The 55279-nt window shown below is 65.4% G+C and carries 54 protein-coding genes and 1 pseudogene (2 of these 55 only partly in view); 21 read left to right on the top strand and 34 right to left on the bottom strand.

What is annotated here, in order from left to right; all coding sequences use genetic code 11:
* Nucleotides 1-115: the end of an APC family permease gene (locus AB6806_RS11280; protein WP_142022105.1), read on the top strand. Its footprint begins 1253 nt before the window's first position; the window shows 115 of its 1368 coding nt (coding positions 1254-1368); its start codon lies off the left edge, out of view; the stop codon is at nucleotides 113-115.
* A gap of 66 nt (nucleotides 116-181) precedes the next feature.
* Nucleotides 182-1024, top strand: coding sequence for an SAM-dependent methyltransferase (locus AB6806_RS11275; RefSeq protein ID WP_142022186.1), 843 nt, complete (start codon nucleotides 182-184; stop codon nucleotides 1022-1024).
* A gap of 22 nt (nucleotides 1025-1046) precedes the next feature.
* On the opposite strand, the gene AB6806_RS11270 is transcribed toward AB6806_RS11275, so the two are convergent.
* The 4 genes from AB6806_RS11270 to cynS all read right to left on the bottom strand — a co-directional run bounded on the left by AB6806_RS11270 (nucleotide 1047) and on the right by cynS (nucleotide 4287).
* Nucleotides 1047-1853, bottom strand: a complete 807-nt coding sequence (locus AB6806_RS11270) for an ABC transporter permease (protein WP_248311179.1) — start codon at nucleotides 1851-1853, stop codon at nucleotides 1047-1049.
* Complete coding sequence (locus tag AB6806_RS11265) at nucleotides 1850-2785, bottom strand: ABC transporter ATP-binding protein (RefSeq protein ID WP_038364367.1); 936 nt, start codon at nucleotides 2783-2785, stop codon at nucleotides 1850-1852. Before AB6806_RS11265 ends, AB6806_RS11270 begins: the two co-directional genes overlap by 4 nt.
* 286 nt (nucleotides 2786-3071) lie before the next feature.
* Complete coding sequence (locus AB6806_RS11260) at nucleotides 3072-3722, bottom strand: hypothetical protein (RefSeq protein WP_142022104.1); 651 nt, start codon at nucleotides 3720-3722, stop codon at nucleotides 3072-3074.
* Between the two features lie 76 nt (nucleotides 3723-3798).
* Nucleotides 3799-4287 carry a cyanase gene (cynS, locus tag AB6806_RS11255; RefSeq protein WP_112763614.1) on the bottom strand — a complete coding sequence of 163 codons (489 nt, stop codon included), beginning with the start codon at nucleotides 4285-4287 and terminating at the stop codon, nucleotides 3799-3801.
* Between the two features lie 197 nt (nucleotides 4288-4484).
* Between cynS and AB6806_RS11250 the strand changes: the two genes are divergently transcribed.
* Genes AB6806_RS11250 through AB6806_RS11235 form a run of 4 tightly spaced genes read left to right on the top strand, consistent with a single transcriptional unit; the run spans nucleotide 4485 to nucleotide 7443 of the window.
* Nucleotides 4485-4853 carry a DMT family transporter gene (locus AB6806_RS11250; RefSeq protein ID WP_038364371.1) on the top strand — a complete coding sequence of 123 codons (369 nt, stop codon included), beginning with the start codon at nucleotides 4485-4487 and terminating at the stop codon, nucleotides 4851-4853.
* Nucleotides 4854-4861: 8 nt separating this feature from the next.
* On the top strand, nucleotides 4862-4984 hold the full coding sequence (locus AB6806_RS11245; RefSeq protein WP_260368443.1) for a hypothetical protein: 123 nt from the start codon (nucleotides 4862-4864) through the stop codon (nucleotides 4982-4984).
* A gap of 9 nt (nucleotides 4985-4993) precedes the next feature.
* Nucleotides 4994-5998, top strand: a complete 1005-nt coding sequence (locus tag AB6806_RS11240; protein ID WP_112763613.1) for an NAD-dependent epimerase/dehydratase family protein — start codon at nucleotides 4994-4996, stop codon at nucleotides 5996-5998.
* Nucleotides 5995-7443 carry an aspartate aminotransferase family protein gene (locus tag AB6806_RS11235; protein WP_370954627.1) on the top strand — a complete coding sequence of 483 codons (1449 nt, stop codon included), beginning with the start codon at nucleotides 5995-5997 and terminating at the stop codon, nucleotides 7441-7443. The genes AB6806_RS11240 and AB6806_RS11235 overlap by 4 nt, the downstream gene beginning before the upstream one ends.
* Nucleotides 7444-7527: 84 nt before the next feature.
* Here the strand turns inward: AB6806_RS11235 and AB6806_RS11230 are convergent, their stop codons facing one another.
* The 5 genes from AB6806_RS11230 to AB6806_RS11210 all read right to left on the bottom strand — a co-directional run bounded on the left by AB6806_RS11230 (nucleotide 7528) and on the right by AB6806_RS11210 (nucleotide 11885).
* Entirely contained in the window at nucleotides 7528-7824 is a 297-nt protein-coding gene (locus AB6806_RS11230; protein WP_038363611.1) for a hypothetical protein, read from the bottom strand.
* A 109-nt stretch (nucleotides 7825-7933) separates the two neighbouring features.
* A complete protein-coding gene (locus tag AB6806_RS11225; RefSeq protein ID WP_370954626.1) occupies nucleotides 7934-9247 on the bottom strand; it encodes an FAD-binding oxidoreductase in 1314 nt (437 codons plus the stop codon).
* Nucleotides 9244-10248, bottom strand: coding sequence for a UbiA family prenyltransferase (locus AB6806_RS11220; RefSeq protein WP_081925424.1), 1005 nt, complete (start codon nucleotides 10246-10248; stop codon nucleotides 9244-9246). Before AB6806_RS11220 ends, AB6806_RS11225 begins: the two co-directional genes overlap by 4 nt.
* Nucleotides 10249-10428: 180 nt before the next feature.
* Nucleotides 10429-11313, bottom strand: a complete 885-nt coding sequence (locus AB6806_RS11215) for a tellurite resistance TerB family protein (RefSeq protein ID WP_038363618.1) — start codon at nucleotides 11311-11313, stop codon at nucleotides 10429-10431.
* A 101-nt stretch (nucleotides 11314-11414) separates the two neighbouring features.
* Nucleotides 11415-11885, bottom strand: a complete 471-nt coding sequence (locus AB6806_RS11210; protein WP_113253667.1) for an Lrp/AsnC family transcriptional regulator — start codon at nucleotides 11883-11885, stop codon at nucleotides 11415-11417.
* A 124-nt stretch (nucleotides 11886-12009) separates the two neighbouring features.
* On the opposite strand from AB6806_RS11210, the gene hppD reads away from it, so the two are divergent.
* A complete protein-coding gene (gene hppD, locus AB6806_RS11205; RefSeq protein WP_113253668.1) occupies nucleotides 12010-13146 on the top strand; it encodes a 4-hydroxyphenylpyruvate dioxygenase in 1137 nt (378 codons plus the stop codon).
* Nucleotides 13147-13164: 18 nt separating this feature from the next.
* Here the strand turns inward: hppD and AB6806_RS11200 are convergent, their stop codons facing one another.
* From AB6806_RS11200 to AB6806_RS11190, 3 genes are all read right to left on the bottom strand, one after another.
* On the bottom strand, nucleotides 13165-13971 hold the full coding sequence (locus tag AB6806_RS11200) for an AprI/Inh family metalloprotease inhibitor (RefSeq protein WP_185747957.1): 807 nt from the start codon (nucleotides 13969-13971) through the stop codon (nucleotides 13165-13167).
* Entirely contained in the window at nucleotides 13956-14945 is a 990-nt protein-coding gene (locus AB6806_RS11195) for a 2-hydroxyacid dehydrogenase (RefSeq protein WP_370954625.1), read from the bottom strand. Before AB6806_RS11195 ends, AB6806_RS11200 begins: the two co-directional genes overlap by 16 nt.
* Before the next feature lie 111 nt (nucleotides 14946-15056).
* Entirely contained in the window at nucleotides 15057-15824 is a 768-nt protein-coding gene (locus tag AB6806_RS11190) for a FadR/GntR family transcriptional regulator (RefSeq protein WP_051988096.1), read from the bottom strand.
* Nucleotides 15825-16062: 238 nt separating this feature from the next.
* Here AB6806_RS11190 and AB6806_RS11185 point away from each other — a divergent pair, with 238 nt between their 5' ends.
* From AB6806_RS11185 to AB6806_RS11165, 5 genes are all read left to right on the top strand, one after another.
* A complete protein-coding gene (locus AB6806_RS11185; protein ID WP_038363631.1) occupies nucleotides 16063-17115 on the top strand; it encodes an ABC transporter ATP-binding protein in 1053 nt (350 codons plus the stop codon).
* A 119-nt stretch (nucleotides 17116-17234) separates the two neighbouring features.
* Nucleotides 17235-18539: an ABC transporter substrate-binding protein gene (locus AB6806_RS11180; RefSeq protein WP_370954624.1), complete on the top strand. Its 1305-nt coding sequence runs from the start codon at nucleotides 17235-17237 to the stop codon at nucleotides 18537-18539.
* Between the two features lie 170 nt (nucleotides 18540-18709).
* Nucleotides 18710-19666 (top strand): carbohydrate ABC transporter permease, encoded by a 957-nt coding sequence (locus AB6806_RS11175; protein ID WP_038363634.1) that lies wholly within the window; start codon nucleotides 18710-18712, stop codon nucleotides 19664-19666.
* A complete protein-coding gene (locus tag AB6806_RS11170) occupies nucleotides 19659-20561 on the top strand; it encodes a carbohydrate ABC transporter permease (RefSeq protein ID WP_112763606.1) in 903 nt (300 codons plus the stop codon). The genes AB6806_RS11175 and AB6806_RS11170 overlap by 8 nt, the downstream gene beginning before the upstream one ends.
* A 98-nt stretch (nucleotides 20562-20659) precedes the next feature.
* Nucleotides 20660-21565, top strand: a complete 906-nt coding sequence (locus AB6806_RS11165) for an NAD(P)-dependent oxidoreductase (RefSeq protein ID WP_370954623.1) — start codon at nucleotides 20660-20662, stop codon at nucleotides 21563-21565.
* Nucleotides 21566-21569: 4 nt separating this feature from the next.
* On the opposite strand, the gene AB6806_RS11160 is transcribed toward AB6806_RS11165, so the two are convergent.
* On the bottom strand, nucleotides 21570-22628 hold the full coding sequence (locus AB6806_RS11160; protein WP_038363641.1) for a LacI family DNA-binding transcriptional regulator: 1059 nt from the start codon (nucleotides 22626-22628) through the stop codon (nucleotides 21570-21572).
* Here AB6806_RS11160 and AB6806_RS11155 point away from each other — a divergent pair.
* The gene (locus AB6806_RS11155) at nucleotides 22601-23647 is read left to right on the top strand and encodes an NAD(P)-dependent oxidoreductase (protein WP_370954622.1); all 1047 of its coding nucleotides are present in this window, start codon (nucleotides 22601-22603) and stop codon (nucleotides 23645-23647) included. The genes AB6806_RS11160 and AB6806_RS11155 overlap by 28 nt on opposite strands.
* A gap of 4 nt (nucleotides 23648-23651) precedes the next feature.
* On the opposite strand, the gene AB6806_RS11150 is transcribed toward AB6806_RS11155, so the two are convergent.
* Both AB6806_RS11150 and AB6806_RS11145 read right to left on the bottom strand, forming a co-directional pair.
* Nucleotides 23652-24395 (bottom strand): aspartate/glutamate racemase family protein, encoded by a 744-nt coding sequence (locus tag AB6806_RS11150; protein ID WP_142022096.1) that lies wholly within the window; start codon nucleotides 24393-24395, stop codon nucleotides 23652-23654.
* A 143-nt stretch (nucleotides 24396-24538) separates the two neighbouring features.
* Entirely contained in the window at nucleotides 24539-25789 is a 1251-nt protein-coding gene (locus AB6806_RS11145) for an NAD(P)/FAD-dependent oxidoreductase (RefSeq protein ID WP_142022184.1), read from the bottom strand.
* Nucleotides 25790-25848: 59 nt separating this feature from the next.
* On the opposite strand from AB6806_RS11145, the gene AB6806_RS11140 reads away from it, so the two are divergent.
* Nucleotides 25849-25980, top strand: a complete 132-nt coding sequence (locus tag AB6806_RS11140) for a hypothetical protein (RefSeq protein ID WP_260368441.1) — start codon at nucleotides 25849-25851, stop codon at nucleotides 25978-25980.
* Here AB6806_RS11140 and AB6806_RS11135 read toward each other — a convergent pair.
* On the bottom strand, nucleotides 25961-26506 hold the full coding sequence (locus AB6806_RS11135) for a cupin domain-containing protein (RefSeq protein WP_142022095.1): 546 nt from the start codon (nucleotides 26504-26506) through the stop codon (nucleotides 25961-25963). The two genes, AB6806_RS11140 and AB6806_RS11135, sit on opposite strands and share 20 nt — an antisense overlap.
* Nucleotides 26507-26642: 136 nt before the next feature.
* Between AB6806_RS11135 and hisD the strand changes: the two genes are divergently transcribed.
* From hisD to AB6806_RS11110, 5 genes are all read left to right on the top strand, one after another.
* On the top strand, nucleotides 26643-27950 hold the full coding sequence (gene hisD / locus AB6806_RS11130) for a histidinol dehydrogenase (protein WP_370954621.1): 1308 nt from the start codon (nucleotides 26643-26645) through the stop codon (nucleotides 27948-27950).
* Between the two features lie 160 nt (nucleotides 27951-28110).
* Complete coding sequence (locus tag AB6806_RS11125) at nucleotides 28111-29112, top strand: ABC transporter substrate-binding protein (protein ID WP_051988178.1); 1002 nt, start codon at nucleotides 28111-28113, stop codon at nucleotides 29110-29112.
* 196 nt (nucleotides 29113-29308) lie between these two features.
* Nucleotides 29309-30382 (top strand): ABC transporter ATP-binding protein, encoded by a 1074-nt coding sequence (locus tag AB6806_RS11120; protein ID WP_142022094.1) that lies wholly within the window; start codon nucleotides 29309-29311, stop codon nucleotides 30380-30382.
* Nucleotides 30379-31548: an ABC transporter permease gene (locus tag AB6806_RS11115; RefSeq protein WP_142022093.1), complete on the top strand. Its 1170-nt coding sequence runs from the start codon at nucleotides 30379-30381 to the stop codon at nucleotides 31546-31548. Before AB6806_RS11120 ends, AB6806_RS11115 begins: the two co-directional genes overlap by 4 nt.
* A complete protein-coding gene (locus AB6806_RS11110; protein WP_142022092.1) occupies nucleotides 31545-32378 on the top strand; it encodes an ABC transporter permease in 834 nt (277 codons plus the stop codon). The genes AB6806_RS11115 and AB6806_RS11110 overlap by 4 nt, the downstream gene beginning before the upstream one ends.
* 145 nt (nucleotides 32379-32523) lie before the next feature.
* Here the strand turns inward: AB6806_RS11110 and AB6806_RS11105 are convergent.
* The 6 genes and pseudogenes from AB6806_RS11105 to AB6806_RS11080 all read right to left on the bottom strand — a co-directional run bounded on the left by AB6806_RS11105 (nucleotide 32524) and on the right by AB6806_RS11080 (nucleotide 39483).
* Nucleotides 32524-33677 (bottom strand): annotated as a pseudogene (locus tag AB6806_RS11105) (IS3 family transposase).
* 228 nt (nucleotides 33678-33905) lie between these two features.
* Nucleotides 33906-35228 (bottom strand): MFS transporter, encoded by a 1323-nt coding sequence (locus AB6806_RS11100; protein ID WP_142022091.1) that lies wholly within the window; start codon nucleotides 35226-35228, stop codon nucleotides 33906-33908.
* Nucleotides 35229-35281: 53 nt separating this feature from the next.
* Nucleotides 35282-36373: an Ldh family oxidoreductase gene (locus AB6806_RS11095; protein ID WP_142022090.1), complete on the bottom strand. Its 1092-nt coding sequence runs from the start codon at nucleotides 36371-36373 to the stop codon at nucleotides 35282-35284.
* A 53-nt stretch (nucleotides 36374-36426) separates the two neighbouring features.
* Nucleotides 36427-37158, bottom strand: coding sequence for an SDR family oxidoreductase (locus AB6806_RS11090; protein ID WP_133564872.1), 732 nt, complete (start codon nucleotides 37156-37158; stop codon nucleotides 36427-36429).
* 1 nt (nucleotide 37159) lies between these two features.
* On the bottom strand, nucleotides 37160-38290 hold the full coding sequence (locus AB6806_RS11085) for a mandelate racemase/muconate lactonizing enzyme family protein (protein ID WP_142022089.1): 1131 nt from the start codon (nucleotides 38288-38290) through the stop codon (nucleotides 37160-37162).
* A 77-nt stretch (nucleotides 38291-38367) separates the two neighbouring features.
* Nucleotides 38368-39483 carry a mandelate racemase/muconate lactonizing enzyme family protein gene (locus AB6806_RS11080; protein WP_142022088.1) on the bottom strand — a complete coding sequence of 372 codons (1116 nt, stop codon included), beginning with the start codon at nucleotides 39481-39483 and terminating at the stop codon, nucleotides 38368-38370.
* A gap of 484 nt (nucleotides 39484-39967) precedes the next feature.
* On the opposite strand from AB6806_RS11080, the gene AB6806_RS11075 reads away from it, so the two are divergent.
* Nucleotides 39968-40651, top strand: a complete 684-nt coding sequence (locus AB6806_RS11075) for a GntR family transcriptional regulator (RefSeq protein WP_142022183.1) — start codon at nucleotides 39968-39970, stop codon at nucleotides 40649-40651.
* Between the two features lie 512 nt (nucleotides 40652-41163).
* Here AB6806_RS11075 and AB6806_RS11070 read toward each other — a convergent pair.
* The 6 genes from AB6806_RS11070 to speB form a co-directional block, all read right to left on the bottom strand.
* Nucleotides 41164-41934 (bottom strand): creatininase, encoded by a 771-nt coding sequence (locus AB6806_RS11070; protein ID WP_142022087.1) that lies wholly within the window; start codon nucleotides 41932-41934, stop codon nucleotides 41164-41166.
* A 27-nt stretch (nucleotides 41935-41961) separates the two neighbouring features.
* Nucleotides 41962-43038 carry an ABC transporter ATP-binding protein gene (locus AB6806_RS11065; protein WP_142022086.1) on the bottom strand — a complete coding sequence of 359 codons (1077 nt, stop codon included), beginning with the start codon at nucleotides 43036-43038 and terminating at the stop codon, nucleotides 41962-41964.
* A complete protein-coding gene (locus tag AB6806_RS11060) occupies nucleotides 43038-43868 on the bottom strand; it encodes an ABC transporter permease (RefSeq protein ID WP_142022085.1) in 831 nt (276 codons plus the stop codon). The genes AB6806_RS11065 and AB6806_RS11060 overlap by 1 nt, the downstream gene beginning before the upstream one ends.
* The gene (locus AB6806_RS11055) at nucleotides 43865-44698 is read right to left on the bottom strand and encodes an ABC transporter permease (RefSeq protein ID WP_370954620.1); all 834 of its coding nucleotides are present in this window, start codon (nucleotides 44696-44698) and stop codon (nucleotides 43865-43867) included. Before AB6806_RS11055 ends, AB6806_RS11060 begins: the two co-directional genes overlap by 4 nt.
* 118 nt (nucleotides 44699-44816) lie before the next feature.
* Entirely contained in the window at nucleotides 44817-45962 is a 1146-nt protein-coding gene (locus tag AB6806_RS11050) for an ABC transporter substrate-binding protein (RefSeq protein ID WP_142022083.1), read from the bottom strand.
* A gap of 35 nt (nucleotides 45963-45997) precedes the next feature.
* Entirely contained in the window at nucleotides 45998-47053 is a 1056-nt protein-coding gene (gene speB / locus AB6806_RS11045; RefSeq protein ID WP_142022082.1) for an agmatinase, read from the bottom strand.
* 250 nt (nucleotides 47054-47303) lie between these two features.
* On the opposite strand from speB, the gene AB6806_RS11040 reads away from it, so the two are divergent.
* Entirely contained in the window at nucleotides 47304-48158 is an 855-nt protein-coding gene (locus AB6806_RS11040) for a LysR family transcriptional regulator (protein ID WP_133564849.1), read from the top strand.
* Between the two features lie 416 nt (nucleotides 48159-48574).
* Here AB6806_RS11040 and AB6806_RS11035 read toward each other — a convergent pair whose 3' ends face one another.
* The 6 genes in view from AB6806_RS11035 to AB6806_RS11010 are tightly spaced (at most 60 nt apart) and all read right to left on the bottom strand, a layout consistent with a single transcriptional unit that may run on beyond the window.
* Nucleotides 48575-50413, bottom strand: coding sequence for a GH39 family glycosyl hydrolase (locus AB6806_RS11035; RefSeq protein ID WP_133564848.1), 1839 nt, complete (start codon nucleotides 50411-50413; stop codon nucleotides 48575-48577).
* Between the two features lie 60 nt (nucleotides 50414-50473).
* Nucleotides 50474-51307: a 5-deoxy-glucuronate isomerase gene (locus AB6806_RS11030; RefSeq protein ID WP_142022081.1), complete on the bottom strand. Its 834-nt coding sequence runs from the start codon at nucleotides 51305-51307 to the stop codon at nucleotides 50474-50476.
* Entirely contained in the window at nucleotides 51300-52364 is a 1065-nt protein-coding gene (locus AB6806_RS11025) for an ABC transporter ATP-binding protein (RefSeq protein WP_370954619.1), read from the bottom strand. Before AB6806_RS11025 ends, AB6806_RS11030 begins: the two co-directional genes overlap by 8 nt.
* Nucleotides 52357-53442 (bottom strand): ABC transporter ATP-binding protein, encoded by a 1086-nt coding sequence (locus AB6806_RS11020; RefSeq protein ID WP_142022079.1) that lies wholly within the window; start codon nucleotides 53440-53442, stop codon nucleotides 52357-52359. The genes AB6806_RS11025 and AB6806_RS11020 overlap by 8 nt, the downstream gene beginning before the upstream one ends.
* On the bottom strand, nucleotides 53420-54559 hold the full coding sequence (locus AB6806_RS11015; RefSeq protein ID WP_370954618.1) for an ABC transporter permease: 1140 nt from the start codon (nucleotides 54557-54559) through the stop codon (nucleotides 53420-53422). The genes AB6806_RS11020 and AB6806_RS11015 overlap by 23 nt, the downstream gene beginning before the upstream one ends.
* 9 nt (nucleotides 54560-54568) lie before the next feature.
* Nucleotides 54569-55279, bottom strand: the 3' portion of a protein-coding gene (locus AB6806_RS11010) for an ABC transporter permease (protein WP_133564838.1). It continues 276 nt past the right edge of the window; the window shows 711 of its 987 coding nt (coding positions 277-987); the start codon falls outside the window, past its right edge; the stop codon is at nucleotides 54569-54571.

Genomic DNA, 55279 nt, shown 5'->3' with positions numbered 1-55279 from the left:
GCTGGTGGGGCTCGCGGTGGTGCTCGCGGGCCTGCCGCTCCTGCTGTTCCGGCGCAAGCAGGGGGATGAGGGGGAGGTCATTCCCGGCGCCGCGAGGCCAGCAGCGGCCGAGTGAGTGCGCCCCATCAAGCCCAACCCGTCACGTTTCGCCCACCGACGCTTTCGACAACGGAGACAGATGATGAAGAGGCTTCACATTCTAGCCACCGCTTGCGCCCTCGGCTTGCTCGCGCCTGCGGCACCTTACGCCCAGCCCGTGCAGGCCACGCAGAATCCGGCTGCCGCTCCCGACTACGTGCCGCGTTCGGGCCAGGCCGGGAAGGACGTCGTCTGGGTGCCGACCCAGCAGGCGCTGGTCGACAGCATGCTGAACATGGCCAAGGTGACGAAGGACGACTATCTGATCGATCTCGGCTCGGGCGATGGGCGCACCGTCATCACCGCCGCCAAGCGCGGCGTGCGAGCCATGGGCATCGAATACAATCCCGACATGGTGACGCTGTCGCAGCGCAACGCCGAGGCGGAGGGCGTGACCGACAGGGCGCGGTTCGTCCGGGGCGACATCTTCGAATCGGACTTCTCGCAGGCGACGGTGCTGACGCTGTTCCTGCTGCCTGAACTCAACCTCAAGCTCCGGCCGACCATCCTCGACATGAAGCCCGGCACGCGGGTCGTCTCGAACACCTTCACCATGGACGATTGGGAGCCGGACCAGAGCGTCGTGCTGGCCGAGAACTGCTCGAGCTTCTGCCGCGCCTATCACTGGATCGTGCCCGCCAAGGTCGCCGGCACATGGCGGCTCGGCGATGGCGAACTCAGGCTCTCGCAGAGCTTCCAGATGCTGTCGGGCACGCTGACGCGCAACGGCAAGTCCGTGCCGATCTCCGAGGCCAAGATGACGGGCAGCGAGATCAGCTTCCTGGCGGACGGGCAGCGCTATACAGGCCGCGTCGAGGAAAATCGCATGATCGGACGGGCTGAAGGCGGCGGTCAGGACTGGCTGGCGACGCGCTCTAGCACTTGACCGTGCAGGAGACCCTGCCGGCTCAGTTCTTGAGCCGGTAGCCGGTCCTGAAGATCCAGCCGACGATGCCGATGCAGAGCACGAGGAAGAAGAGCGTCATGCCCAGACTCACGCCGAGGCTGACGTCGGCGATCCCGTAGAAGCTCCAGCGGAAGCCACTGATCAGATAGACCACGGGGTTGAACAGCGTCACCTTCTGCCAGAAGGGCGGCAGCATCGCGATCGAGTAGAAGGAGCCGCCCAGGAAAGCCAGCGGCGTCACGATCAGCAGGGGTATGACCTGCAATTTCTCGAAGCCATCGGCCCAGATGCCGATGATGAAGCCGAACAGGCTGAAGGTCGTCGCCGTCAGCACGAGGAAAAGCAGCATCATCGCCGGATGCTCGATGCGCAGCGGCACGAAGAAGGTGGCCGTCAGCAGGATGATCAGCCCGAGCAGCATCGATTTCGATGCGGCTGCGCCGACATAGCCGATCACCGCCTCCCACCAGGCGACGGGGGCGGAGAGCAATTCGTAGATCGTGCCGGTAAATTTCGGGAAATAGATCGCGAAGGACGCATTGGCGATGCTCTGCGTCAGCAGGGACATCATGATCAGGCCGGGCACGATGAAGGCGCCATAGGGTACGCCGTCGATCGATTGCATGCGCGAGCCGATAGCGCCGCCGAAGACGACGAAATAGAGCGCGGTCGAGAGCACCGGCGAGACGATGCTCTGCGAGGGGGTGCGCCATGTCCGCGCCATCTCGAAGCGGTAGATCGCGGCAATGGCGCGGAAGTTGAGGCGCATGCCGGCCTCGGCGTCGCGGTTCGTCGTGACAGTGGTCATGCGCGCTCCCTCACCAGGCTGACGAAGATGTCTTCGAGCGAACTTTGGCTGGTGCTGAGGTCGCGGAAGCGGATGCCCGCCTCGGCGAGGCCCTGCAGCAAGGTGGTGATGCCGGTTCGCTCGGCCTGGGTGTCGTAGGTGTAGACGAGCTCGTCGCCGGCGGGCGACAGGCTGAGATTGAAGGCGGCGAGCGTGGCAGGAACGGCCTCGATCGGCTGCTGGAGCTGAAGGCTGAGCTGTTTCTTGCCGAGCTTGCGCATCAGCTCCGCCTTTTCCTCGACGAGGATGATCTCGCCCTTGGAGATGACGCCGATGCGGTCGGCCATCTCCTCCGCCTCCTCGATGTAATGCGTCGTCAGGATGATGGTGACGCCGGATTCCTTGAGCCGGCGCACCATCTGCCACATGTCCTGCCTGAGCTCGACATCGACGCCGGCGGTCGGCTCGTCGAGGAAGAGGATGCGCGGCTCATGGGCGAGCGCCTTGGCGATGAGCACGCGCCGCTTCATGCCGCCGGAGAGCCGGCGGATCTGCGTGTCCTTCTTGTCCCAGAGCGACAGCTCCTTGAGAATCCGCTCGATGAAGGCCGGGTCCTTCGGCTTGCCGAACAGGCCGCGGCTGAAGCTCACCGTGCTCCAGACCGTCTCGAAGGCGTCGGTGGTCAATTCCTGCGGCACGAGGCCGATGGTCGCGCGGGCGGCGCGATAGTCGCGGATGATGTCGTAGCCGTCGGCGAGGACGGTGCCGGTGCTGGGCTTGACCAGCCCGCAGATGATGCTGATCAGCGTCGTCTTGCCGGCGCCGTTGGGGCCGAGCAGGGCGAAGATCTCGCCGCGCCTGATCTCCAGATCGACGGATTTGAGCGCGCTGAAGCCGGTCGCATAGGTCTTGGAGAGCCCGGAGACCGAGATGATCGGGGATGTCGAGGACATGAGCATGGCCGCCATATAGGCCTGTTCGTCGCCGGTTGCGATGGCTGACAGGGCTGGAGACGCGCGAATTCCTGCCAAGGTGTGGCGGCAACGATCATGCAAAGGGCCGGGCGCGAGGCCCGGCCCTGCACGTTCCTCGGTTCGTTCGAGGCTATTTCATGAAGAACCACAACAGGATGATGATCGGGATGGGAACCCCGACGAGCCACAGGATGATCGAACGCATGGACAGCCCCTTTTGGGAAAGGATGATGCTGTGCCAACGCCTTTTGTGGCGTGAAAGTTCCTACTCGCCGGTGCCGGGTGGCGGCGTGAAGGCATCGGCGCTCGGATGCCAGAGGGGCCTATAACCTTGTCTCAACACGGCGAGCGTGGCCGGAGGCGTCAGGACGGTCACGATTCCCGCCGGGCGGTCGCAGCGCGCGGCATAGCCGGCCGGCGCCCAGAGCAGGGCGGAGCCGCCGCGCAGCGCCAGGAATTCCCTTCCGTTCTCGGCGAGCAGCATCGCGCCGTCCGGCAGATTCTCCACCGGCAGGCGATGCGTGCGCTTGCCCCGGCCGTCGCGGCGCTCGCCGTCGAGAATGCGATCGATCTCCGGGAAGAACGGCGTCTGCGTCATGCCGAGGCCGCTCACCAGTGCTGCGCGATAGGCGAGGGCGTCGTGCCGCCGGCATTCCATGCAGGGGCGGTGGCCAGCGGCGAAGGCAGTGACCTCATCGCAGAAGAAGAGGTCGGTGTAGCCGGGACCCCAGACCTGATGCCGGCGCCCCTTGAAGGACAGCACGCAGCAGATCCACTGGCGGCTGGCCTGGATGCGACGCGGCAGGGCTTGCGTCCGCGGATCGTGGAAGCGCCCGCCGCGATTACCGAACAGGGTGCCGCGGGCCGGATCGGCAAAGAGCGCGCCGTCGGGCCTGACGCGATTGGGCAGGGGCATGAGACCTTCCGAGCGAGGTGATAACCCTAACCACGGTAACGACCGCCGCGACAGGCTGAGGCAGCAATGGCCCGCGTCACTCCTCCTTGAAGCCGTAATCGGGAATGCCCTGCTCGTTGCCGTAGTACTTGTACGGCAGGAATTTGCCCGACATGCCGATCTTGACCCGGTCTCCCTTCGGATTGGGCTCGCGCTCGAACGAGATGTTGAAATCGATCGCGGACATGATCCCGTCGCCGAATTCCTCCTCGATCAGCGCCTTCCAGGCCGGCCCGTTGACCATCACCATCTCGTAGAAGCGGTAGATCAGCGGGTCGGTCGGCGGCATCGGCGTGCCGGTGCCGCGATAGGGCACCTCGTTGAGCATGCGCTTTTCGTTTTCGGACAGGCCGAACAGCGCGGCCGCGCGCTCGGCCAGCGGCCGGACCAGCTTCATCTGGCCAAGCAGCGCGCCGACCACCAGCACCTCGGACATGCCGCCGATCTCGTCGGTGATGTATTTCCAGCTCCAGCCCTTCTCGCGCTTGATGTCGAGAATCTTCTCGGTCAGCTCTTCGCGCTTCATCGTCACCCTCTCCGGACACCTTGACCGCCAGAGCTCAGGCAAGGATCGGGCCGGTGCCCGGATGACGCAGGGTTTCGTCGATCGCGGCAGGATCGTCTTAACGTTATGATGAAGTAGGGTTCGCGCACTAAGGCATTTGAAGTTTTTTTCTCGGCATCTGGAGGCTGAAAAGCGACGCAGGAAATCCCGGCACGACGATGAGTTCCTATATTCCTCTGATCCTGTTCACGGTGCTGACCAATGCGGCGGCGCAACTCATGCTCAAGCGCGGCATGAGCAGTTTCGGCTCCTTCGACATCGCCGGCGACGGGATCGTCGCCACGGTTTTCCGGGTCGTCTTCAACCCGTTCGTCTTCGCGGGCCTGTGCACCTTCGTCGTCAGCATGGCCTCGCATCTGGTCGTGCTGTCCAAGGTGCAGATCAGCTACGCCTACCCGTTCCTGAGCCTCGCCTATGTCGTGGTCGCGGCCTATGCCTATTTCGCCTTCCATGAGGATCTGAGCCCGAGCCGCATCGCCGGGATCGGCTTCATCGTCATCGGCACCATCTTCATCGCACAAAGCTGAGGGGTACCATGGACCTGATCGTTCGCCTGTTCCTGCGCCTCGGCGCCCTGTTCGAGCCGCGGCCCGAGACCATGCTGACGCCGGTTCCCGTGCCGGTGCGGGTTCGTCCGGCGCCCCGGTCGCGCCGATAGGAGCCGGTCATGAAGCATATCATCATCGGCGGCGACGGCTTCGTCGGCTCGCGCCTGGCGGCTGATCTTGCGGCGATGGGCGAGGACGTCCTCGTCGCCGACATCCACAAGAGCAGCCATGCGCATTACGCCAAGGTGCCCTTCGTCCAGATCGACGTGACCAAGGCGGAGAGCGTGGACACGATCCCGCTCTCGCCTGAAGACGTGGTCTACAACCTCTCGGCCAAGATGCTCTCGCCGATTGTCACGCGGGCCGAGCGACACGATTTCTTCTGGCCGGTCAATTTTCACGGCACGCAGAACATCCTGAGCTGGATGGAGAAGCGCGGCGCCGACCGGCTGGTGCATTTCACCACGGACATGATCTACGGTCATTCGGTCACGGTGCCGCAGGACGAGACCCATCCCGCGCATCCGCTCGGGGAATATGGCGAGAGCAAGCTCGCGACCGAGCGGCTCGCCGAGGAATACCGCGCCAAGGGCTTCAAGATCCCGATCTTCCGGCCGCGCCTGATCATCGGGCCCGGCCGGCTCGGCATCCTGGTGAAGCTGTTCAAGCTGATCGATCTCAACCTGCCGGTGCCAATGATCGGCTCGGGGCGTAATCCCTACCAGTTCATCTCGGTGTTCGACTGCGCCAGCGCCTGTGTCTGCGCCTGGAAGGCGGGCTTCCCGAACGAGGCCTATAATCTCGGCTCCGACGAGCCGCCGCCGGTGAAGAAGCTGCTCGGCGACCTGATCAAGCATGCCGGCTCGAAATCGATCCTGCTGCCGACACCGGCCTCGCTGGTGAAGCTCACGCTCGATGCGCTCGACGCGGTGAACATGCCGATCATGGATCCCGAGCAATACAAGATCGCCGACGAGATCTGTATTCTCGACACGTCCAAGGCCAAGCGCGAGCTCGGCTGGCACCCGCAATACCGCGACGAGGACATGCTGCTCGCCGCCTATACCGAGTATCGCAAGGGCAAGGACGCCCACAAACAGGCGCAGAGGAGCCTCGCCGCATGAGCATGCCCGCTTTCAGCCAGGAGGATGCGCCGGTGAGCGGAGCGCGCCCGCAACTCATCAGCGTCGAGGCTGCCAAGCAGCTCGACGCCGCCCAGGTGAAGGATTTCTTCGCCGCCCACATCAACCCCGGCCAGCTTCATTTCCTCAAGCTGCTCGGCTTCGACAAGATCCTCGTCGATCGCGCCGAGGGCCTGCACTACATCACCAGGGACGGCCGGAAGATCCTCGATTTCTTCGGCGGCTTTTGCTCGGTTGCCTTCGGCCACAACCATCCGCGCATCATCGCGGCCCGGCAGAAGTTCCAGGACGAGAACCGCCATGAGATCTGCATGGCGTTCATGTCGCAATATGCGGCGGCGCTGGCGAAAAACCTCGCCACCATCGCGCCGGGCGATCTCGACATGGTCTTCCTCGGCTCGACCGGCTCGGAGGCGATGGAGGCGGCGCTGAAGGTCGCCGAGCAGGCGCAGGGTCCGGGCAAGTCCAAGATCCTGCATGCGGCGAACTCCTTCCACGGCAAGACCAAGGGCGTGCTCTCGGTCACCGATTCGACGCTCTACCAGTCGCAGTTCAAGCTGGTCGAGAACCGCGTCAAGGTGCCCTTCGGCGACATCCATGCGGTCCGGCAGGCGCTGGAGAACGACCCCTCGATCGGCATCGTCGTGATGGAGACGATCCAGGGCGGCGGCGGCATCGTCGAGGCGCCGGAGGGTTTCTGGCGCGAGTTGCGCGCGCTCTGCGACAAGCACGGCGTGCTCTGGGTCGCCGACGAGGTGCAGTGCGGGCTTGGCCGCACCGGCCAGTTTTTCGCCTTCGAGCGCGACGGGGTGGTGCCGGATGTGACCGCGCTCGCCAAGGCGCTCGGCGGCTCCAAGGCGGCGATGGGGGCGATGATCGCTCGCCGCGAGATCTACATGAAGGCCTATGGCAAGCCGAAGACCGCGCTGATCCATGCGCAGGCGACTTTCGGTGGCATGGGCGAGGCCTGCGTCTCCGCGATCGAGGCCCTCAACGTCCTCTATGACGAGGATTTGATGGGCAATGCGAAGCGGCAGGGCGACTATCTGATCGAGCGCCTGAACGGCCTGCGAGCGAAATATCCGACGCTGCTCAAGGAAATCCGCGGGCGCGGGCTGATGATCGGCATCGAGTTCCAGGACATCAGCGAGACCATGCCTTTCGGGGTCAAGCACATGGTCGCGTTGCTCGACGACAAGCTGAAGGGCTCGCTCTGCGGCTTCGTCGGCGCGCTCTTGCTGAAGGAGCACGACGTGCTCGTCGCCTTCACCGAATACAACCGCAACGTCATCCGGCTCGAGCCGCCATTGATCGTCACGCGCGAGCAGTGCGACCAGTTCCTCGCGGCCTTCGAAGCTGTGCTGTCGCGCGGCGTCACCGGCATCGTCACCGGCTACCTGCGCAAGGTCGCTGCCGCCAAGGGCTGAGCGACCCGACCCGCAACAAAAAAGAGGCCGGCGTGAGCCGGCCTTTTGAGTCTGGGGTCTCGAAACAGGGGCGTCCAGGGGAGCTCAGTAGTAGCCGCAGACCCGGCGGTAGCCGATGACGTTGCCCCAGCGGTCGAAGCGCTCGACCAGGTCGCAGGAGCGAACGGGGGCAGGAGCGTCATAGTAGCCGTAGCCATAGGCGGGGCGGGTGGCACCGGCGATGATGGCGCCTGCGGCGAGCGCGCCGACCACACCGGCTCCGACGCCCCAGCCATAGCCCCGGTGCCAGCGCGGGCGGGCTTCGGCGCCGGACGCGATCAAGGTGGTGGCCAGGGTCACGGCCGCGAGGGTCGCGGTCAGCGTCTTGCGGAACGTGGTCATGCTCGTCTCTCCCGATCGTTGCGAGAGCGAAGGTTTCGCTCTTCATGCTCATTGGTCGCAGCGAGGAGTGGGTAGGTTCAAAGGTGGTGACGATTATTTTCGCGCGGCCTCAGCCGTCGCTGACACGCCGCCAGAAATCCGAGGAGAAGCCCGGATCGATATGGGTGGCGAAATCGCGCCATTGCGGAAAGGAGGCCTGAAAGGTCGCCGCCGACATGCGGGCATCCTTGTAGGGGTTCACCCGGCCCCCGGCTTCGATCGTGATCCGGTCCAGCTCCGTCAGCAGCGCTTCGGTCCGGGCGCCGCGATTGGGGAAATCGAGCGTCAGCGTCGCCCCCGGGATCGGGAAGGACATCAGCCCCGGCGAGCGCTTGGCGCCGAAGAGCTTGAGCACGGTCAGGAACGAGGCCTCGCCGGCAGCGAGCGTCCGGCGCAGCATCTCCTCGACGGCGCGGCGGGCGCCGGCCATCGGCACGGCGCATTGGAACTGCCTCAGGCCCTGCGGGCCATAGGCGCGGTTCCAGTCGCGGATCCGGTCGAGCGGGTAGAAGAACGGCCGATAAGGCACACGCCGTGGCGCCGCCCCGCGCGGCTGGCTGTGACGATAGAGCCAGTTGAAGGCACTGAGCGTCACCCGGTTGATCAGGGGAAAGGGTGGTTCGATCGGAAAGCGCAGGTTGCGGCCGGGCTGTGGTGGCAGGAAGCCGAAATCGGGCGCATGGTTGGCGCGGAAGAAGACGCCGCGGCCGAAGTGCCGGCCGCTGGCGAGGGCGTCGATCCAGGCCACGGTGTAGTCATGCGTCGAGTCGGATTCGGCGGCCAGTCCGAAGAAGCCGTCGAGGCTGTCGAAATGCAGGACCTCCTGCTCCATCGCGGCCGAGCGGATCGGCATGAGCTGGAGCGTCACCTGCGTGATGAGCCCGGTCAGCCCGAAGCCTCCGATGGTGGCGGCGAAGAGATCGGCATTCATGTCCGGCGCGCAAAGGATGCGCTGGCCGTCGGAGCGCATCAGCTCGAAGGCGCGGACATGGCAGCCGAAAGTGCCGGCGGCATGATGGTTCTTGCCATGGACGTCGTTGGCGAGCGCGCCGCCGATGGTCACGAAGCTCGTTCCGGGCGTGACGCAGGGGAACCAGCCGGCCGGAACCACGATATCGAGCAGGCGGTCGAGCAAGAGCCCCGCGCCGCAGGTCAGCAGACCTGTTTCCCGGTCGAAGGTCTGGACGTTGGCGAGCGAACGCGCATCGATCAGCGAGCCCTGGCTGTTCAGGCAGGAATCGCCATAGGAGCGGCCATTGCCGTAGGCGAGGACGGGGCGGCGGAAGCGATCGGGCCGCTCGATCCAGTCAGCCGCATCGACGATCTCGCTGCCCTGCGCCGAGAGCCCGCCCCAGGAGCGATACGCGCCGCGGGGGATGGTCATGGCAGGATCGTCGCCAGGACCATGATGGCGATGACGACGAGGCCCATGAGCTGGCTGCGCCAGTCGCGGATCATGAAGACCAGCGGATCGTCGGGCATGCCGCCACGGCGGGCCATGAACCAGATGCGCGCCATCTGGTAGAGGACGATCGGGCAGAGCAGCCAGATCAGCTCGGGGTGGCGGTAGAGCTGCTTCACATTGGCGCTGTCGACATAGAGCGCCATGATCAGCGCACAGGTGCAGCCCGAGGCCATGCCGAGCTGCGAGAGCGCCTCGATATCCTCGACCTGATAGCCGCGCCCGGCCTTCTTCAGGCCGGACTGATCCGCGGTGATGCGCAATTCGGCATAGCGCTTCACCAGTGCGAGGCTGAGGAAGAGGAACATCGAGAAGGCCAGCAGCCAGGACGAGATCGGGACGGCCGCGGCCGCGTTGCCGGCCAGGATGCGCAGCGTGTGCATCGCCGCCAGGCCGAGAACGTCGACCAGCAGCCTGCGCTTGAGAAAGAGGAGATAGGTCAGCGCCAGGAAGAGATAGGCCAGCAGCGCCAGCATGAAGCTCTGTGGCTGCGGCACGAGAAGGACGGTCGAGAACGCAGCGAGCAGGAGCACGGGCACCGCGGCGTAGGCCTGGGCGGCGGTGATCTCGCCGGCGGCGAGGGGGCGCTTGCGCTTGGTCGGATGCAGGCGATCCGCCTCGACATCCTTGATGTCGTTGAGGAGATAGATCGCGGAGGCGATCAGGCTGAAGGCGATGAAGGCGATGACACCGTGCCAGAGGGCCGCGGGGTCGAAGACATCGTGATTAAGCAGGATCGGGACGAAGACGAGCCCGTTCTTGAGCCAGTGATGGGGGCGCATGGCCCGGATCATGGCGGACGCAGACATGTTCGGGCTCCCAGCGCTCCTGCGACATGCGCTGCTTCCCGCCGTACGGGGTAGCAACGGCCGGTTGTACCGGCGCCGGGGTTTTGAGCTGAAAACTCCTAAGCTGACGTGCATGAGCCGCAAAAACGGGCAATGAATTCAACGCCATGCTTAACGGGCGGCTTCCATGATCGCGGAAACCGGCTCCGGAGGCCAAGACGGCTCCGGGGCGTCGGGCATGGACGCTGCTGCCCATGCCCGTCATTCGTTACGCCGCGGGCGCGCGCAGCAGCCGCCGAGCGAAGCGAGGTCGGCTCAGACCTTCGCGGTGCTCGCGGCGGCGTCGATATTGGCGACGAGCTCGGCGTCGAGCCCGAGAGAGCCGGCCAGACCCGCCAGGAAGTCCTTCTCGGCGGGCGTATCCGGATTGATGGCGATGCGCGCGGCCGTATAGATCTGCGCCGCCATCTCGGGTGATGCGGCGGCATCGGCGAGCTGATCGATCGAGGCGGGCTTGGCCATCTCCTTCGTCAGCCAGTCATGCGCTTCGGCATCGAGCCCGGCGTCCTTGAGGCCGCCGAGGATGGCGCCGCGCTCCTGCGCATCGATGTTGCCGTCGGCCGCCGCGGCCGCGATCATGGCGCGGATGAGGGTGAGGGCCGTCGCCTCCGTGGCGGCCTGCGGCTCAAAGCCGCTGCCGGCGGGCGCGGGCAGGATCTGCTGATGATTGCCGTCGAGGAGCGGCTTGCCGGCCTGGTAATTCTGGTAGGCCCTGTAGGCGAGGCCGCCGATAAGGGCCATGCCGCCGAGCTTGGCGGCCGACGCCGCGACCGAGCGGCCGGCGCCGGTGCCGAAGACGAGCGCGCCGAGGCCACCCAGAACGGCGGTCGCCAGGGCCGGATTGCTGGTGAGGACGCCCTTGGCCTGCGCGAGCAACTCGTCGGGCGTCCGTCCGCCGGTGGCGCGGCCGAGCGCATCCGAGGCGCCCTGCTGCACGCCCGTCTGGCGTGCGGCATCGCCGAGCCCTTGCGTGGCCTGGGTGAGGATCTGGCCGGCGAGGCCGCCGAGCCCGCCCGAGCGCTGAACCTGCTCCGCCAGCCCACCGAGCACGCCGCTAAGACCGCCCTGCTGGCCCGTCTGCCCGGCAGCCTGGCTGCCGGCGTTGACCAGCGCATCGAGCAGCGATTTGGCGTTGAACATGTCGGTTCTCCCTGACGATTTCGGCTAGGCGCGGATGCGGCCGGTCGGATCAGCCATGCAAAGACGGCCTGACGAAGGCAGGAGTTTGCACAGCTTCGCGCTCAAGTCATCGGCAGCGGCAACAGACCCGGCTCCTTCAGCGTTTCGAGGGCGATCTCGGAGCGCACGCGGGCCACGCTCTCATGCGGCATCAGCACTTCGTTCACGAGTCGGGCGAGCTCCTTGAGATCGCCGACGGCGACCTTGAGCAGGTAGTCGGCCTCGCCCGTCAGCGCATGGGCTTCGAGGATCGCCGGGGTCAGACGCACGAGATCGCGGAAGCGACGGGCATTGTCGCGGGAATGGGTGTCGAGCGCGACATGGATGAAGACGATGACGCCGAGGCCGACCGCCGAGGGATCGAGCGCCGCGCGATAGCCCTGGATCACGCCCTCCTGTTCGAGACGCTGGCGGCGGCGCGAGACCTGGCTCGCGGACAGGCCGACCCGCTCGGCCAGGGCCGCGTTGGTCAGGGACGCATCCTGCTGCAAGGCATCGAGCAGGCGCCAGTCGAATGCGTCGAGAGCGGTCATTTCGTGCGGCCTTCTCGCTTTGAATGCGAATATCGTGCGTCATTTTCGGATTTGCAATTGAGTTTGCACGCCACATGCCGCCGGGTCGCGCGATCATGGCGATCATCTCGAGGAGGAGATCGCTATGGGACCGTTTCCGCATGATGCCGCGCCGCCTGAAATCTCCGAGGCGAATCCGATGGGCACCGATGGCTTCGAGTTCGTCGAGTTCGCGCATCCGGAGCCGGAAAAGCTCGGCGCGCTGTTTGAGACGATGGGTTTCGTGCCGGTTGCGCGCCACCGTTCGAAGCGCGTGACGCTCTACCGGCAGGGCGACGTGAATTTCGTCGTCAATGCCGAGCCGAATTCCTTCGCGCAGGATTTCGCCGCCGCGCATGGGCCTTGCGCCTGCGCGATGGCCTTCCGCGTCGTCGATGCGAAGCAGGCCTTCGATCGTGCCGTCTCGCTCGGCGCTGAGCCCTATGTGAGCAGAATCGGCCCCGGCGAGCTCGCCATTCCCGCGGTGAAAGGCATCGGCGGCTCGCTGCTCTACTTCGTCGATCGCTATGGCGAGAAGGGCTCGATCTGGGATGTCGATTTCGAATGGATCGGCGAGAAAAACCCGCATCCAGAGCCGGCGGGGCTGTATTATCTCGATCACCTGACCCACAACGTCCATCGCGGCCGCATGGACCATTGGGCCGGCTGGTACGGCAAGCTCTTCAATTTCCGCGAGATCCGCTTCTTCAACATCGAGGGCAAGCTGACCGGCCTGATCTCGCGGGCGCTGACCTCGCCCTGCGGCAAGATCCGCATCCCGATCAACGAATCCCTCGACGACAGGAGCCAGATCGAGGAGTACCTGCGCCAGTACAAGGGCGAGGGCATCCAGCATGTCGCCATGGGCTCGCGCGACATCTACGCCAGCGTCGAGGCCCTGCGCGGCAACGGCCTGCCGTTCATGCCATCGCCGCCCGCGACCTATTACGAGAAGGTCGATGCCCGCGTGCCGAACCATGGCGAGCCGGTCGAGCGGCTCAAGGCCAACGGCATCCTGATCGATGGCGAGGGGGCAGTGGCGCTTGGCGAGAAGGCGGGCCGGATGAGCAAGGTCCTGCTGCAGATATTCTCCGGCACGGTGCTCGGGCCGATCTTTTTCGAGTTCATCGAGCGCAAGGGCGATGACGGCTTCGGCGAGGGCAACTTCCGGGCGCTGTTCGAATCGATCGAGGAGGACCAGGTCCGGCGCGGTGTATTGAAGCCGGCTACCGCGGCCGAATGACGCCGTCGGCCGTCGCCGTCAGGGCGCGAGCTTGCGCATCAGCAGCGGCGCGCCGATGGCGGGGTCCTTGCGCCACTGGCCGTTCTCGAAGACGAGCTCGGTGCCGTGGCCCCGGCGGGCGACGAGCGACAGCCGCCCGCCGGCATAGCGCCAGCCGACGGGGTCGAAGATGGTGAGGCCGACATCCTGGCAGGAGCCCTCGAAGGCGGTGCCGCCCTGCTGCCCGCCTGCGGCCGGGGCCGAGAGCACGAGGCGGCAGGCCTCGCGGTTCTGCTGGCGCATCAGGATGTAGCGGCCGGGGACCGTCTCGGGCGCGGGTGCCTGGGCCGGATCGACCGTCGTCTGCCGTTGCGCGGCTTCGGATGCAGCTGCGGCGGCGCCCTGCGGGGCACGGGCGGCGAGGCGCGGATGCCCCTTCCCGGAGAGGCGATAGCCCTTGCCGTCGCTGCCTTTGCCCTCCACCCCGGTTTCGGCGGAGCCGCCCTGAAAGCTCAACACGGCCTTGCCGCCGGCGTCGAGCAGTTGCGGCTGGCCGCTCGCATTCAGCGTCCAGGCCGTCGCGCTGTCCAGGATGGGCAGGGCGCGGCGGCAGGTCGCGGGGAAGCGCAACTGGCGGCCGTTTGCGGTCGCTTCCGTGCCGAAGGTGAGGGTGCAGCGGCGCGGCGCGTCGGCGAGTTCGAGCTCCCAGGCGCCGAGCCAGCGCCGGATCGCGTCCGGAGCCTTGTCGGCGCCACGCGGAAGCGGCGCCGACTGGGCGGCGGCCGGCAAGCTGCCGGCGCCGAGAAGGAGAAGCGGCAGCAGCCGGCGAATCAGGCCTTTTTCCATGGTGTCTCCGGCACGGGCGTCAGCGGACCCTTGCCATCGAACCATGAAACCATGTTGTCGACCAGAAGCTGGCCCATCGCCTCGCGGGTGTGGACGGAGGCCGAGCCGACATGGGGCAGCAGCACGGCATGCTCGATGGCGATCAGCTCTGCGGGTACGCGCGGCTCGTCCTCGAAGACGTCGAGGCCGGCGGAGAGGATGGTCCTGTCCTTGAGCGCCTTGATCAGCGCCTGCTCGTCGACGACCGTGCCGCGTCCGACATTGACCAGGATGCCATTGGGACCCAGTGCCTTCAGCACCTCGGCGTTGATGATGTGATGGGTCGAGGCGCCGCCCGGCGCGACCGAGATCAGCGTGTCGACATCGGCGGCCATGTCGACCAGCGAGGGATAGTAGGGATAGGACACGTCCGGCTGGCGCGAGCGGCCGTGATAGACGACCGGCAGGCCGAAGGCCTCGACGCGCTGCGCCACCGCCTTGCCGATGCGGCCGAGGCCGACGATGCCGACCTTGCGGCCGCGCAGCGAGGTGGTGAGCGGGTAATTGCCCTTGAGCCACTTGCCCTCGCGCAGGTAGCGATCGACCTGCGGGAGCTGGCGGACCGTGGCGATCAGCAGGCCTATGGCGAGGTCGGCGACCTCGTCGGTCAGCACGTCGGGCGTGTTGGTGACGACGAGCCCGCGCTTGCCGGCTTCGGCCGCGTCGACATGGTCGTAGCCGACGCCGAAGCTGGAGATGACCTCGAGCTTGGGCAGCGCGTCGAACAGCGCGCCGTCGACCCGGTTGTGGCCGCCGCCCGCGGCGACGCCGCGCACGCGATCCGCGACCTCGCGCAGCAGGCCGGCGCGGTCGGCCGCCTTCCACAATTCGTGGACGGTGAAGTGCTGCTTGAGCTGATCGGCGGCATGGGCGATCAGCGGGCCGGTCTGGATGATCTCGGTGCGGTCGGAAGCTGGCATCGTCGTCTGGTCCATCTCTGCGTTGATTCGTGTCTTGTGAATCGATTAAATTCGAATTTAGCCGCCGGGTACCCCTCGGAAGGCCTGTGATCGGGCTGCCAGCGTCACGCCGTATCGGCGGGGCTGTTATTTAGTATGCTTTATTCGGGTGATTTTGTCGGGTTCGGCCTGGCTGACATTCACCGATGCCAGCGTCGTGTTCAAGCTGTCGATGACCAGTCCCGCCATGCGCACGGCGGCGAGATCGCCATCGCGCTCGACGATCGCAGCGAGGATGTTTTCGTGATCTGGCAGGGAGGCGATGAAGGCCTCGTCGACGCCTTTCTTCAGCACGAGCGACCATTGCAGGGTGGCGATGACCGCGCTCGACAGGCATTGCAGCGGAGCGTTCTGCGAGGCCGCGAAGATGGCCTCGTGAAAGGCGAGATCGCCGCGCACGCAAGCATCCGAATAGGGCGGATTGTCGATCATGGCCCGCAACGCGGCCTCGATGCGGGCGATGTCGGCGGCGGTGCGGCGCTGGGCCGCCAGCCGCGCCACGCTGGGCTCGACGAATCGGCGTAACTCGAAGAGATCACGGATGAATTTCTCGTTCGGGTCGGCCTCGAAATGCCAGGCCAGGACATCGGTGTCGAGCAGGTTCCAGCGGTCGCGCGGGGCGGCGCGCGTGCCGCTTTTCGGACGTGCTTCGACGAGCCCCTTGGCGGTGAGCACCTTGACCGCTTCGCGATAGGCGGTGCGCGAAACCGAGATGTCGGCGCGCAGGTCGTCCTCGTTGGGCAGGAGCTCGCCCGCGCCGATCCGGCCGCTGATGATCGCGACCGCCAGCCTCTGGGCAACCTGGCCGAAAAGCCTGTCGGGATTGAGCGTCGTCGGCCGCGAGAAATCGCGCATCCGCATCGATCGACCCGTCCTCTCGCTCTGTGCCAATCGCGTTTCCCCTGAACCCGGTTCGACCTGTGTCGCGCTTGACAGCTTTCCGGCTATCGTATGACTTTATCGCAGACGCATGGGGACACAACCGCTCAGGAGAGGCGGGGCCATATGCATCAATCGGTCACAAGAAGCCGATAGGCGACAGCGATGCTCGCGCAGTTGCGAGGATCAAGGGAACGGAAGCAGGGAAGAAAACATGGCATCTGTCCAGATTGCCGACGTGCGCAAGGCCTATGGCTCGACGCAGGTCATCCACGGCGTGGACATCGATATCGATGATGGCGAGTTCGTCATTCTCGTCGGGCCGTCGGGCTGCGGGAAGTCGACGCTGCTGCGCATGATCGCGGGGCTGGAGAACATCTCCGGCGGCGAGATCCGCATCGGCCCCAAGGTGGTGAACGACGTTCCGCCGAAGGAGCGCGACATCGCCATGGTGTTCCAGAACTATGCGCTCTATCCGCATATGACGGTCGCCGACAACATGGCCTTCTCGATGAAGCTCCGGAAGGCGCCGAAGGCCGAGATCGAGGAGCGCGTCAGCAAGGCCGCGCAGATCCTGGGCCTCGGCAATCTGCTCGAGCGCTACCCGCGCCAACTGTCCGGCGGCCAGCGCCAGCGCGTCGCGATGGGGCGCGCGATCGTGCGCGACCCGCAGGTGTTCCTGTTCGACGAGCCGCTCTCCAACCTCGACGCCAAGCTGCGCGTGCAGATGCGCACCGAGATCAAGGAGCTGCACCAGCGCCTGAAGACCACGACCGTCTATGTCACGCACGACCAGATCGAGGCCATGACCATGGCCGACAAGATCGTCGTGATGCATGACGGCATCATCGAGCAGATGGGCGCGCCGCTCGACCTTTACGACAAGCCCGCCAATCTGTTCGTCGCGGCCTTCATCGGCTCGCCCTCGATGAACCTGCTCAAGGGCAAGATCCTGGCGTCGGGCTTCGAGACGGAGGGTGGGGTGGTCTGGCCGGTCGGTCAGCATCCGGCCGATTCGAACGGCAAGGCCGCCGTGTTCGGCATCCGCCCGGAGCATATCCATCTCGATGCCAACGGGCTCGAGGCGGAGGTCGTGGTGATCGAGCCGATGGGCTCGGAGACCCAGGTGGTGGTCCGCTGCGGCGGGCAGAACCTGACCTGCGTGTTCCGCGAGCGCATCACGGCCAAGCCGGGCGAGACCATCCGCATCACGCCCGACACCAGCGTGACCCATCTCTTCGACGCGGCCACCGGCAAGCGTCTTTAGAGGCAATCGCGCGCGGGCCCGTCGCCCGGGCCGCGCGCGGGCGCAGTTTTACGGCGACAATCATGCATGACGAGGGTCCGATGCAGGCCCTCGCGGCTTTTCACGGAGGGAATATCATCATGAGCATTTCGAGACGTGACGTATTGATCGGCGGCGCCGGGTTTGCCGCGGGGGCGAGCCTGCCGCTGGCACCGGCGATCGCGCAGGCCAAGATCGAGCAAGGCGCGACGCTGCGCGTGCTGCGCCCCACCAAGTTCGTCGATCCTGACCAGGCGATCTTCAACGAGAATACCGAAGCCTTCACCAAGGCGACCGGCGTGCCGGTGCGCGTCGACTATGCCGGCTGGGAGGATCTGCGCCCGCAGACGGCGGTGACCGCCAATACCGGCGCCGGCCCCGATGTCGTGGTCGGCTGGGCCGACGATCCGCACATCTTCTCCGACAAGCTGATCGACCTGACCGATATCGCCGAGGATCTCGGCAAGAAATATGGCGGCTGGTACCCGATCGCCGAGAAATACGGCAAGAAGGACAAGACCAACCAGTGGGTTTCGATCCCGATGGGTGCGTCGGGCGCGCCGGCGGTCTATCGTGAATCCTGGGTCAAGGAAGCGGGCTTCGATACCTTCCCGAAGGATCTCGACGGCTTCCTCAAGCTCTGCCGCAAGCTCAAGGAAAACGGCCACCCTGCCGGCTTCGCGCTCGGCAATGCGGTGGGCGACGGCAACGCCTACTGCAACTGGCTCGTCTGGACCCATGGCGGCTACATGGTCGACGAGAACAACAAGGTCGCGATCAACTCGAAGGAGACGATCGAGGCGCTGAAATACGCCAAGGCGCTCTACGAGACCTTCATCCCCGGCACGCTCTCCTGGCTCGACATCAGCAACAACAAGGCGCTGACGGCGGGCGAGATCGGCGTCACCCAGAACGGCGTCTCGCTCTATTTCTCGATCAAGAATTCGAAAGACGAGAAGACCGCCGCCATCGGCAAGGACCTGAACCACGCGACCATGCCGGTCGGTCCGCTCGGGCGGCCGTCGGAGCCGGCGCTGATCATCAACGCCATGGCGTTCAAGCACACCAAATTCCCGAACGCGGCCAAGGAATATCTCCGCTTCATGATGGAGAAGGAGCAGTACGACAAGTGGCTGACCGGCTGCTACGGCTACTGGACCCAGCCGCTGAAGGGCTATGCCGAGAGCAAGGTGTGGTCGAGCGACCCCAAGATCGTGGTCTATCGCGACACCTGGGAGCGGGCGCTGTGGAGCGGCTACAAGGGCTCGATCAACGAGGCCGCCGGCACGGTCAACGCCGAATACGTCGTCGTCCAGATGGTCGCCTCGGTCTGCGCCGGTCAGGCGACGCCTGAGGAAGCGGCGGCGGAAGCCGAGCGCCGCGCCAAGCGCTACTACCGGACCTGAGCCGGAATCCTCACGGCCGCCGGCTCGTCCGGCGGCCGATGCGAGATCGTCGCGCATCCGATCGGACGCGACAACGATGATCTCCTGATGTGTCGTCGCATCCGGTTGTTCCGAAAGATGGGTTCTCCTTTTCGGTCCGATGCCGTAGCCGACCCCAACGCGAGAGCGCCATGGCCGTAGCTGCCGCCGAATTGCGAACCGTCCACAGCCTGCAGCAAAACTGGCTGGTGCGTCTGTTCGACTACAAGCCTTTCCTGGTCTTCCTCTGCCTGCTGCCCGCGGCCGGGTTCCTGCTCGTCTTCCTGAGCTATCCGCTGGGCCTGGGCATCTGGCTCGCCTTCACCGATACGCGCATCGGCCGGGTCGGCCATTTCATCGGTTTCGAGAACTTCCAGTCGCTCTGGTACGACCGGGTCTTCATCACCTCGGTCTGGAACACGATGCTCTATACGGGCGTGGCGACCATCGGGAAATTCGCGCTCGGCCTGTGGCTGGCGCTGCTGCTCAACAACCACCTCCCGATGAAGTCGCTGCTCAGGGCGATCATCCTGATTCCCTGGATCGTGCCCACGGTGCTCTCGGCCATCGCCTTCTGGTGGATCTACGATCCGCAGTTCTCGATCATTTCCTATGTGCTGGTCGACGTGCTCGGCTGGCGCGACAGCTATATCGACTTTCTCGGCCAGCCCTGGCCGGCGCGTTTTTCGCTGATCGCGGCGAATATCTGGCGCGGCATCCCCTTCGTCGCGATCTCGCTGCTCGCCGGCCTGCAAACCATCTCGCCGTCGCTCTACGAGGCGGCGATGCTGGACGGTGCCAATGCCTGGCAACGCTTCCGGCACGTGACCTTCCCGATGCTGATGCCGATCCTGGCGATCGTGCTGACCTTCTCGGTGCTGTTCACCTTCACCGATTTCCAGCTCGTCTACGCCATCACACGCGGCGGGCCGGTGAACGCCACGCATCTGATGGCGACGCTCGCCTTCCAGCGCGGCATCCCGGGCGGCCAGCTCGGCGAGGGCGCGGCGATCGCGGTGGCGATGATCCCGTTCCTCGTGATGGCGACGCTGTTCAGCTATTTCGGCCTGTCCCGGCGCAAATGGCAGCAGGGGGAAGAGAATGACTGATCAAACCCTCAGTGCGCGTCCGCATCTCAAGGACAAGGAGCGCGAAGGCGTCATCGACTGGTCGTCCGGCCCGCGGCGCCTCCTCACGCTCTACCTGCCGCTGTCGCTCTTCCTCCTCGTGCTGCTGTTCCCGTTCTACTGGATGGCGATCACGGCGATCAAACCGAACGCCGAGCTGCTCGACTACAAGAACAACAACCCGTTCTGGGTGAAGTCGCCGACGCTCGAGAACATCAACAGGCTGCTGTTCCAGACCGATTATCCGCAATGGCTCTGGACCACGATGATGGTCGCGGCGGTGGCGACGGCGCTCTCGCTGTTCTCCAGCGTGCTCGCCGCCTATGCGATCCAGCGGCTGAGGTTCAAGGGCTCGCAATATGTGGGCCTGGCGATCTATCTCGCCTATCTCGTGCCGCCCTCGATCCTGTTCATTCCGCTGGCGACGCTGATCTTCCAGTTCGGCCTGTTCGACTCGCCGCTGGCGCTGATCCTGACCTACCCGACCTTCCTGATCCCGTTCTGCACCTGGCTCCTGATCGGCTATTTCAAGTCGATCCCCTACGAGCTCGAGGAGTGCGCGATGATCGACGGGGCGACGCGGCTGCAGACGTTGTGGCGCATCACCTTGCCGCTCGCCATGCCCGGCCTGATCTCGGCCGGCATCTTCGCCTTCACCCTGTCCTGGAACGAGTTCATCTATGCGCTCGCCTTCATCCAGTCTGCGGAGAAGAAGACGGTGCCGGTCGCGGTGCTGACCCAGCTCGTCGAGGGCGACGTCTATCACTGGGGCTCGCTGATGGCCGGCGCGCTGCTGGGCTCGATTCCCGTGGCGATCCTCTACTCCTTCTTCGTCGACTACTACGTGGCGTCGATGACGGGTGCGGTGAAGGAATGAGGCCGATGCGCCGGCGCCGCTTGTCCGGCGCCGGGCATCCGCGCTCAACTCATGGTGCTGCATGCGTGGCATGCGAGCTCCGAGAAAGTACCTGACTTATGCCAGACACGCCGATTTCCAGCATCGCCTTCATCGGGCTTGGCGCGATGGGTGCGCCGATGGCCGAGAACCTGGTCAAGCGGCAGTTCCGGGTCACCGGCTTCGACATGCGTGAGGCGGCGCGCGACGCGCTGGCCGCGGCTGGCGGACAGGCTGCCCCAAATGCGGCCGAGGCGGCCAAGGGCGCCGATGCACTGGTGCTGATGGTGGTCAATGCCGCGCAGGCGCGCGCGGTGCTCTTCGAAGCCGGGGCGCTCGCGGCGTTGGCGCCGGACGCCACGGTGATCCTGATGGCGACCTGTCCGCCGGGCGAGGCCGAGGCGATCGCGGCGGAGGTCGCGAAGACCGGCCGGCATTTCATCGACGCGCCGGTCTCCGGCGGCGTCAAAGGCGCGCAGGGCGGGACGCTGACGATCATGGTCGGCGCGGCGCCGGAGAGTTTCGCACGGGCAAAGCCGGTGCTCGATGCGCTCGGCGACAAGGTCTTCCATGTCGGCGAGAAGCCGGGGCAGGGCGCGACGGTGAAGACCGTCAACCAGCTCCTCTGCGGCGTGCATATCGCGGTGGCGGCGGAGGCGCTGTCGCTGGCGGAGAAGGCCGGCATCGACGGGCGCCTGCTCTTCGAGATCATGGGCGGCTCGGCGGCATCCTCCTGGATGCTCAGGGATCGCGGCCCGCGCATGCAGGAGCCCGACCCGGCCGTCGCCAGCGCCGTCGACATCTTCGTCAAGGATCTCGGCATCGTGCTCGATGCCGGGCGCGCGGCGAAGGTCGCGCTGCCGCTGGCGGCATCGGCCCATCAGATGTTCCTCGCGGCCTCAGGGCTGGGCCATGGCGGGCGCGACGATTCGCAGGTCGTGCGGGCCTATCGCGCCCTCAACGCCAAGCCCGCGAACGATGCCTGAAGGCTCAGCGGGGCGGACAGGTCGTCCCGCGCAGGACGAGTTCGGGCGTCAGCAGCAGGCGCTGCTGCGGCGCGGCGGGCTCGGCGATGCGGCGCAGCAGGAATTCCGCCGATTTGGCGCCCATCTGGTTCTGGAAATTGTGGATCGTGGTGAGCGCCGGAAACCATTGCGCCGCCTCCTTCACGTCGTCGCAGCCGACGATGGAGAAGTCGACGCCGGCCTCGCGTCCGCGATGGCGCAAGCCGAGCATCGCGCCGAAGGCCGAGAGGTCGTTCATGCAGATGGCGGCGGTCGGCGGTGCGGGAGCGTCGAGCACCTGCTGGATGCCCTTGAGCCCGTTCTCGCGCGTGCCGTAGGCGAAATAGATCAGCGCGGGGTCGATCGACAGGCCATGAGCCGTCAGGCCCTCGCGATAGGCGTGATAGCGGTTGCGCCCGGTCGAGATGCTCTCATTGGCGCAGAGGAAGGCGATCCGGCGGTGGCCGAGCCCGATCAGATGCTCCATCGCCTGGAGGATGCCATGGCGGTCGTCCGCGCCGACGAAATCGAGGCCGAGCCCCGGCACTTCGCGCGAGAGCTGCACGATGGGCACGCCTGCATCGACGAGGTGGCGCAGGCTGTCGGCCGTGCTGCCGCCCGCCGGGCAGAGGATCATCCCGTCGGGCCTGTACTCGGCCAGGGAGTTCAGCACGCGCTCCTGCCGCTCAAGATCCTCGGCATAGGTGCCGAGCAGGATCGAGCGGCCATAGGCTGCCGTGGCTCCGTCGATCGCCGCCAGAAGCTCGGCGAAATACGGATTGGTGATGTCGTGAAAGCCGACGCCGATGATGTTGGTGCGGTCGGTGCGGAGCGCCGCGGCACTGCGGTTGTAGCTGTAGCCCATCTGGCGCGCGATCTCGCGCACGCGGCCGCGCGTCGCCTCGGCGACCAGCGGGGAATCCCGCAGGGCCAGCGAGACCGTCGCCGTCGAGACCGACAGATGGTCGGCGATGATCTGAAGAGTGACGCGGCTGCGGCCGGCGGGGGGCGTGGGGCTTGGCGGGGACGGGCCGTCGGCGTTCATCAGGGGTCCAGGTCAAGGGCTGGCCTCGTCAAGCGTCCCGAAGCCAGTCGTTTCGTCGATATCTCTGCCGTTCGCATACTCATACAGACAAGCAGGAGAATATGAAAATGAGCGCTGGCAAGGAAGCGATCGGCTTTATCGGCGTCGGGCTGATGGGCCAGGGCATGGCCGCCAATCTGGTCGCGAAGGGCTTCTCCCTGACCGTGATGGGGCACCGCAACCGCAAGCCGGTCGAGGATCTCGTTGCGGCCGGCGCCGTCGAGGCGAAGACGCCGGCGGAGCTGGCGGCGCGCTCCGGCATCATCTTCCTGTGCGTCACCGGCTCGGCGCAGGTCGAGGAGGTGCTCAAGGGCGAGAGCGGCATCATCGCCGGGGCGAAGCCCGGCACGATCGTGGTCGATTGCTCGACCTCCGATCCGACCGTCACGGTCCGGCTGGCCGCCGAGCTCGAGGCCAAGGGGTTGCACCTTGCCGATGCGCCGCTCGGCGGCACGCCGGCACAGGCCGCGCAGGGCCAGCTCTCGGCGATGATCGGCGCCGCGCCCGAGGTGTTCGCCCGGATCAGGCCGGCCTGCGAGGCCTGGGCGCAGAAGATCGTCCATCTCGGTCCCGTCGGCGACGGGCACAAGATGAAGCTGATCAACAACTTCCTCTCGATGGGCTATGCCGCGATCTATGCCGAAGCGCTGACGCTCAGTCAGAAGATCGGCATCACGCCGCAGACCTTCGACAGTGTGATCCGGGGCAGCCGAATGGATTGCGGCTTCTACCAGACCTTCATGCAATATGTGCTGGAGCGCGACCGCGACGCGCACAAATTCACCCTCGTCAACGCGTTGAAGGATGTGCGCTATCTGGAAGGCGTCGCCAATGCGGCCGGCGTCGCGAACCCGATCGGCAATGCCGTGAAGAACAGCTACGCCACCGCCGTCGCCGGCGGGCGGGGCGGGGATTACGTGCCGATGATCTCGGACTGGATCGCGGAACTCAACGGCGTCTCGCTCGCCGCGAAGGGGTGACGCTTCAGGGGTTTGCCAGCAGCCGCGAGAGGCTGTCGGAGAGGCCGGTGCTGCCGACGGGGGCGGGGAGGGCGAAATCGCCGCTCTGCGGTTTCGCCGGCGGCTCTCGCAGCGTTTCGAGCAGCATCGTCACTCCGGCCTCGGCCGAGCAGATCACCGGCACGGAGACATGCGGCTGGACGCGCGCGGCAAGGCCGGCGAGCCCGGCTCCGCCGAGGATGACGGCGCCGGCACCGTCACGCGCCACGGTCCGGTTGCAGGCTTCCGCGAGCAGGGTGACAGAGCCGTCGGGATCGCGCGCGATGTCGGCGCCGGTCGGCGCCACGGTCTCGACCGCGGCGAGCCGGCCAGCAAGCCCGAGCGAGCCGAGGAACTCCCGCAGCATCGGCCCCCAGCGCTCGCCGCCGGTCACGATCGAGAAGCGTTCCGCCTGCCGGGCCGCGAGCCGGCTCGATGCCTCCGCCATGCCGATCACGGGCACGCGCGCCAGCTCCTTGAGGGCGAGGAGGCCGGGATCGCCGAAGCAGGCGAGATAGACGCCGTCGCAATCCGCGCCGTGCTCGGCGAAGGCGTCGAGCGCCGCATGGGCCGCGATGGCGGCGGCGCTGCGGCTGGCGATGTATTGCGCGCCGAAGCGGCCCGTGACCGGGACGAGCGTCGTCTCCGGCGGCAGATGCGGCTGGATAGCCCGCACGACCAGCGCCGTCATCTCCGGCATCGTATTCGGGTTGATGAGGAGGAGGCGCATCTGGGCTTTCGGGGAAGCGTCGAGAGGAGGCAAGGCGGGCTGCTCGCAGCCCCGGTGAGCTCAAGCGCCGGCACCATAATGCGGATCCAGGCGGCCGTCAGCTCAGCCGTGGCCGTGGCCTGCCCCTTGGGGCGATGATGCGCCTAGAAGCGATCGGCCGCGAAGGGCTTGAGATCGCAGAAGGGTGGGGTGCCGGTCATCGCTTCCGCCAGAAGCCGACCGGTGGCCGGACCCAAGGTGAAGCCGTGATGAGCGTGGCCGAATGCAAACCACAGGCTGCGATGCCGGGGAGCCCGGCCGATGATCGGCAGCATGTCGGGCAGGCAAGGGCGCGCGCCGCGCCAGGGCTCGGCATCGAGACGCTGGCCGAGCGGCATGATCCGCCGTGCGATCTTCTCCGCGCGATCGAGCTGCCAAGTGTCCGACGGCTCGTCGCGGCCGGCCAGCTCGATGCCGGTGGTCAGGCGAATGCCGCGCTGCATCCGGCTCAGAACGAAACCCGCCTGCGCATCGCAGAGCGGATATTGCGGCGCCGATTCGTCCGCGGCGGCGTAATGCATATGATAGCCGCGCTTGAAGCCGAGCGGGAAACGGTAGCCGAAGCCTTTACAGACATCGCCTGACCAGGGCCCCAGCGCGACGACGACCTCGGAGCCCCGCCAGGTTCCGGCATTGGTTGGGAGGTGCCATTCCGCGCCTTCCTGACGCAAGGCGAACGCATCCGCCTTCGCCAGCGCGCCGCCGCGCGCGGAGAAGAGTTCGGCATAGGCGCGCGTCACCGCGCCGGGATCGCGGACCGTCACCGGATCGCGCCAATGCACGGCGCCGGCTGCGGCATCGGGCAGCAAGGCAGGCTCCAGGCTGCGCAGGGCCTCACGCTGGAGCACGTCATAAGCAAGCCCGTAGCCACTCAGCTCTGCCGCCGTTCGAACCGCCTGGGCGAGGGCGCGCGGGTCACGATAGAGCTCGATCCAGCCCTCGCTCCGCATCAGCGCCTCCGTGCCGGCGGCTTTCGTCCAGTGCCGGTGCTCGTCGATGCTGCGCTCGATCAGGGGCAGGACGGCGCGGCCCAGCCTGTCGAGTCGGTCCGGCGCCGAGTTCCACCAGTAGCGCGCCAGCCAGGGCGCCATCCGCAGCAATGTCGCCGGCCGGTAGCGCACGGCGATGGAGCGGTTCGAGGCGAAGGCGGCGAGTGTCGCGAGATCGCGGGGAAAGGCATAGGGAACGACGGAAGAGCGCTCGATCAGCCCGGCATTGCCATGACTGGTTTCGGCTCCCGGCTCGCCGCGATCGACCAGCAGGACGGTGCGGCCGCGCTCCTGCAGATGCAGGGCGGTGCTGACGCCGATGATGCCGGCTCCGAGCACGATGACATCGGCCTGTCCTGTCGCCATCGCCATCGCCAGTCGAATCCGTCCCCGAAGCCCATGTTCGGGGCATAGCCGAGCCCTAATTGAATCGTCTTTGCAAGCCGTTCACCGACATCAAGATGCGCGAGGCGACCGCCTTCGCCGTCAACCGGAAGGAGATCCTGACCAGCCTCTCTGGCGGCAATCTCCTCGCGGCTAATATGTGGGGGGCGTGATGGCGCTGACGATCTCGCTCGGCTCGTCGGCTGCATTGCGGAAGCGGTGCGGTTCGCGGCTGTCGAAATAATAACCATCGCCGGGGTGCAGGATCGCCGTCCGGCCCGAGACGGTCACCTCGACCGCGCCGCGGATGACGAGGCCGCCCTCCTGGGCCGAATGAAAGAAGGCCTCGCCCGTATCGGCCCCGGGAGCGTAGGTTTCATGCAGCATCAGCATCGAGCGGTTGGGGAATCCGGTCCCGATCACGCGGTAGGAAATGGCGTCCGCACGACCGATTTCCGCCATCTCCGCAGCTCGGCAGAACGGATTTGGCGGCGACATCGCATTAAAATCCAGGAAAAAGCCCGATAGGGTCGTGCCGAGCGCGTCGAGCACCGCATGCAGCGTGTCGAGGGACGGGCTGATCAGGTCCCGCTCGATCAGCGAAATCGAAGAGTGGGACACGCCCGAGCGCAGGGCGACGGCGCGCACGCTGAGCTTGCGGCGCTGGCGCAGCTCCCTCAACCGGTCGCCGATTTTCATGGAAGGCCTCCTTCATGCGGGCGCCGCATCTGAGCGCAATTGGTGATTATCTTCAACACGCCCGGGCGCCCTCCTTGCGCTGCTGCCATGCGGCGGGGAAGCTTGCCGCCCATTCCCGCCCACTGGAACACGCCGCATGTCCAACTCCGCCCCCGCCCTGGACGCCCGGATCACGCGCATCAAGGCCCCCCAGCGCAGCGCCTGGAGCGACAACACTCCCGTCGAGACCACGGTGAAGGCCGTTCTGGATCGTGTGCGGCGCGATGGCGACGACGCTCTGCGGCATTATTCACGCGAGTTCGACAAGCTCGATATCGAGGCTTTCGAGATCACGCCGGCGGAGCGCGCCGCTGCGCTCGACGGGCTCGAGAAGCAGACCCGTGCCGATACGGAATTCGCCATCGAGCGTGTGCGGGCCTTCGCCGAGGCGCAGCGCAAGACGCTGCTTCCCCTGGAGATCGAGGCGCTGCCGGGGCTGCATCTCGGCCATCGCATCATTCCGATCGCGCGCATCGGCGCCTATGTGCCGGGCGGACGCTATCCGCTGCTCTCGGCGCCGATCATGACGATCGTGCCGGCCAAGGTCGCCGGCTGCGACGAGGTCGTCGCCTGCCTGCCCCCGGGAGCGCATCCGGCGATGATCGCGGGCTGTCACCTTTCAGGCGCCGACCGGATCTTCCGCGTCGGCGGCGCGCAGGCGATCGCCGCCATGGCCTTCGGCACCGAAAGCATCCCCGCGGTCGACAAGATCGTCGGCCCGGGAAACGCCTATGTGAACGAGGCCAAGCGGCAGGTCTTCGGCCTGGTCGGCATCGATCAGCTCGCCGGGCCGAGCGAGATCTTCGTCGTCGCCGACGAGACCGGCGATGCGGTGACGATCGCGGTCGATCTGCTGGCACAGGCGGAGCATGACGTGCGCACCCGCGTCGGCCTGATCACCACGGATCGCGGCCTGGCGGAGAAGGTGCTCGTCGAGATCGAGCGCCAGCTCGGCAACCTCTCGACGGCGCCGGTCGCCGCCGCGGCCTGGCGCGACTATGGCGAGATCGCCGTTTGTGCCGACGAGGCGACGATGCTGGCCTATTCCGACCAGATCGCCGCCGAGCATCTGGAGGTGCATACGCGCGATGCGCATGCAACGGCCGCGAAGCTGCGCAATTACGGCTCGATCTTCATCGGCGTTGCCGCGAGCGTGGTCTATTCGGACAAATGCTGCGGCACGAACCACACGCTGCCGACCATGGCGGCCGGGCGCTATACCGGCGGCCTCTGGGTCGGCTCCTACCTCAAGACCTGCACGCATCAATGGCTGGACGAGCGTGGCGTCGCGGCCGTGGCCCCGCCGGCCATGCGCCAGAGCGCCAGCGAGGGGCTCGAAGGGCACCGCCGCGCGGCGGCGCTGCGTCTGGCGCCCGCGCAATTGTTGAGCGAGATCGGCGCCTGATCAGCAAGAAGATTTCCGTAGCGTGAGGCTGCGAAGCGAGGTCCAATACGGGCAAGGTAGCCGGCATTCCGCGAGGGGCGGAGCAGCCGGATCAGAACGGGAGAAGACCATGACATCGTTGAAGGCCCTATTCGCAGGCTCGACGCTCGCGGCTGGACTGATGCTCGCCGGCCTCGGCACGGCGGCTGCCCGCGACCTCACCGTCGTCTCCTGGGGCGGCAACTACCAGGACGCGCAGCGCAAGATCTACTTCAAGCCCTTCGCCGAGAAGACCGGCAAGCCGGTGCTCGACGAATCCTGGGATGGCGGCGTCGGCGTCGTCCAGGCGAAGGTGAAGGCGGGGACGCCGAACTGGGACGCCGTGCAGGTCGAGGCCGACGAGCTCGCCATCGGCTGCGCCGACGGCCTCTACGAAAAGCTCGACTGGAACAAGCTCGGCGGCAAGGACAAGTTCCTGCCGAGCGCCGTCAGCGATTGCGGCGTCGGGGCGATCGTCTGGTCGACGCTCTTGTCCTACGATTCCGAGAAGCTGAAGACCGCGCCGACCTCCTGGGCGGATTTCTGGGACACCAAGAAGTTCCCGGGCAAGAGGGCCCTGCGTCGCGGGCCGAAATATGCGCTCGAATTCGCGCTGATCGCCGATGGCGTCGCGCCGAAGGACGTCTACAAGGTGCTGCGCGACAAGGGCGGCGTCGACCGCGCCTTCAAGAAGCTCGACGAAATCAAGTCCGATATCGTCTGGTGGGAGTCGGGCGCGCAGCCGCTGCAACTGCTGAAATCCGGGCAGGTCGTGATGACCTCGGCCTATAACGGCCGCATCAGCGGCATCAACAAGACCGAGGGCACCAAGTTCAAGACCGTCTGGCCGGGCAGCATCTACGCGGTCGATAGCTGGGTGATCCTGAAGGGCAGCCCGAACAAGGACCAGGCGATGGATTTCATCGCTTTCGCCAGCCTGCCGGAAAACCAGTCCAAGCTGCCGCAGGACATCGCCTACGGCCTGCCCAACAAGGCCGCCGCGGCCGCCGTCCCGGCCGACCTCGCCGCGGACCTGCCGACCGCGCCGCAGAATCTCGAGAATGCGATCGCGATCGACGTCGACTACTGGAACGACAACATTGAAGACCTGACCAAGCGCTTCAACGCCTGGGTCGGCAAGTAGGTCGGCAAGCGGATCGGCGAGCGGGGCGGCCAGCAGCCGTCTCCGCTTCGCCGTGCTTCATGCAGAGAGCCCCCGGGCGCGCCACGTGCGTCCGAGGTCGCTCCAGCCGATCGCCCGGTGTGGCATCGTCCTTGCGAAGGGCTCCTCGCCGCGGCCAAGACGGCTTCGCCTCATCCGTCACGAGAAGATTGATCCTTTGCGAGATTCGAATCCGTTCATTCATTTCGAGGCCATCAGCAAGGTATTCGGCACGGTCACGGTGGTCGATTCGCTCGACTTCCATGTCGCGCAGGGCGAGTTCGTCAGCCTTCTCGGCCCTTCGGGCTCGGGCAAGACGACACTTCTGATGATGCTCGCCGGCTTCGAGACCCCCACCGGCGGGAGCATCCATGTCGATGGGCGGCGTGTCGAGCATCTGCCGCCGCACAAGCGCGAGATGGGCGTGGTCTTCCAGAACTATGCCCTGTTCCCGCATATGACGATCGCCGAGAATGTCGGCTTTCCGCTCAAGATGCGCGGCGTCGCCCGGGCCGAGCGCGAGGCAAGGGTGAAGCGCGCGCTCGAGCTGGTGCGCCTCGGCCATCTCGCCGACCGCAAGCCCTCGCAGCTCTCCGGCGGCCAGCAGCAGCGCATCGCTTTGTCCCGCGCCCTCGTCTACGAGCCCAAGGTCGTGCTGATGGATGAGCCGCTGAGCGCGCTCGACAAGCAATTGCGCGAGCATATGCAGCTCGAGATCCGCGCCTTGCATCGTGAACTCGGGCTGACGGTCATCTTCGTCACGCATGATCAGGGCGAGGCGCTGACCATGTCGGACCGTGTCGCCGTGCTCAACCGCGGCAAGATCGAGCAGTTCGATACGCCGTCGGGCCTCTATGACAGGCCGCGGACACGCTTCGTCGCCGAGTTCATCGGGGAGACGAACCTGCTCGCCGGGCGTGTCTCGCAGCGCCAGGGCGAGACCGCGACGATCCTGCTCGCATCCGGTGCGCGCGTGACCTGCGACAGCGCGGCGGCCTTCGAGACCGGCCACGACGTGATGATCTCGGTTCGTCCGGAAATGCTGCATCTCGTGCAGGATGCCGCCGCTGCCAACGCCTTGCCGGTGACGATCGAGGACCATGTCTATCATGGCGATCACATTCGCCTGCACCTCGCCTGCGGCGAGAGCCGGCTCGTCGCCCGGGCCGGGCGACGCGATGCGGCGCCGCCGATCGGCAGCAAGGCATTCGCCAGCTTCGCCCAGGGCGATTGCTCCCTGGTGGCGCCATGAGCGCGCGCCTCAAAGCCCTGCTGCTGATCCTGCCGCTGGTGATCTTCCTCGGCCTGTTCTTCCTCTGGCCGCTCTGGATGATGGTTTCGACTGCGGTGCAGGGCGGCACCGTGCGCCTGGCCTTCCCCCAGACGGCGATCGCGATCGCGAGCTGGGACGGCAGCGGCCCGCCGCCGGCCCCGCTGCAGGCGGCGCTCGTCCGGGATTTGCGGGCCGATACGCCGCAGGAGCGCTTCGGCGATGCCGTGCGGACGCTCAACAGTCAGCAGGCCGGCTTCCGCACGCTTCTCCCGCGCACGGCGCGTGCGGTGCGGGAGAGCGGCGAAACCGATGCGATCGATCTTCAGGCCGTCGATCCGCGCTGGAGCGATCAGGGCTATTGGCTGGCGCTGAAGCGCAGCATGCCGGCCTATACCGACGCCAACCTGCTGGCGGCGGTCGACCTCAAGCGCAATGACGAGGCGCGGATCGAGCCGGTCGAGCCCGATTTCGCCGTCAACCGCGCGATCATGCTGCGCACCTTCACCATCGCGACACAGGTCACGCTGCTTTGCGCCGCGATCGGGCTGCCCTTCGCGATGCTGGCGGCGAGCGTGACGGGCTGGAAGCGCAATGCGCTGCTCATCGCCGTGCTGCTGCCGCTATGGACGTCGTTGCTGGTGCGCACGGCGGCCTGGCTGATCCTGCTGCAGGATAACGGGCTCATCAACCAGATGCTGCGGGCGATCGGGCTGATCGATTCCCCGCTTGCGCTCATCTACAACCGCACCGGCGTGCTGATCGCGATGACGCATGTGCTGCTGCCGCTGATGGTGCTGCCGATCTATGCCAGCCTGATCGCGATCCCGCGCAATCTGATGCCGGCCGCCGCGGCGCTGGGCGCCGCGCCGCTGCAGGCCTTTCGCCACGTCCTGCTGCCGCTCGCCATGCCGGGCCTGCTCTCGGGCTCGTTGCTCGTCTTCATGGTGGCGCTCGGCTACTACATCACCCCGGCCCTGACCGGCGGAGCGGGTGATCAGATGATCAGCTCGGTCATCGCCTTCTACGCCACCGGAACGGCGAATTGGGGGATGGCGGGTGCGCTCGGCCTGTTCCTGCTGGTGCCGACGACCGTGCTCTACATCGTCTACAACCGGCTCTCGCGCACGCCGCTGGTGCCGGCATGAGCGTCGCCGCGGTTCGTCCGGGCGGCGCGGCCTTCAACGCGCTGCGGCTCGCCTTCGGGGCTCTGGCTGTCGCCTTCCTGCTGCTGCCGCTGGTCGCAATCCTCCCGCTGGCCTTCACCGACAGCGTCTTCCTCGTCTATCCGATCAGCGGCCCCTCGATGCGCTGGTTCGGGGCGCTGGCGGAAAGCCAGGCCTGGACCCGCGCGATCGTCAATTCGCTGATCATCGGTACGGGCGCGACCGTCGTCGCGACGGTGATCGGGACGTTGGCGGCGCTCGGCCTGAGGCGTGAGCTCGTGCCCTTTTCGGGGCTGCTGCGCTCGATCTTTCTGCTGCCGATGGTGGTGCCGGCGGTCGTGCTCGGCGTCGGCATGCAGATCCTCTATGCCCGCATGGGGCTGGCCTCGAGCTATCTCGGGGTGATCATCGCGCATGCCGTGCTGTGCGTGCCCTTCGTCCTCGTCAATGTCTCGGGCTCGCTCGCCAGCATGGACCCGGCGCTGGAGCGCGCGGCGGCCAGTCTCGGCGCCTCCCCGGTCGATGTTTTCCGGAATGTGACCCTGCCGCTGGCCATGCCGGGCATCCTCACCGGCGCGGTCTTCGCCTTCGCCACCTCGCTCGACGAGGTGGTGATCACGCTGTTCGTCGCCGGCCCCAACCAGACGACGCTCGCCCGACAGATGTTCTCCTCCCTGCGCGAGAACATCAGCCCGGCCATCGCCGCAGCCGCCTTCATCATCATGATCCTCACCTTCCTCCTCCTCCTCGCAGTGAAGGGAGCTGTGCTTGTCCAGGCACTGCGCCGGAAGCGGGGCATCGAGGGCAGCTAGGAGTGTGGCCTGCGGCGTGATCGTGCGGATGCAGGTTGCGAACCGGGTTCACGCTTTTCAGCGGCGAAGCCAGGTGCGGGATCATGGAGAGCCGAACTCCACAAGCTCCGTGAAGTGGCCTGCCGCCGGTTTCGTGGACATGTGGTTAGGCTAATCTCACCTTCTTTTCGAACTCGACCGGGCTGATGTAGCCGATGGTCGAGTGCCTACGAACAGCGTTGTAGAACCGTTCGATGTAATCGAACACGTCGGCACGAGCATCGTCGCGTGTCCGGTAAACCCTGCCTCTGATCCGCTCTGTGTTCAGCGATGAGACCCGAAGGGCCGCGCGAAGCAGCGAACAAGCTCTCCATCGCGGCATTGTCCCAGACATTGCCGGAGCGGCTCATCGAGCAGGTGACGCCGTTGTCGGCCATGAGCTTCTGGAACGGCTCGCTGGCGTACTGGCTGCCCTGATCCGAATGGTGCAGCAGGGCATCAGGCTTTCCCCGGCGCCAGATCGCCATCATCAGCGCATCGGTCACGAGCCCGGCGGTCATCTCGGCTTTCATCGACCAGCCCACCACCCGGCGGGAGAAGAGGTCGATGACGGCTGCAACGTAGAGCCAACCCTCCGCGGTCCATATGTAGGTGAAGTCCGCGATCCAGCGCTGGTTCGGACGCTCGGCATGGAACTCCCGGCCGAGCCTATTCGGCGCGATGGTCGATCGCTGGCCATCAACCCCGGGCAGGCTGCGCCGACGCGGCCTGGCACGCAAAGCCTGGGCACGCATCAGCCGCTCGATGCGATGCAGGCCGCAATCGACGCCTTCCGCCAGCACGTCCCGCCAGACACGCCTGGCACCATAGGTCCGATCCGAACCAGTTGCCGATCTCCTCGTCGTCGCGTGCACGCCGGCTCGGTGATCGGTTGAGCCAGGCATGGAAGCCCGAGCGCGACACATCCAGCGCTTCGCAAAGCCATGCCACCGGCCAGATCCCCCGGTGCTTCGCAATGAACGTGAACCTCATGTCACGTCCTTCGCGAAGTAGGCTGCGGCCTTTTTTTAGGATGTCGCGCTCCGCCTTGAGCTTGGCCACCTCTCGCCGCAGCTTCTCGATCTCAAGCTGCTCCGGCTTCATCTGACCATGGCCTGGAAAAGCCTGAGCAGGATCGGCAGAAAAGAGCTTCACCCATTTGCGAAGCTGGTTCTCATGGACATCCAAATCCCGAGACGCCTGCGCCACACTCACTCCGCGATCCTTGATCAGGCGCACCGCCTCGATCTTGAGCTCACGCCCAAACTGTCTTCGCCGCATACGCCACCTCCGGTTTCATGAAACACCCAATCTCGGTGCCCACGAAACCGGCTGCAGGCCACCTCGTTTCACCTGGCGTCCGCTGAGTGCGGCAATAAGTGGCGTAGCGCGGCGCCCTCCAAAGGGCCCCGGCGAATCTTGGCGAGTTTGGATGCGACGGCATCCGGCGAAGCATCGTCCTCCGCCCTGAACGCACGCCGCAGCCAACCGGTCCTTGCCAATATGCTGTTACTCCGACCCACGCTCGAAAGAGCGCGAACGCACCGCGATAATCGCAATCGCGCTGATCGCGCAGCAGAGCATCAGATAGGCGACGACCAAGATCGGCTTGCCGCCGGCTTGCGCGACCAGCGCCGAGGCGATGAAGGGCGTGGGCCCGGCAATGAGCAAGCTGTTCAACTCGCGCGTCATCGCGATGCCGGAGAAGCGGTAGCGCGTCGGGAACAGGTTCGCGAGGAACGCGCCCTGGGCGCTGGCGAGCCCGGCGAAGCCGATGCCATATCCGATGCTGAGCGCGATCGAGGCGAGCACGACATTCTTCGTATCGAGCAGTGCGAACATCGGGAATGCGTAGAGGAAAACAAAAATCGCGCCAAAGAGATAGACTCGCGCATGGCCGACACGATCGGCAAGCGCCCCCATCGGCGGTGTCAGGACGATGCCTGTGAGCGTCGCAATCATCACCGCGGTCAGCGAATCCGTGCGGCTCATATGGAGCGTATTGGTCATGTAGCTGAGGCTGAAGGCGCTCAGGATATAGGCGTTGGCATTGTGGCCGGTGACCGACAGGAAGCCGAAGAGCAGCTCCTTCGGGCTTTTGGTGATCAACTCACCAAGCGGGACGCGCGCCTCGTGGCGCTTCTCGGCGGCCCTTTCCATCGCCGCGACATATTCCGGGGTCTCGTCGAGGTTCTTCCGGATATAGAGCGCGACGAAGAACAGCAGCGCCGAGATTAGGAAGGGTACGCGCCAGGCCCAGCCGAACAGCGTCTCCTCCGGCAGATAGGACACCAGCAGGAACATCAGCGTCGCGAGCATAATGCCGACCACCGTCGCGGCCTGGAGATAGGCGGTATAGTAGCCCTTGCGCTCCGGCGGCACATATTCCGCGACCAAGGTCACCGCTCCGGCATATTCCGCACCGGCCCCGAAGCCCTGGAGCAAGCGCAGGATGACGAGGAGGACCGGAGCCCAGAGACCGGCCTGCGCATAGGTCGGCAACAATCCCATGGCCACGGTCGACGCGCCCATCAGCGCGATCGTGAAGATGAGAGCGGGCTTGCGTCCAAACCGGTCTCCCATATGCGAGATCAGCACGCCACCAAGCGGCCGGCTGAAGAAGCCGACGGCGAAGGTCGCGAAAGCCGCCAACACGCCTGCGGATTCCGAGAACTGGGGAAAGAACAGCTTGTTGATGATCAAGCCGGCAGCGGCTCCGTAAAGCGCATAGTCGAACCATTCGATGATGGTCCCGATCGTCGCTGCCGCGACCGCGCGTCGGATATTGGTTTGCTCGGCCGGGGCACGGCCTGCCGCGATTGATATCGTCATTTGGGGTTCCCTCAATATTGTTGTTGAGATTGGCTAAGCTGCTTCGAATGACTTCAGGTGACGGTTTCCGGCATTACGAACCCGAACCGCCTCGCGCTCTCGGCAAGTCCCGCGACAATTCCTGCCGAGAGCAGGACGCCATCGCTTCGCTGCCAATCCCGCCGTGCGAGCGCCCGAGAGCCGGGCAAATCCACATGATCGAAGCCGGGTCGCGGCGCCGATGCGCGGCAAAGGCCGACGAGCGCTTCGACCTGTCGATCAAAGTCATCAGCTCCGCCGAAGGCGGACGGATCGATTACGAGGATGAACACCGCCGCGCTCCAACCGTCGCCACCCTCGGCCCGCCCGCGCCCGCAGAGACAGCCGGTCAGGAGCTCGACGATGAGCCCGATCGAGAAGCCTTTGTGCCCGGCCTCCAGGCCGCCGAGCGGCAGGATCGAGCCCGGCGGATCAGCAGCGATGACATTCGGATCGACGGTCGACCGTCCCTGAGCATCCATTAGAAAGGGATGCGGCAGCGGCTCGCCGCGCTGGCGAAACGCTGCGACGCCGCCATTGGTCATCAGCGCCGTCGACATGTCGATCAGGATCGGCCCCCCGGGCGCCTGCGCGCCGAAAGCGATCGGATTGGAGGTCAGCGCCGGCGTCACCCCGCCGAAGGGCGCGACGCTGCTGTGGCCGGGATCGGTCAGCGTGAGCAGCATCATGCAGCCGGCATCGACGGCTGGTTGGAGATAGGCGCCGAGGCAGGCGGTGTGGTGGCTGCGCTGAATGGCTACCGCGCCGAGGCCGAAACGCTTCGCCCGTTCGATAGCCGCAGCGGTGGCGCGGCGCGCCAGCCAGGGACCGGGCAACTTGCGCCCGTCCCAGGTCAGGCATGCCCCGAAATCGTTGAGAACTTTCGGGTCGCCCGCGACCATCAAGCCGCCTGTTTCGATCTCGCGCAGATAAAGCGGCAGCAAGGCAAGGCCATGCGTCGACTTGCCGAACAAATCGCCCTCGACCAGCACCTCCGCCACGTCGGCGGCCTTGTCGGCCGGCATACCGGCGCGTTCCAGCAGGCCGCGTGCGAGGGCGACGAGGTCGTCGGCGCGGTAGCGGCTGCCCGTCGTGCTCGCGGGCTTCTGCGATGAGGCCTCACTCATGCGTTGTCCTCCTGTTCCCGCCCGCTTGTTCTTCTGTTTCGGGCGTGTGCCGGTCAGATGGTCCAGCCACCGTCGATGATGTGAGCCTGCCCGGTGGTGTAGGTGGCGCCGGCGAGATAGACGACGAGATCGGCGATCTCCTGCGGCGTGCCGATGCGGCCGATCGGTTGGCGGGCAACGAAGGCAGCGCGCGCCGCCTCGTAGTCGCCTTGCGTGCTCAAGCGCTGCTGCAAGGACGGGCTTTCGACCGTGCCGGGGCAGATCGCGTTGCAGCGGATGCCTTGCGCGACATAGTCGGCTGCGATCGACTTGGTCAGGCCGATCACAGCCGCCTTGGTCACGCCATAGGCGAAGCGGTTCGGCACGCCCTTCACACTGGAGGCGACCGAGGCCATGTTGACGATGCAACCGGCCTTGCGTTCGAGCATGCCGGGCAGCGCGGCCTTGATCGTGCGCGTCATAGCCTTGACGTTGAGGTCGTAGGCGAAATCGAGATCGGCCTCGCTCGCCTCCAGCACCGTGCCATTCTGGACGATGCCGGCGCAGTTGAAGAGCACGTCGACCCGGCCGATCTCGGCGAAGCAGGCGGCGACGGCCGCTGCATCGAGCACGTCGAGCCTGCGGCGCTGCAATTGTGGCCCGGCCTCGATCCCGGCCAGCGCCGCCTCGTTGATATCCGTCGCCCAGACGATGGCGCCCTCGCGGCCGAAGGCTTCGGCGGTCGCCCGACCGATGCCCTGCCCCGCGGCGGTTATGACGACGACCTGTCCGTTGAGCGCACCCATCTCAGGCTCCCGCCTTCAGGCCCGGTGCCGTGCCATGGCTCTTGCGGTGGACGATGGTCTTGTCGAGCGCCTCCCAGTCCCAGTCGATGCCGAGGCCCGGCTTGTCGGAGGGGATCGCCTTGCCGTTCTCGATCCGGATTGGCGAGGAGGTCACGAGGTCGAGCTGCGGGATGTATTCGAGCCAGCGGCTGTTCGGCACGGCGCAGCACAGGCCGAGATGGATCTCCATCAGGAAGTGCGGGCAGACCGGCACATTGAAGGCCTCGGCCATATGCGCGACCTTGAGCCAGGGCGTGATGCCGCCGATACGGCCGACATCGACCTGCACGATCGAGCAGGCGCCGGCTTCGAGATAGTCCTTGAACTGCGAGAGCGAATACATCGATTCGCCGACCGCGATCGGCACCGTCGTTGACTGCGAGAGCCGGCGATGCGCGCCGACATCATCAGCATGGATCGGCTCCTCGAACCAGGCGACGTCCAACTTCTCATAGTGCCGCGCACGGCGGATGGCCTCGTCAAGCGAGAGGCCCTGATTGGCATCGGTCATCACCTCCCAATCCCAGCCGACCTTGTCGCGCACGGCGGAAAGGCGCTTCACGTCTTCGGCGACATGCGGGCGGCCGACCTTGACCTTGGTCCCGCCGAAGCCGCGCTCCTTGGCCTTGAGCGCCTCCTCGACCAGCTCGGACTGCTCCATATGGAGCCAGCCGCCCTCGGTATAGTAGAGGTCGATCGCGTTCTTGGCACCGCCGGCGATGCGGTGCAGCGGCAGTCCGGCCTTGCGCGCGCGTAAATCCCAGAGCGCCGTGTCGATCGCGGCCAACGCGATCGAGGTGATGGCGCCGACTGTCGTGGCATGCACGCGGAAGAACAGGCTGCGCCAGATCCCCTCGATCTCGTCGGCGTCGCGGCCGATCAGGACCGGTGCGAGATGGTCATCGATCAGCTTACTGACCGACGAGCCGCCTGTACCAATGGTGTAGCTGTAGCCCGTGCCGGTCACCCCATCCGCATCGGTTATGCGGACCATCGGCGTCTCCTGCAGCTCGAAGCTCTGCACGGCGTCGGTGCGCTTGACCTTCGGCTTCAGGTCAGCCTGCAACACTTCGATGGATACGATCTTGGCCACTATCGGCTCCCTTTTCTAATTGTCGCTCGGCATTGCGTTGCCGCTCTTGTTGCGGCGGGCCTGCTATCGGCCGCCGGTCACAAGCTCTTGCCGTAACGCTCCATGCTGGCGGGCAGTGGCGTCGTGCCTGCTCCCGGCTGCTGGGGCAGCGCGTAAATGCCGCTCTCGACTCTGATAGGTTCCTGAAAGTGATCTTTGATCCACGGGATGTACTCGAGGATCGTCGCGGCCGGATGCCAGTAAGAGAGATGGACATGGACCTGGCTCATCTCGCCGGCATGAGGCACCACCGGCAGACGATGCGCATGAGCGAGATCCGCGACCTGGATGTATTCAGTGATGCCGGCGAGCCGGGTCACATCGGGCTGGACAAAGGTCAGGGCGCCGGCTGTCAGGAATGCCCTGAAGGCGTCCAGCGTGTAGAGCTGCTCGCCGAGCGCGACGGGGATCGAGGTGGAGCGGGCAAGCGCCGCATGACCCGCAACATCGTCATACCAAAGCGGCTCCTCGAACCAAAAAATGTCGAGCGGCTCAGCCTGCGCGCAGAAGCGCAGGCAGGTTGGCAGATCCCATTTGCCGTTTCCGTCGACCGCCACGCGGATGCCGGGTCCGATCGCCTTGCGCACGGCCGAGAGACGCTCAATGTCGACAGAGAGGTCGTCATGTCCGACCTTGATCTTGATGCGCGTGAAACCGTCGACCTCGACAGCCTTCCTCGCGCCCGAGATCAGGGCTTCCTTCGAGAAGGACAGCCAGCCGATATCCGTGTTGTAGGCCTCTAGTTTCTTGATGTTCTGGCCACCGAGGAATTTCCACAGCGGCAGGCCTGCTTTCTTTGCCGCAAGGTCCCACAAGGCGACATCGATGGCGGCCAGTGCCAGATGGGTGATCCCGGCCCGCCCGACCCATTGAAGCGCCGGATAGCGTGCGAGCTTCGTCCAGAGTCGCGAGCGGTCATTCGCATCCTCGCCGATCAGCAGCGGTGCATAGGAGGTCGCTATGCAGGAGGTGATCAGCCGGTCGGATTCGAGATGCGCATGCGTGCCCGTGAAGCCATAGCCTTCCAGGCCGTCGTCGGTGCGGATGCGGGCGCCGACCACGCCCCAATGGGTGATGTTGTGGGTCGAATCGGAGATCGAGCTTTCCGTCAGAGGTAAGTGCAGGATGAATGGTTCTACGGCGACGATCTTCATCGGCTGGGGGCCTTCCGGTTCCTGAAAAATGGGGAGGGGGCGCAGCATCTCACGCGTCAGCGCAGGGGCTGTGCGAGGCAGCTGCGAGACTGCTCGTGGCGCGGCACGCGAAGAGTTCGGCGAGCGGCGCGCCCTCAACGATCGCGCCCGCATCCATGAAGACGCCGCCATCGGCGATTTGCCGAGCGAAGCCCTTTTCGTGGGCGACGCAGATTATCGTCATGCCGTCGCCGGGGAGCGGTCGAGGGCCGAGTGTCGCTCGCCGCTGCCAACACGACGATCGACACCGTCTTGTATCTGGAGCGCATCACACGTCTCGGCCGTTGCCCGAAGGCTTGCGAGTGCAACTCGGTCTGCAAGCTCGCTTGTCATTGTCGTCCTCCCTCACGAGGCGTGACGTTACTCAGCACGACGGAAATGTAAAATAAAAAATTTTCTATTTTTTAGATTGCACTCCCAGAGAGATTGCGCGATGATGGCGCGCATGAGCTCAGTCGTTCGCGCCACCTTGTCCGATCAGGCCTATGAGGAACTGCGAGCGCGCATCCTCTCGGGGGTACTACCGGGCGGGAGGCGACTTCTCCCCGAGGAGCTGGCGCTTAACCTTGCGATCAGCCAAACCCCCATCAAGGAAGCGCTGCTGCGGCTGGAGGCCGATGGTCTTGTCGTCTCGCCGATGCGCAAAGGGGCGGTCGTGCGCCAATTCACGCGCGCCGACGTCGAGGAGCTCTACGAAGCGCGCATGTTGATCGAGTTGAACGCTGTCGGCCAGATCTTCGAAAAGGGACCGATTGCGCCCGAGCTGATCACCGATCTGTCACGCTGCCTCGACGCCCACGAATTCTATGCGCGGCGCGGTACGCTTGACGACATCACTACCGCCCTCGTCCACGATCGCAAGTTCCACAGCGCGCTGATGACGGCGGCCGGCAACCAAATGATCTGCGAATGGCACCAGCGCATTCTCGGACAGACCCATACCGTGTTCGTCTATCTTGCCGGCAATTACAGCCGCTCGGCCGACGAACACCGCGACATTCTCGATGCGCTGAAGGCCGGTTCGTCCGACCAGACGCGAGAAGCTTTACGCCGACATCTCCTGCACAGCCACGACAACGCCTTGGACAATGTCCGGCGCTCAGGACTGGCCGAAATAAAGGGGCCTTGAACAGGCCGCGTGCACTCTGTTGCACATCCGGGAGAAGCGAGGAGGTCTCCGGGCTTTGCTGGCACTCTCTCGCGCTTTGCCGTGGCCGCCGTCAGCGCCCTTGAGACCATTTCGGGTTTTCGAAAGAGCGTTTCTCGGGATCATCGCAGCCACTCAGGAGCGCAGATGAGACAACCCCGAAGGACCGCGTCATCGATCCAGGCCGCGAAGGCATCATCATGAGACCGAAGAATTAGGAGAAGTTCAGCTTCGGAAACTGGTTGAAGGGAGCAGCGCCTTAGCAACAAGCTCCCTACCGCCCTCGTCAACAAGCTGCCTCGCATCAGCTGGAGCTCCCTGCGCAATGACTGGTTGCTCGATACGCGCGGGAGCGTCCGCTACGGGTTTCGTCATCAGCCGGCAGCGTCGCGCCAAATGCCGACATTGGGCGGTTGCCCGAAAGCAGCCCTTGCGCATTGTAGCGGCATATCCTCACCCAGCCTCTTCCCGCACGAGACGATGCATGGCGCCCCTCATGGCCTGTTGAATGCCTGTTTCAACGCCTGCGTCAGGCTGGAGACATATGCATCGAGGAATTGCTTACCCTTGTCCGCGGTCGCCGCTATCGCGGTGTTAAGCACGCCATCGGAAGGAACGGCTTCGGTATCGTAGGGCCAGAGCTCATAGCCGGGTACGCGGGAGGGGGCATGTTCGACGAGGCGGTCCATATGGACGAGGTCCGGGCGCAGATGCAGCATCATCGACGTTTCCATGATGCCGGCGTGTTCGAGATCCCAGTCGATCTGCGTCGTGCCGAAGATGGCGCTCGCGGTTTCTGCCGGCAGGAACTGCCAGTACCCGACATTGAGGATACGAAGCCCTTCCGCCAGACGCGCATTCTCGCGATAGGCGAGATCGCAACCTTCGCTGACATGCCAGAGATTCTCGGTATGGCCGACGATGAATGCGATCTTGCGAACGCCATGCCTGACGAACTCGCGCGTCAGATCTTTGACTTGCGCAATCAGGCTCGCCGCATCGAGGCTCGTCGTCCCCGGGAAATGCTGTCCGCCGCCGGAGCGAGGCATCGACTTGTAGCCATAGGCAATTGGCGGGGCGACGAGATGGCCTCCGCTCGCGGCAACGCCTTCGCAGACCGCCGCCGGCAGGATGACATCGACCGAGAGCGGTAGATGCGGGCCGTGCTGCTCGGTCGCTCCGACGGGGATCAGCAGGATCGGATCCTGCGCAATCGCGTCGCGATACTCGAACCAGGTCATCTCGGTCATGCGAAAGCTAGTCACGTCGTTCCCTCATGCGCTGGCGGGCTGTCATTGTTCGAGGAGATAGGCGTTTGCCGGTTGCCAACCGGCAAACAGCGCCTCGCCATGGCTCGGCGCGAGCTGCTCGAACTGATGCAGCGGCAACTGGGCCCGCAGACTGCGATCATCGCCTGCGTCGAGATGGACGACCACCACCGAACCGACGAACTGCTCGCCGACCACGCGCACCGGCACGACGTTCGGCAGTTCCGGGCGCTGGCGCGACAGCGCCAGGAAATCGGCGCCGATCACCAGCTCGACCTTGCGCCCCGGTGTCAGGTCGCTGCTGCGAGGAAGCTGCAGGATACCGAAGCCGGACTCGATCATCGCGCCGCCGCCATCGCTGCGAACCTTGCCGGAAATGATGTTGTTGGTGCCGATGAACTCCGCCACGAAACGGTTCGCCGGTTTGCGGAAGATCTCTCGCGGCGCGCCGACCTGCTGGATCGTGCCGCCGTTCATGATCACCACCCGGTCGGCCATCGCAAAGGCTTCCGACTGGCTGTGGGTGACATAACAGAAGGTGATGCCGAGCTGCTTCTGCAACTGGATCAACTCGGCTTGCATCTTCACCACCAGATGGGCGTCGAGCGCGCTCAGGGGCTCGTCCAACAGCAGCAACTCGGGCTCGAGCACGAGCGAGCGAGCGAGGGCGACCCGCTGGCGCTGCCCGCCCGATAATTGCGTGACGGGGCGCGTCGCGAAGGCTCCGAGACCGAGGCGTTCGAGCCAGCTATCGGCCTTTGCGCGCCGGGTTGCGGCGTCGACGCCCCGCATCTTGAGGCCGAACTCGACGTTCTGGCGGACGTTGAGAAAGGGGAAAAGAGCCAAGCTCTGCCAGACCAGCGGGGTCTGTCGCTGCCAGGGATCGACATGGTTCAACACCTTGTCGCGCAGCCGGATCTCCCCTGCGGTCGGAACTTCGAGCCCGGCGATCATGCGCAGCGTCGTCGTCTTACCGCAGCCGCTGGGGCCCATGATGGCGATGAACTCGCCGGATTCGACGACCAGATCGATCGACTTGACCGCGACGAAGCCGCCATAGTCCTTTTCAACCTTGTCGAGAACGAGCAGGGGCGAGTTCATCAGGTATCGCTTTTGTTCGGGGAAAGGGGGGAGCCCTCTGGACGGTCTCCGGCCCGACGCCAGGAGAATAAGGCCAGCGCCACCAGCGCCAGAACGATGGTGACGAAGAAGACGATGCTGCCGATGGCGTTGACCCGAGGGCTGACCTCACGCTGCAGCAAGACCAGGATGCGCACCGGCAGCGTCTCGTTGAATCCGGAAACGAACCAAGCCATCGCGAATTCATCGAAGGAGACGGCCATCGTCAGGAAGAAGGCCGCCAGGATGGACGGCAGCGCGAAGGGCAAGATGACATGCCGTAGCGCCTGTGTCTGGCCGGCCCCGAGATTCCAGGCGGCGGCTTCGAGGTCGGGATCCATCTGCGACAGGCGCAGGCGTATCAGCGCCATGGCGAAGGGCGCGCAATAGATCACGTGGGCGATGATGACTGAGTGCAGGCCGCCCGCGAGCGAGAGCTGGCTTTGGTAGACGAGCATGGCTAGGCCGAGGATCATCACCGGCACGTTGGGCGGCAGCATCGCCAGCGCGACATAGACCGCCTTGCCGGTGAAATTGTAGCGATAGTCGGTATAGGCGGCGCTGAAGCCGAGAACTGTCGCGATCGCCGCCGAACACACGGCCACGATCAGGCTGTTGCCAAGTCCCGACCGGATGGACGGCTCCGTCAGCACCGCCGCGTACCAATCCGTGCTGAACCCCTGCCAGGGCAGGCTTGGAAAGCGTCCCGCATTGAAGGAGAACACGAAGCTGGAGAGGATCGGCGCCAGGATGAAGGCGATCATCAGCCCGACATAGCCGAGCAGCGCCCAGCCGATGAGGCGGTTGGTCATCGTCCCACTCCCTGCTTTCCATAGGCGAGCTTGAGCGCGCCCAGCCCGGCCGCCAGCAGCGTCACGACCATGACCATGGCGACGACCGAGGCGCGCGGCCAATCCGACCCCGAACGCACCGTATCAACCATGAAGTTGCTGAGCACGGGCGGCTTGCTGCCGCCGAGGAGCGTCGGGCTGACGAAATCCCCGAAGGACAGGACGAAGGCAAAGGTGGCGGCCAGGACGAGCCCGACCTTGGCTGAGGGGATGACGACCGCGAACACCGTGCGCAGGCGGCCGCACCCCAGATTATGCGCGGCCTCGATCAGGCGTCGATCGACATTGGACAGGCTGATGAGCTGGATCAGCAGCACCAGCGGGAAACACAACGTCACATAGCCGATCATCGTGCCGAAGAGGTTATTGTACATGCGAAAGGGGCCGAGCCCGACGCTGCCGAGCGCGAGATTGATCAGGCCCTGATCGGTGAGAAGGATCTTCCAGGAATAGATGCGCACCAGATAGCTGGTGAAATACGGCGTGATCAGCAGGAAGACGACGACGCGCCGCAAGCCCGCCGAGGCTCGATAGGCGAGGTAGAACGCTCCCGGAAAGCTCACAAGACTCGTGATGAGCGCGGCCAGGAGGCCGTAGAGCAGCGTCCTTAGATAGATGTCCCAGAAATAGCCGGTCGAGAGCACCTTGCTCCAGTTTGCGAAGGTGAAATCGGGGGACAGCGTGAAGTTTCGGACGCTCCAGAACGTCATCATGACGAGGAAGCCGAGTGGCACAACGAACAGGAGCACCTGGCAGATCAGCATCGGAGCGCCCAGAGCGATCCCGAACATGCTTATTCCGCCGCTGGCGCGGCCGTTGCGGGGCGCGTCGCCTGGCATTGTCTTGAATTCCCGTATGCAAGGACAGAGATCCCGGCGGCAGGGCAACTGCCGCCGGGCGGGCTGATGATCAGGCGTTCTTGAACCGGGTCCAGACGTCCGTCCACTCCTCGATGGACTGCTGCACCGGCAGGCCACGGATCTGGATCTTGCCCTCGGTGATTTCGGTCATCACGTTGCGCGTATCGAGGCGATGTTCCAGCAGATCGGCCATCTTGGGGTCGGTCTTGTTGAGCAGCTCCCAGGCGGCCTTGTTCGGCATCGACGCGACATAGGACGATTTCGTCGCCGTCTGCACCTGCCCCTCGGGGGAGGCACGGTACTGCAGGAACTTGACCGCGAGATCCTTTTTCCGCGACGAGGAGACGATCGACAGCGACTCCGTCCATTGCACCGCGCCTTCATCGGGAATGGAGGCGGTGATCGGCACGCCGTTCTTCTGCAGGAGGATCGCCGCCCAGGCGCCGACGCCCGGCATGACCCAGGCCTCGCCATTGGTCAGCGAAGAGAAGACGGACGACCACGGGCCGATCCCTGACATCTGCGGCGACAGCGACAGCAGGCTCTGGCTGAGCTTCTGGAACTGCGCCTTGTCCAAATTGGAGGGCGGCTTGTTGCCGTCATACATGCTCAGGCACGACATGTTCGGAAGGTACCAATCGTACATGCCGACCTTCTTGGCGACCTTCTTGTCCCAGAGAATCTTGTAGGACTTGGCCTCCTCGGCGGAGAGCTTGGTGTTGTTGTACACCAGACCGAGATAGCCGAAGCTGTTCATCAGCGAGTAGAGCTTGCCGTCCTTCCAGTGCGTCGGGAATTTCTGGAACTGCGGCCAGAAGTCATTCAGCGGATATTGCACCGGATCGAGCGCATCGATCTTTCCGGCCTGCGCCAGCATGGTGACGTATTCGGCATCGGTCAGGACCACGTCGAAGGTTCCGGGCGGAGAGGATTGCAGCAACGCCAGCATCTCCTCGCCGCCGGTATATTCCTTGGCCTGGACCTTGACGTTGTATTTCTTCTCGAATGCGCCGACGACCTCCGGACCGGCGTGGCCGGGCCAGCTCAGCAGGTTTAGGACCTGATCATCAGCAGCCATGACCGGCCCGAGGGACGCGGCAGCCGAAGCACCGAAGCCGAGAGCGGCGCCGGTCCGGATGAAGGAGCGGCGCGAAATCTGATGATTGAAGAAGCCACGCCCTTCGAATTTGTTCATTGTCTTGATCCCCTCTTACAAGCAACCGATTGTTGTTATCGCGGCTTTTCGCCGTTCTTGAGCGCGACCAGGCAGAGCAGTTCGAACAGCATCTGGGCGGCGACCTGGGCGGTATTGCTGGTCGCGTCATATTGGGGGGCGACCTCGACGACGTCGGCGCCTATGATGTCGAGTCCGGCAAAGCCGCGCAGAAGCTGCAAGGCCTCCCGCGGCAGCAATCCGCCGACCTCGGGCGTCCCCGTGCCCGGCGCAAATGCAGGGTCGAGACTGTCGACGTCGAAGGTGATGTAGGTCGGACCGGTGCCGACGATCTCCCGAGCCCTTGCGATCACCGCCGGAATGCCCTGCTCGACGAGCTCTTCGGTGTGGATGACGGTCATGCCCGAAGCGTAGGAGAACTCCCAGAGATATTCGGCTCCGCCGCGGATGCCGATCTGGACCGTCCGCCGAGGATCCAGGACGCCGGCCAGGACGGCCTCGCGGAACGGGCCGCCATGATGGAATTTCGAGCCCTCGTAAGGGCCGGCGGTGTCGCAATGCGCATCGATCTGGATCATCCCGACCGGCCGCTCCGCGCCCAGCGCCTTGAGGATGGAACCGGTCATCGAATGGTCTCCGCCGACCGAAAGCGGGATTGCCCGTGTTTTCGACACCATTCGATAGCAGGCTTGGATATCGGCATGGCACTCGGCCAAGTCGAAGCGACTGCGCATCGGCACGTCGCCGACATCAGCGACGGCGAGCGAACCCATGGGGGCCAGCCCCAGGATATGCTCGTAAGGACCGACGCGGTCGATAGCCCTAACCGCGCGTGGTCCGAAGCGGGCGCCATTGCGGTTCGTCACACCGAGGTCCATCGGCACCCCGATCAGCGCCACGTCCAGAGTTTCGAGAACTTCCGGCTTCAGGCCATTGGCGATGAAGGGCGCAGCCAGAAGCGTCGCGGGATCGGCGAAGGGCCATTTGCGGCCGTCCGAATCGCGAAAGATTTGCCGCGCGACGTCCCGGAAATGCGGATCGAACATGTCTCCGCCACCGGCACTGCCATAGCGCGTCCGCAAGTCTTCCAAATCGAGAACATCAATGGGCATGATCGTCGCTTGTCGTCAGGGTTCTGTTGCGCTGGAACGGAGTTCGCAAGAGCAACGAACTATCTTCCCGGACGGTGGCATTGCGGCTCTGACCCGCATAGCCTCAAAAGGCTGGTGGCGATATAACGAAAACTGAACGCGGCAGCGCCGGCTCCAAAAAACGATACGACCGGGCATGAGCATGTAATTGCCAGAAAACCAAGGGATTTCGAGCTTGCGAGCCGAGGTTCGATATAATGATATGTGAACGATGAATCTTGACCCCTATCTCCTGCGTGCCTTTTTAACCGCTGCCGAAATAGGCACGGTCAACGGTGCGGCGAACGCTCTGAACCGCACTCAAGCCGCCGTGAGCATGCAGATTCGCAAGCTGGAGGATATCCTCGGGAAAGGTTTGTTCGAGCGATCTTCCCGTGGTTTGACCCTCACCGCGGACGGCCAGCTTTTCGCCAGCTATGCGCGTGAGATGGTCGCCCTCAATGAGGAGGTGCGGCGACGGTTTCAGGGCAACGAGATCGAAGGACGGGTGAGGCTCGGCGTCGTCGAGGATTTCGCGGCGACACGGCTGATCCAGATCCTCAAGGCGTTCCGCGACCAGAACCCGCGGATCGACATCGACATCATCGTCGAACCCAACCGCCGCCTCGCTACCCTGTTCGAGACCGACAAACTCGATGTGACGATCTGCGATGTTTCTCAGATCGCTCGGAAGCCGATCCTGGTCTGGAACGAGGAGCTGCATTGGATCGCCCGTTCGGATCTCGTTTTGCCCGCCGATGCGCCGCTGCCGGTTATCATGTTCGAGGAATCTTGCCCGTGGCGCGCGCCGACGATGGCCGCTCTGGCCGGCCTCAAACGACGATGGAGCGTCGTCTGCGAAGCATCGACGCTGGTTGCGATGATCACCGCCGTGCGTGTCGGAATCGGCATCGGACCAATGATCGCTGCGACGGTCCCCAATGACTGCCGAGTCCTGGATAGCTCGGGCTCGTTTCCTCGGTCTCCCTTTATCGATGTCGGTCTATACGCTCATTCTGCAGCTTCCAGCGAAGCTTCCTATCTCGCTGACTTCATCGCGCGAAATAGTCGCCTGAGAAAATTTTGATGTTTTCGACCGGTCGCGGCTATGCACGTTCCTTTGCGCCACGAGCGGACATTGCGATGTTTCCGGAAACTAGACCTTCAAAGACATAGATCCTGGACCGACGTTGCGGCCTACGGTCGTGCTCGGGCGGTTGGCCGCGATTTGGACGCATCGCTGGCCGACCCACAGTGTCGCTGCGCCCATGGAAGACGCAGTCCCTTCCGCTAGAAAATGCTCTGGCTTGGGCGGTGCTGGTTGGATTGCACCGCCCACAGACATTAGAAAATCGAATTCTACGGCCTGATGGTGGCGCAATTCGAAATGCTGGCGTCTACAGGCGATGTTTGTGGCGTGGCATCAGGGCAGGGGCCGATTGAAGAAGCTTCATCGTTTTCCCGCTTCTCCGCGGCAGATATCGCTGATGATGCCGTGCCGTTTCAGGTTACTACAATCGGGTCGCTCTCGGCGCTGACCCGCCCGAACAGATCGCGCGCCCGCACACGGTAGAAGCCGGCCGCGGCTCCGGGATGCAGGTATACGCTCGACAGCAAGCCAACCGGATTGATCACCTGCCAGGGCCCCTCTTCGTGCGCGCTCAAGAGCACGTCGAAAAGCTGGATGCCCTCATAAGCTGCCGGCTCCCAGAACAGGACGCGATTGCCGCCGTTCAAGCCACCGAAATGGCTGATCTTGAGCGCGGAGGGCGCGGCGGGAACGGCATCGTCCCGCCGCACAAGCGCTACCAGCGCCACAGAGGGCAGCGGCATGTCGAGCTTGAATGCATGCCCGGCAACGGTTCTGCCGATCTGGAGATGCTCGACCGCCAGGGCGGGTTCCTGCGCCAAGCGCATCGCTTCGAGCTCAGCCGCGTTCGGCAGGTCGGGCGCGCCGAGATCCTCCCAGACGGTGAAGGGATCGCCCTTGCCATGGGCGATGCGGAAGCTGGCGAGCGCATAGGCGCCGGGCTGCAATCCGGAAAAGGCAAGCTCCACCGCGCTCTCGCCGGACTGCCAGATGCGGTCGACGCTGTTGTAGAGGAGCACGCTGGCGCCGGAGGGTTCTGCGGCGCTTCCGAGAGCGGTCGCGATCGCGCCGAGGCCGTTGCGGTCGGGATCGAGCCCCTGGCCGTCGAGCGCGAAGCGACGCTCGCTCAGCAGGCCGAGCAATTCCATGACGCTGAGCGCCGGCTTCTTGACGAGGTCGAACGGCTCGGGCTCGATGCGGCGTGCTTCCAGCGCGGCGATGTCGGTCTTGTGCTCGGACTGGGCCGCGCGCACCGGACGCTTGCCGAAATAGGTCAGATGCGTGCGGTGGCCCCAATGGCCGACGAAGCCGTTATCGTTGCTGAGCACCTCGTAATCGACGCCTTCGCCATCGATCATCAGGCGCTGGTGCTGGTCGATGATCTTGGCGGCGAGCCCGGCGAAATAGGGCATGCCGTGCCAGGTATGGTAGAGATGCCAGCCGATCTGCGGGTCGCATTCGTCATTGACGAAAGGCAGGTTGGCGAAGCGCGGATGATGCTCGCGGATATAGTCGACCGCCATCATCTCGTGCCGGATGATCGAGAGGCTGTTCGGCGTCAGATCCTCGGCATGTTTCTTCGCCCCCTTCTCATGCACAGAGATGAAATCGAGCCGCACGCCGGTCTCGCCGGTGAAGAGATTGGTGCCGGTGTCGCAATGGGCGAGGAAGCTCTTGAAGATCGGCGGGATGCGTCGGGCCACGCCGGGGCCGCCGAGCCGGAGCTTGGGATCGACCGCCTTCAGCGCTTCCGAACAGGCGTCGTAATAGTTGTTGAAGCCGGTCTCGCCGCCGAGCTTCCACCAGATGTCCGGCTCGTTCCAGGTCTCGAAATACCACTGGCGCAATTCCTCGGCGCCATAGCGGGCGCGATAACGCTCGGCCATCTCGCCCATGAAGTCGCGCCAGTGATGCGCCTGCGCGACGTCGTTGAAGTCGGTGTAGATGTAGGAGGGATTGCCCATCAGCTCGAAGAAGGGCCGGATGCGATGCTCCAGCATGACGTCGAGCGCCGCATCGAGCCGCGACCAGTCGTATTTGCCGAAGGCGGAGGCGGTGACGAGGTCGAGCATGTAATGCACGCGCATGTATTCGATGCCGCGATTGGGTACGCCGCCGACATAGGCGAGCGTCTGCCGCATCTCCGGCTCCAGCAGCAGTTCGGCGGGCGAGAAGCCCGTGCTGTGCCAGAAGCGCCGGAAAGGTTTGGTCGGAGCCGAGAGGTCGACATGGATGCGGGTCTTGTCGGGCATGACGGGTCCTTCGCTGAGGAGCAGGAGCGAGAAAATTGCCGGCTAAATTGATGGGGTGATTTACTTGAACTTGTCGCGCATCGACTGGATGCCGGGGATCGCGGACATCAGATGGGCATGGCGGTCGTCGAAATGCTGGACGAGCCCGCGCTGCGTCTTCCCGACCAGGATGGTGAAGATGTAGCAGCGGTGGCCGGGCGAGGTGACGGTCGGGTGATAGCCACGATCGACCAGGATCGTGTCTCGATCCTGCACCATGAAACATTCGGACCGGCCGTCGGCATAGATGATCTGGGCGCCGAAGCCGGTGCCGGGCTCGTAGCGGTAGTGGTAGAGCTCGTCATGAGCCGTCTCGCCCTGCCGATCGTCGTCGTGCTTGTGCGGCGGATAGCCGGACCAGCAGCCGGGGTCGGCATAGAGCTCGCTGACCAGGAGATTGCCGGCGCGACCTTGGCCGTTCTGGCCGAGGATATGGAAGATGCGGCGGCGGCTATGGGTGTCGGGCGAGCCGACATCGACCATCGCGACCTCGTCCGGCGCGATACGGAAGGGTTTCAGCCCCTCATCGTCGCAGAGCCCGCCGGCCACGGCGACCTCGACGGGGCCAGTGGCGTTCTCCAGCCGGACCGCGCTGCCCGGCGGGGCATAGACCGAATCCGCCTCGCCCGACCAGATGTCGCGCCGCTTGCCAACGGCCGCGAAGCGTTCGCCGTCGACGACGATGTCGACCGTGCCGGACAGCACGACATAGACGCTCTCATGCCGCGGCAGGTTCTGCTCGATCGTTTCGCCCGGCGGCAATCGCAGCAGGTTGAAATGGACATGCGGCAGGGCCGGATCGTCCGAGACGATGGCGTGGTTGGCGTTGTCGCGGGCGCGGATGTGCTTAGGCATGGGTAGCTTGTCCGGTCTGGATGGCGTCGACGCCGCGCAGCGTGAGCGTCTCGGCGTGATGGCAGGCGACGCTGCGGTCGCCGAGATCGCGCAAGGGCGGCTGCGTGGTGCGGCAGGTCTCGGTGGCGAAGCGGCAGCGTGGGTGGAAGGCGCAGCCGCTCGGGCGGTTCGCGGGATCGGCGACCTCGCCCGACAGGCGAATGCGGCGGTTCTGCCGGCGATGGGCGGGGTCGGGGATCGGCAGGGCCGAGAGCAAGGCCTCGGTGTAGGGGTGCAAGGGCCTGGCGAAGAGCGCCTCGGAGCTCGCGATCTCGACGACCTGGCCGACATACATCACGACGACGCGGTCGCAGATATACTCGATCACGCTGAGGTCGTGGCTGACGAAGAGATAGGTCAGGCCGAACTCCTCCTGCAGGTCGCGCAGCAGGTTGAGCGTCTGGGCCCGGACGCTGACGTCGAGCGCCGAGACGGCCTCGTCGAGCACGACGAGGCGGGGATGGGTCGCCAGCGCCCGGGCGATGCCGACGCGCTGGCGCTCGCCGCCGGAGAAGGCGTGTGGGTAGCGCCGGGCGTATTCCGGTCGCAGGCCGACCTTGGCGAGCAATTCGCGGACCTTGGCCTCGATCTCGCCCGACGGCACCAGCCGGTTGACCTTCAGCACCTCGCCGACGATGTCGCGGACCTGCAGGCGCGGATTGAGCGAGGATTGCGGGTCCTGGAAGACGATGCGCAGATCGGTGCAATAGGCGAGCCGCTCATCCTCCGAGAGCCGGTCGAGATCGACGGCGCCGCCATCCTTGCGGCGATAGCGCATGGTGCCGGCTGTCGGCTGGTGGATGCCGAGCAGCAGGCGCGTCACCGTCGACTTGCCGCAGCCGGATTCGCCGACGAGGCCGAGCGTCTCGCCTTGCCGGATCGCGAAGGAGACATCCTCGACCGCGCGGACCGGATTGGCGGCCTTGCGCTGGAACATCGTCCGGCGCGGCGGAAACAGCTTGGTCAGCCCGCGCACTTCGAGCAGCACGTCGGGAGCAAGCGAAGTGGGATCAGCCATGACGGGCGCCCTCCATGGCAGATGGCTGGCGCGCGAGGATGCAGCGCACGTCCCGCCGGGGGCTGATCGAGACCGTGCCGGGATCGGCGACGTCGCAGACGCCCTTGAGCGCTGCGTCGCAGCGCGGGTGGAAGTCGCAGCCCGACGGCCGGTCGAAAGGCGAGGGCACCATGCCGCGGATGGCGGCGAGGCGCGTGCCGCGCCCGGCGCCGAGCCTGGGCACGGAATTCAGCAACGCCCGCGTATAGGGATGGCGCGGATCGGCGAAGATCTCCTCGACCGTGCCGCGCTCGACGATCTTGCCGAGATACATCACCGCGACATCGTCGGCGATCTCGGCGACCACGCCGAGATCATGGGTGATGAACAGGATCGAGAGGCCGTCCTCGCGCTGTAATTCCTGCAGCAGGTCGATGATGTTGGCCTGGGTGGTGACGTCGAGCGCGGTGGTCGGCTCGTCGGCGATGAGGAGGCGTGGCCGGCAGGACAAAGCGAGCGCGATGCAGACGCGCTGGCGCATGCCGCCGGAAAACTCGAACGGGTAGTTGTTCAGCCGCTCCGCCGGCTTGGGGATGCCGACCCGGCCGAGCATCTCGACGGCGCGCGCCTCGGCCGCCTTCTTCGAGAGGTTGAGGTGCCGACGGATCACCGGAACGAGCTGCTGGCCGATGGTGTGGACCGGCGAGAGCGCCGCCATCGGCTCCTGCGAGATCAGCGAGATCTCCTTGCCGCGCAAGGCGCGGATCCGGCGGCCACGGGGATCGAGCGCGGTGACGTCGAGAGCCTCGCCGTCGCTGCCGGAATAGATGATGCTGCCGGCTGCGATGCGCCCGCTCGGCGGCAGCAGGCTCATCAGCGCCCGCCCGGTGACGCTCTTGCCCGAGCCGGACTCGCCGACGATGCAGAGGGTGCGCCCGCGCGGCACGTCGAAGGTGACGCCGTCGACCGCACGCACCAGCCCGTCATCGGTGCCGATCTGGACCTTGAGGTCACGGACGGTGACGAGCGGTGGCGCCGCTCCATCCTCCGGCGCCGGTCTTCCGTGGAAACCGGGCTCAAGCATAGGGATCGGCCGCATCGCGAATTCCGTCACCGAGGAAGTTGAGGGCGAGCACCGTGACGACCACCGCGGCGCCCGGCGCAAGCAGCCAGGGCGCCGTGGTCAGGGCCATGATGCTCTGTGCGTCCTTGAGCAGCACGCCCCAGCTCACCACCGGCTCCTTCAGCCCGATGCCGAGGAAGGACAGCGCCGTCTCGGCCAGGATCATGCTGGGGATCGCCAGCGTCACCGAGGCGACGATATGGCTGGTGAAGGAGGGCACCATGTGCCGCCAGATGACGCGCTGGCGCGAGCAGCCGTCGAGCCGCGCCGCCAGCACGAAATCCTCGGTCCTGAGCGACAGGAAACGGCCGCGCACGACGCGCGCCAGATCCGTCCAGCCGATCAGCGAAAGGATCATGGTGATCCAGAGATAGACCAGCAGCGGGTCCACGCTCGCCGGCACCGCGGCGGCGAGCCCCATCCAGAGCGGGATGGTCGGGATCGATTTCAGGAAGTCGATGCAGCGCTGGACGACCTCGTCGATCCAGCCGCCGTAATAGCCGGAGATGCCGCCGAGCAGCAGGCCGAGGAAGAGGCTGACCGCGACGCCGACGAGGCCGATCGACATCGAGATGCGTGCTCCGTGGATGGTGCGCGACAGCACGTCCCGCCCGAGCCTGTCGGCGCCCCAGAGATACATCGGCTGGGACGGGTCGGACGGGCCGATCAGGTGCCGGTCCCAGGGGATCAGCCCGAAGAGCTTGTAGGGTTCGCCCTGGGCGAAGAAGACGATCGGATTGACCGATTTCTCGTCGACCACGAAGCTCCGCTTCAGCGCCACCGGATCGAAGCTCATCCGGTAGCCGTTGACATACATGAAGTGCGTCTCGCCGGACGCATCCGTGCCGAAGAACTTCAGGGCCTGCGGCGGCCCGTAGGTGAAGCGGGCGTTGTAGGTGTCGGGCGAGAAGGGGGCGATGAACTCGGCGAGCAGCGCGACGAGATAGATGCCGAGCACCACGAAGAGACTGGCATGGGCCAGCCGGTGCCGGCGGAAGCGGCGGAAGATCAGCCGCCACTGGCTCGCTTCGGCCAGCCGGCGGCCAGCCGGGGCAACGGTTTCCGGAACGGTGGGCGCGGCGATATCGGTCATGCGCGCACCTCAGGCGTAACGCACGCGCGGATCGAGCCACGCGAGCAGGATGTCGGAGATCAGGGTGCCAATCACGGTGAGCGCGCTCAGCATCAGGATGAAGCTGCCGGCGAGGTACATGTCCTGCGCCAGCAGCGCCGAGAGCAGCAGCGGGCCCGCGGTCGGCAAGCTCATCACCACCGAGGTCACGATCGCGCCCGAGACGAGGTTCGGCAGCACCCAGCCGATGGTCGAGACGAAGGGGTTGAGGGCGACCCTGACCGGGTATTTGAACAGCAGTTCCATCTCGCCGAGCCCGTTGGCGCGGGCGGTCTGGACATAGGGTTTGTAGAGCTCGTCGATCAGATTGGCGCGCATGACGCGGATCAGCGCCGCCGTGCCATGGGTCGCCAGCACGAAGACCGGCAGCCATAAGTGCATCGCGAGATCGCCGACCTTGGCCAGATTCCAGGGCGCGTTGACATATTGCGGCGAGAACAGCCCGCTGACGCTCATGCCGAAATAGCGCGAGAACACGTACATCAGCGCCAGGGCCAGCAGGAAGCTCGGCACGGCGAGGCCGAGGAAGCCGAGGAAGGTCACGACATAGTCGAGCCAGGAATAGCGGCGGACCGCGCTGTAGATGCCGATCGGCAGGGCGACGAGCCAGGTGACGATCAGGGTGATGCCGGAGAGCAGGACGGTGAGGCCGAAACGGTCCCACATCAATTCGGAGACCGG

Origin of the sequence: Allobosea sp. RCC_152_1 (genome assembly GCF_041360765.1) — a bacterium.
GTDB lineage: Bacteria > Pseudomonadota > Alphaproteobacteria > Rhizobiales > Beijerinckiaceae > Allobosea > Allobosea spartocytisi.
This window is presented reverse-complemented; position numbering and strand designations above follow the sequence as displayed.

Excerpts from the sequence above, each read along its gene's own strand:
- AB6806_RS11090 (WP_133564872.1), bottom strand. The coding sequence starts at position 37,158 with ATGGGTGCGCTCAACGGACAGGTCGTCGTCATAACCGCCGCGGGGCAG.
- AB6806_RS11225 (WP_370954626.1), bottom strand. The coding sequence starts at position 9,247 with ATGACCATCCCCCGCGGCGCGTATCGCTCCTGGGGCGGGCTCTCGGCG.
- AB6806_RS11165 (WP_370954623.1), top strand. The coding sequence starts at position 20,660 with ATGCCAGACACGCCGATTTCCAGCATCGCCTTCATCGGGCTTGGCGCG.
- AB6806_RS11015 (WP_370954618.1), bottom strand. The coding sequence starts at position 54,559 with ATGACCGATATCGCCGCGCCCACCGTTCCGGAAACCGTTGCCCCGGCT.
- AB6806_RS11260 (WP_142022104.1), bottom strand. The coding sequence starts at position 3,722 with ATGCCCCTGCCCAATCGCGTCAGGCCCGACGGCGCGCTCTTTGCCGAT.
- AB6806_RS11215 (WP_038363618.1), bottom strand. The coding sequence starts at position 11,313 with ATGTTCAACGCCAAATCGCTGCTCGATGCGCTGGTCAACGCCGGCAGC.
- AB6806_RS11160 (WP_038363641.1), bottom strand. The coding sequence starts at position 22,628 with ATGAACGCCGACGGCCCGTCCCCGCCAAGCCCCACGCCCCCCGCCGGC.
- AB6806_RS11245 (WP_260368443.1), top strand. The coding sequence starts at position 4,862 with ATGGACCTGATCGTTCGCCTGTTCCTGCGCCTCGGCGCCCTGTTCGAG.
- AB6806_RS11220 (WP_081925424.1), bottom strand. The coding sequence starts at position 10,248 with ATGCACGTCAGCTTAGGAGTTTTCAGCTCAAAACCCCGGCGCCGGTAC.
- cynS (WP_112763614.1), bottom strand. The coding sequence starts at position 4,287 with ATGAAGCGCGAAGAGCTGACCGAGAAGATTCTCGACATCAAGCGCGAG.
- AB6806_RS11175 (WP_038363634.1), top strand. The coding sequence starts at position 18,710 with ATGGCCGTAGCTGCCGCCGAATTGCGAACCGTCCACAGCCTGCAGCAA.
- AB6806_RS11020 (WP_142022079.1), bottom strand. The coding sequence starts at position 53,442 with ATGCGGCCGATCCCTATGCTTGAGCCCGGTTTCCACGGAAGACCGGCG.
- AB6806_RS11030 (WP_142022081.1), bottom strand. The coding sequence starts at position 51,307 with ATGCCTAAGCACATCCGCGCCCGCGACAACGCCAACCACGCCATCGTC.
- AB6806_RS11150 (WP_142022096.1), bottom strand. The coding sequence starts at position 24,395 with ATGCGCCTCCTCCTCATCAACCCGAATACGATGCCGGAGATGACGGCG.
- AB6806_RS11275 (WP_142022186.1), top strand. The coding sequence starts at position 182 with ATGAAGAGGCTTCACATTCTAGCCACCGCTTGCGCCCTCGGCTTGCTC.
- AB6806_RS11200 (WP_185747957.1), bottom strand. The coding sequence starts at position 13,971 with ATGGAAAAAGGCCTGATTCGCCGGCTGCTGCCGCTTCTCCTTCTCGGC.
- hisD (WP_370954621.1), top strand. The coding sequence starts at position 26,643 with ATGTCCAACTCCGCCCCCGCCCTGGACGCCCGGATCACGCGCATCAAG.
- AB6806_RS11035 (WP_133564848.1), bottom strand. The coding sequence starts at position 50,413 with ATGCCCGACAAGACCCGCATCCATGTCGACCTCTCGGCTCCGACCAAA.
- AB6806_RS11240 (WP_112763613.1), top strand. The coding sequence starts at position 4,994 with ATGAAGCATATCATCATCGGCGGCGACGGCTTCGTCGGCTCGCGCCTG.
- AB6806_RS11115 (WP_142022093.1), top strand. The coding sequence starts at position 30,379 with ATGAGCGCGCGCCTCAAAGCCCTGCTGCTGATCCTGCCGCTGGTGATC.
- AB6806_RS11250 (WP_038364371.1), top strand. The coding sequence starts at position 4,485 with ATGAGTTCCTATATTCCTCTGATCCTGTTCACGGTGCTGACCAATGCG.
- AB6806_RS11235 (WP_370954627.1), top strand. The coding sequence starts at position 5,995 with ATGAGCATGCCCGCTTTCAGCCAGGAGGATGCGCCGGTGAGCGGAGCG.
- speB (WP_142022082.1), bottom strand. The coding sequence starts at position 47,053 with ATGCCCATTGATGTTCTCGATTTGGAAGACTTGCGGACGCGCTATGGC.
- AB6806_RS11065 (WP_142022086.1), bottom strand. The coding sequence starts at position 43,038 with ATGAACTCGCCCCTGCTCGTTCTCGACAAGGTTGAAAAGGACTATGGC.
- AB6806_RS11075 (WP_142022183.1), top strand. The coding sequence starts at position 39,968 with ATGAGCTCAGTCGTTCGCGCCACCTTGTCCGATCAGGCCTATGAGGAA.
- AB6806_RS11210 (WP_113253667.1), bottom strand. The coding sequence starts at position 11,885 with ATGACCGCTCTCGACGCATTCGACTGGCGCCTGCTCGATGCCTTGCAG.
- AB6806_RS11145 (WP_142022184.1), bottom strand. The coding sequence starts at position 25,789 with ATGGCGACAGGACAGGCCGATGTCATCGTGCTCGGAGCCGGCATCATC.
- AB6806_RS11270 (WP_248311179.1), bottom strand. The coding sequence starts at position 1,853 with ATGACCACTGTCACGACGAACCGCGACGCCGAGGCCGGCATGCGCCTC.
- AB6806_RS11050 (WP_142022083.1), bottom strand. The coding sequence starts at position 45,962 with ATGAACAAATTCGAAGGGCGTGGCTTCTTCAATCATCAGATTTCGCGC.
- AB6806_RS11185 (WP_038363631.1), top strand. The coding sequence starts at position 16,063 with ATGGCATCTGTCCAGATTGCCGACGTGCGCAAGGCCTATGGCTCGACG.
- hppD (WP_113253668.1), top strand. The coding sequence starts at position 12,010 with ATGGGACCGTTTCCGCATGATGCCGCGCCGCCTGAAATCTCCGAGGCG.
- AB6806_RS11080 (WP_142022088.1), bottom strand. The coding sequence starts at position 39,483 with ATGAAGATCGTCGCCGTAGAACCATTCATCCTGCACTTACCTCTGACG.
- AB6806_RS11170 (WP_112763606.1), top strand. The coding sequence starts at position 19,659 with ATGACTGATCAAACCCTCAGTGCGCGTCCGCATCTCAAGGACAAGGAG.
- AB6806_RS11055 (WP_370954620.1), bottom strand. The coding sequence starts at position 44,698 with ATGTTCGGGATCGCTCTGGGCGCTCCGATGCTGATCTGCCAGGTGCTC.
- AB6806_RS11265 (WP_038364367.1), bottom strand. The coding sequence starts at position 2,785 with ATGTCCTCGACATCCCCGATCATCTCGGTCTCCGGGCTCTCCAAGACC.
- AB6806_RS11230 (WP_038363611.1), bottom strand. The coding sequence starts at position 7,824 with ATGACCACGTTCCGCAAGACGCTGACCGCGACCCTCGCGGCCGTGACC.
- AB6806_RS11195 (WP_370954625.1), bottom strand. The coding sequence starts at position 14,945 with ATGGACCAGACGACGATGCCAGCTTCCGACCGCACCGAGATCATCCAG.
- AB6806_RS11135 (WP_142022095.1), bottom strand. The coding sequence starts at position 26,506 with ATGAAAATCGGCGACCGGTTGAGGGAGCTGCGCCAGCGCCGCAAGCTC.
- AB6806_RS11110 (WP_142022092.1), top strand. The coding sequence starts at position 31,545 with ATGAGCGTCGCCGCGGTTCGTCCGGGCGGCGCGGCCTTCAACGCGCTG.
- AB6806_RS11180 (WP_370954624.1), top strand. The coding sequence starts at position 17,235 with ATGAGCATTTCGAGACGTGACGTATTGATCGGCGGCGCCGGGTTTGCC.
- AB6806_RS11125 (WP_051988178.1), top strand. The coding sequence starts at position 28,111 with ATGCTCGCCGGCCTCGGCACGGCGGCTGCCCGCGACCTCACCGTCGTC.
- AB6806_RS11040 (WP_133564849.1), top strand. The coding sequence starts at position 47,304 with ATGAATCTTGACCCCTATCTCCTGCGTGCCTTTTTAACCGCTGCCGAA.
- AB6806_RS11100 (WP_142022091.1), bottom strand. The coding sequence starts at position 35,228 with ATGACGATATCAATCGCGGCAGGCCGTGCCCCGGCCGAGCAAACCAAT.
- AB6806_RS11060 (WP_142022085.1), bottom strand. The coding sequence starts at position 43,868 with ATGACCAACCGCCTCATCGGCTGGGCGCTGCTCGGCTATGTCGGGCTG.
- AB6806_RS11095 (WP_142022090.1), bottom strand. The coding sequence starts at position 36,373 with ATGAGTGAGGCCTCATCGCAGAAGCCCGCGAGCACGACGGGCAGCCGC.
- AB6806_RS11025 (WP_370954619.1), bottom strand. The coding sequence starts at position 52,364 with ATGGCTGATCCCACTTCGCTTGCTCCCGACGTGCTGCTCGAAGTGCGC.
- AB6806_RS11190 (WP_051988096.1), bottom strand. The coding sequence starts at position 15,824 with ATGCGCGATTTCTCGCGGCCGACGACGCTCAATCCCGACAGGCTTTTC.